The following is a 56,939-nucleotide window of genomic DNA, read 5'->3' on the forward strand; positions in this document are numbered from 1 at the left end:
GTGGGCCGGGCCGTCGTCGGTGTGGTCCATCATCCTCACCCAGGGCACCAGGGCCATCAGGCGGGCGTGTTCGTGCGCAGCGCGGCGATCGCCTCGGCGGTCCAGGTGCCGGCCGCACCCGGGCAGTTGGCCAGGTAGCGCGCCGCGCGCCGCCCGGACCAGCCGTGTGCCTCGGCGAGTCCGGCTCGCAGGTGTCGCAGGTAGGCGGCGGCCGGTGCGTTCCACGGCGCGTCGGCACTGCGCCACGGCGCGGTCAGGGCCAGGATCGGGTGCCCGTCGGAGCTGCCCACCCGGACCACCGTCTCGTAGCGACCCGGACCCAGCGTGGCCCGGCCGATGGTCGCCAGTGTGCTCAGGTCCGGGTCGACTCCGGGTGCGCGGTACATCTCCTGCGCGGCCAGGTCGGCGAACTGCGCCCGGGTCAACAGATAGGCCCGAGCGGGGGTGCGGCCCGGGTCCAGGGGGTCGTACAGGGCGAGTCCGCCGGTCCAGTTCTTCGATTCGAAGGCGAAGTACATCCGGCCCGGCAGCACCATCGGGCGCGTGGCCCGCGGCGGGGACGGGTCCCGGCAGCCCGGATAGGTGCGCAGACCGCCGGGCGGCCGGCCGCCGCGCAGGTAACAGTCCAGGCGGGAGGCGTGCATGTTGGACCCGTACGCGGCATACCAGACCAGTTCCGAACCCATCTGCGCCAGCCTAGGGCGTGGCCGGCCGAAGGGCGGCTCGCCCGCGCGTGCCGGCGTGCGCCGAACGGGCGGCGTGGGGGAACGCACGGATGGGCGGCGGGTTTCGGGGCAACCATGAGTACGCGCCGAGTCCGGCCGGTCGCCGGGTCGACCCGAGGCCGGCCGAGGCCGCCGTCGAAATCCCGTGTGTGCGAGGGCCGTGGCCGATCGCCGGCGCGACCGCGCAGGTACCGCGAAGGAGTCCGGGATGCCCGATCCGCTGCCGCCGCCCACCGTCGACCACGCCGTCGCGGACGTCCTCGATGCCCGGCACGTTCCGCTGGAGGCGACCGTCCGGGTGGCCCCGTATCCCGACATGGCCGTGGGCGACCTGCTGACCCTGTCCTGGCACGGCCCGGACACCGCGGCCTTCACCGTGTCCGTGCCGATCACCGCGCACGCGCTCGGTCGACCGGTCGTGTTCAAGGTCCCGGCCGCCGAGATCCTGCCGCACGCGGGCGGCGACGTGACGTTGAGCTACCGGCTGGAGCGTCCCGGCGCGGAGCTCGCCGGCGACTCGGCCGAACGGGTGCTCAGGATCGAACTGGCCGAGGCGGCGACCGCCACCGAGGTCCGCTGACCACCAGGCGGCACCGGTCGCCCACGCGTGCCATCGATCCCGCGGGCGACCGCGGTCCGGGCCTTCGGGCGACCCCTACCGCGCCGCCGCCCCGTCCACGTTTCGCACGTCCCACACCTGTACGTCCGCCACCTGCCGACCCGGGCCCAGCAGCGCGGTGAGCGTGTCCGCGAGTTCGGCCCGGTGCCGGTGCGCGGGCAACACCACCACGTCGGCCCGCCAGCGGGCCAGGTCCGCCCGGGCCTCGCGGCGCCGGTCCTCGGTGATCTCCGGGACCGTGCCCTCCGCGGCGACCCGGCCGAGCAGCGCCGAGGTCGGGCTGTAGTCCGCCCCGTAGACGCCGATGCGATCGGGCCCCCACGGGCCGACGAAGTAGCCCTCCGCGAGCGGAAAGCCCAGATCGGCCACGCTCTGCCAGTGCAGCGCGGCGGCGTCGCCCACGCTGGGCAGCGGCACCACCACGACGGATCCGTCGTCCACGTAGGGCCGCCACCCGCCGTCGGCGAAGAACTTCGGCACCGGCGGTCGGTCCCGGACGTCCAGCGGCGTGGGCAGGATCGGCAGCAGCGCCATCGTCAGCGCCGCCGCCCAGACCAGCCGGACCGGGACCCCGCGTCCCGGGTGCCCCTCGGGCACGGCCCGCACCGACCGGGCCGAGTCGAGGACCCGGTCGGTGGCCAGCGCGAGCAGCACCGCGACGGCCGGCACACAGACCAGCGCGAAGCGCGATTCCAGGATCGACTCGAACAGCGGCAGTTCGTTCAGCACCCGCCACGGGCCCGGCAGGCCGGTGTCGTCGTGGTCGACCACGATGTCCAGGCCCAGCGACAGCAGCGCCGCCACCGCCGCGGTGACCGCGGCGGCGCGCACGACGGCGAGCCGGCGCAGCCAGGCGACCAGGAACACGGCGAGGATCACCAGGGGCCAGCCGAAGAAAGCGTTCTCCTCGGTGGTCCCCTCGGACAGCACCGCCGCGCCCGCCCGGTCGCCGCCGAGCGAGTCGCTCGCGTACGCGGTGAACGCGGCCAGGTCGTTGCCCGACTCGTGGTCGAGCGTGGAGTAGTGCTGCGGCCCGAAGAACTGCACCCACAGCGGGTAGGCGACCAGCACCAGCGACACCGCCGCGCCGATCACCAGCCCGGTGCCCAGCGGCCGGGCCGCCGCCCGCGCCGCGCCCGGTGCGTTGAGCGCGTACACGATCCCGAACACCACCAGGCCCACCGCCGCGAACAACAGCGGCTCCTCGCCGATGAAGATCTGGAAGGCGATCGACAGTCCGAGCAACACGCCGTTGCGGATCGGCCGCTCGCCCTGCCACAGCCGGATCAGCAGCTCGATGATCGGCGGGATCATGAACAACACCACGAAGTTCGGATGCGCGTTGGCATGCGAGACGATCGGCGGCGCGAAGCCGCACAGCGCGCCGCCCACCGCCGCGGCCGGCTTGGCGCGCACCAGTCGGCGGGCCAGCAACCGGTACCAGGCGAACGCGGTGCCGGCCAGGCCACCGGTGAGCACCAGGGCCCAGGTGGTGGTGGGGCCGAAGAGCAGGGTGACCGGGGTCAGTGGGATGCCGAGGCCGAGCATGGCCGTGTTGGCCATCATGTTCACGCCCAGCGGATGGTTCTGCAGATCCGAGACCAGCGGGTCGCGGAAGTTGCGGACCGCGTCGGCGGTGGCGTCGAAGAACCACTCCCACATGTTCTGGTCCTGGCCGCCGTTGACCAGGTAGGCGCGGTCCAGGTCGGCCCACAGATCCTTGTACAACCAGAACGCCAGGCCCAGGAACAGGGCGCCGACCCACCAGTCCACCGCCCGGCCGCCGCACAGTCCGCGAAGGGAGATCCCGCGCACGAGGGCTCGGGGATCGATGCGTTGCCGCTCGGCGACGGGCATGGGTGTCGGGTCCTTCCGGGGGTGCTGCCCGTCACGGGCGTGGGCGCGGTCCCGGCGCGGTGCCGGTCCCGGGCGAACGCGCTGCGGCACCCGGTCGGGAGAGGCGACGAGGCGCATCTCGACCGATGGGGGTGATCCCCGCGGCGCGTACCGGGACCGAAGCACCCGGCGGGGCGCGCTACGGCGGTCGATCGCCGGCCATGCTACGAGGACCGGCCGGTCGTCCGGACGGCGGGGTGCGGGCGGGGCGGGCCCGGGGGAAATTCGCCGGCTCGACCGGGCACGGTCGGTGAGGATGGCCGGATGTCGATTTTCCTGGAGACGCCGCGGCTGGAACTGCGCCCGTTCACCGCGGCCGACCTGCCGCACCTGATCGAGCTGGGCCGCGATCCGGAAGTGATGCGCTACCTCACCGGCGGCCGGCCGACCGCGCCCGAGACCGTTCGCGATCGGGTCCTGCCGCTGGTCATGCGGGACTACCCGGCCTGGGGCAATCGCGGCTTCTGGGCCGCGCGGGAACGGACCGGCGGGCGCTTCGTCGGTTGGTTCGAACTGCGGCCGGTCGCCGAGGACGGCGCGGACGTGGTCGAACTGGGCTACCGGCTGTGTCGCGCCGCGTGGGGGCTGGGCTACGCCACCGAGGGCGCGCGGGCGTTGGTCGACAAGGGCTTCGCCGAACTCGGCGTGCGGGTGGTGACCGCCAACACGATGACGGTGAACACGCGCTCCCGACGGGTGCTGGAAAAGACCGGGCTGACCTTCGTCCGCACCTGGTTCGGCGACTGGGCCGAGCCGATCGAGGGCGCCGAGCAGGGAGAGGTGGAGTACACCCTGACCCGGGCCGGGTGGAGCGCGGCCGCCCCCGGCCGGACCACCGACTGAGCCCCGAACCGCACCGCGTCGTTCGCCCCGACCCGGTTCGTTCGTGCAGGTGGGGCGCGTGGGAGGCTGGCGGGTGTGACTGTTTTTGGCGGGGTGCCGCTGTTCGTCGGACGCGAGCCCGAGATCGGGCGACTGGTCGAGGTGCTGCGTGAGGTCGATCGCGGTGAGCCCCGGGTGGTGCTGACCACCGGCGAGGCCGGGGTCGGCAAGACCCGGTTGCTGGAGGAGTTCCTGGCCCAGGCGACCGGGCGTCCCGAGCCGACCTCGGTCGCGGTCGGCGCGTGTCTCGAATTGGGCGCCGAGGGACTGCCCTTCGCGCCGTTCTCGGCGATCCTGCGTGCCCTCGCCGACGCGCTCGGCGCCGACTTCGAGGAGGCGATGGGCGACCGGCGCCGCGAACTGGCCTGGATCTCGCCGACCCTGGCCGCCGAACCCGGCCCCGGCCCGGCGCCCGAGCGGGCCCGGCTGTACGAGTCGGCGCTGCGTCTGCTGGAGCGGATCGGCGAGGACCGCACCCTGATCGTCGCCTTCGAGGACCTGCACTGGGCCGACTCGGCGACCCGCGAACTGCTCGCGTTCCTGGTCCGCTCGCTGCGCCGGGGCCGGATCCTGCTGGTCGGCACGCTGCGTGCGGACGCGATGGACCGCAGCCACCCGATGCGCCGCCTGGTCGCCGAACTGGAGCGCACCCGCACGGTGACCCGGCTCGAACTCGGCCGACTGACCATGCCCCAGGTCGAGGAGCACCTGAGCGGCCTGCTCGGCGGCACCCCCTCGCGGGCCCTGGTCCAGCAGGTGTTCGAGCGTTCCGAGGGCAACGCGTTCTTCGTCGAGGAACTCGCCGCCGGGGTCCGCGACGGCCGACTCGCCGGTCTCTCGGACACGCTGCGCGACCTGCTGCTGATCCGGATCGAGCAACTGCCCGAGACGGCCCGCCGGGTGGTGCGACTGGCCGCCGTGGGGGGTATCGGGGTCGAGCACCGACTGCTTGCCGAGGTGGCCGGTCTGGACCCGGACACCTTGGAGACGGCACTGCGCGCGGCGGTCTCCGGACACGTCCTGGTGGCCGAACCGGACGGCGAGGGCTACTCGTTCCGGCACGCGCTGGTGCGCGAGGCGGCCCTGGGCGATCTGCTCCCGGGCGAACGCACCCGGATGTACGCGGCGTTCGCCCAGGCCCTGGACACCCTGGTCGAGGGCGGCGAGCTGCCGTGGCGCCGCGACCACGTGGACCGGCGGGCCCGCTACTGGATCGCCGCCGCCCGCCCGGCCCGGGCACTGCCGGCGAGCGTGGTCGCCGCGGCGGCCGCCGCCGACCGATACGCGTTCGGCGAGGCGTGGGCGCTGTACGAGAGCGCGATCACCATGTGGGACCAGGTCCCCGATCCCGAGCAGTCCACCGGCAGCACGCTGGCCCGGGTGCTGGACGGCGCCATCGTCGCGGCCCGCTACGACAACTCCGGCGACCGCGAACTGGCCCTGCTGCGCCAGGCGTTGGACCTGGTCGACGAGGAGCGCGAGCCGGTTCGGGCGGCGGCGCTGTGGACCCAGCGGGCGAAGACGCTGAGCCGCCTGGGGCGCGGCCCCGGCATGGTCGAACTGGAGCACGCCGAGCGGCTGTTGCAGGATCGGCGGGAGTCGGTCGAGTACGCGAACGTGGTGATCCGGATCGCCCGCGCGCACTTCCTGGAAGGAGGCGCGGCGGAGGCGGTACGGATGACCCGCCAGGTCCTGGAGATCGCCCGGCGGCTGGACGACCAGGATCTGATCGCCAACATCCTCCAGACCCTGTCCTGGCTTCTCACCGGCAGCGGCGAACTCGACGAGACACAGGCGCTCGCCCACGGCCGCGAGGCGGTCCGGGTCGCCGAGGCGGCGCGGGGCGGCAAGCCGGACACGCTCGTCTACGTGCTCGGCAACTGGGCCTCGGTCCTCGAAGGCGTCGGCCGACACGAGGAGTCGGTGCAGGCCGCCCGCCGCGCGCTCGACCTGTCCCGAGAGCGCGGCGTGATCCGCAACACCGGCGCGTTCGTCCTGGGCAACCTCGCGGAGAGCCTGTTCTCGCTCGGCCGCTGGGACGAGGTGGCCAAGACGATGGAGGAGATCCGGGAGCACGACGCGGACGGTTGCGCCACCGGCAACGCCGAACGGGTGCTGGCCATGGCCCACCTGGTCCGCGGCAAGGTGACCGAGGCCGCCGACCACCTGCGGAGCGCCCGGGAGAGCGCCCGCGGCATGTACCAGGAGGCACAACATCGCATCCCGCAGTCCGGCGCCGAGATCGCGCTGGCCCGGGCCCGGGGCCGACGGGCCGAACTCGGCGAGATCCTGGACGCCGAACTGCGGGCCGGCTTCGGCGTCGGCAACCAGCGGTTCGCCTTCCCGCTGCTGATCGAGGCGGCGCGCGCGTACGCCGGAGTCGAGCCCACCGAGTCGACCCGAGCCGAGTTGCACCGGATCCGGGCGGCCGGCGCCGCGCTGGACGTGCACTGCGAGCTGGACCGCACCCAGGCAAAGACGTTGGTCGCGCACCTGGACCTGGCCGAGGGCAGCGACACCCTCGCGCAGTGGCGGGAACTGGTCGCGGCCTGGGAGGCGACCGCCCAGCCGTATCCCACCGCCCGGGCGCACGCCGACCTGGGCGCCGCGCTGGTGGCCGCCGGCGATCGGGTCGCGGCCGGCGCCGCGTTGGCCCGGGCACACGCCGCAGCCGGGCGACTGGGCACGACGCCGCTGCGCGAACAGGTCGAACTGCTGGCCCGCCGGGCCCGGATCGACCTGCCGGGCCGGCCCGGGACCGGTGCGGCCCGCGCGGCGCACCAGGCCGGCGACCTGACGCCCCGCGAGCGGGAGGTGCTGCGTCTGCTGATCGAGGGACGCAGCAACCGGCAGATCGCCGAGACCCTGTTCATCAGCGTCAAGACGGCCAGCGTGCATGTGTCGAACATCCTGGCCAAGCTCGAAGTGGCCACCCGCGGCGAAGCCGCCGCCCTGGCCCACCGCATGCACCTGGTCGACGACCAACCCCCGGTCGGATAGCCCCGAGCGGGGTGCCCTTGCGCGTGCGAACGGGCTATACATGGTCCGTTCGGTATTTCGGGGGCATGCCGTCGGGGGTGGGCGTGGGGGAGCACGGAGTACGCGTGGCGGCCTGCGGGGTGAGCCGAACGCTCGGGGGACGCACCGTACTTCGGGACGTCTCGCTGGTCGCCGAGGCCGGTGAGGTCTCGGCCGTCGCCGGTGGCAGCGGATCGGGCAAGACCACGCTGTTGGACACGCTGGCCGGAATCCGACCACCCAGCGCGGGCCGGGTACGGCACGACGGCGGCCGACCGGATGCGCGCGGCCTGGGCTACGTCCCGCAGGACGACATCCTGCACCGGGCGTTGCCGCTGGCCCACAGCCTGCGCTACGCCGCGGCGCTGCGCGGGCCGATCGACGGGGGCGTGGAGGCCGCGGTGACCCGCACGTTGGCCGCCCTGGGCCTGACCGGGTGCGCGGATCGGCGGGTGGGCGCGCTCAGCGGCGGCGAGCGCAAACGTGCGAGCATCGCGGTCGAACTGCTGACCCGGCCACGGGTGTTGTTCCTGGACGAACCGACGTCCGGCCTGGATCCGGCGGCTGCGGCGGAACTGATGGCGGTATTACGCGAGTTGGCCCGAGCCGGCACCACCGTCGTGCTGACCACGCACGCCCCCACCGATCTGCTCCGGTGCGACCGGGTGGTGTTCCTGGCCCCGGACGGGCGGCTCGCGTACGTGGGGGACCCCAGGGGGCTGCGCGCGCACTTCGGCGTCGAGACCGAGGCCGACGTATACGCCGCGGTGGCCGCACGCGGTGCGAGCGCGGACGCGGAACGCGAGCCGGAACTCGAACTGGAACCGGAACTGGCCGCCCTGGAAGCCGAGTCGGCACCGGCACCGAAACCCGCCTCGGCGGTCGACCGCCCGGCGCCGCAGGTCGACCAGGGGTTGCGGCAGTGGTCCATCCTGGCCCGCCGCGACCTGGAGCTGATCGCCCGAGACCGGTTGGCCGCCGCGATGCTGGTCGGCTCGCCGCTGGTGATCGTGGCGATGTTCGCGATGCTCTTTCGGCCCGGCGCGTTCGACCCGGCCGACCCGAGTCCGTCCGGCGCCGCGATGATCCTGTTCTGGATCGCCTTCGGCGGCTTCTTCTTCGGGTTGACCTACGGCCTGTTGCAGATCTGCGTGGAGTTGCCGATCGTGCGCCGGGAACGGCTGACCGTGCTGCGGATCGGACCCTACGTCGCGGCCAAGTTCACCGTGCTGCTGCCGATCCTGGCGTTCGCCGACGTGCTGCTGCTCGCCGTGCTGCGCGCCCTGGACCGGCTGCCCGGCGCGTCGTGGGGGGTCTACGGGTCGCTGCTGACGACGCTGCTGCTGGCCTCCGCCGCGGCGCTGGCGCTCGGGCTGTTGACGTCCGCGGCGGTCACCGAAGTGGGCCAGGCCACGCTGATGTTGCCGCTGCTGTGCTTTCCCCAGGTGCTCTTCTCCGGCGCGTTCGTGCCGGTGCCCCGAATGCCGGTGATCGGACACACGCTCAGCTACGCGATGACCAACCGATGGGCGTTCGAGGCGCTGGGCAACGATCTGGACCTCCCGGGGCGCTGGGCGCACGGCCGGTCCGCGCTCGGCCCGCCGCTGCTGGCCTCCTACGGCGACAGCTTCGACCACCCGCCCGCGCTCGGCTGGGCCGTACTCACCGGCTGCGCCGTGCTGTTCGTCGCCGCCACCTGCGCGGTGCTGGCCCGCCGCTGCCCACGCGCCGGCGGCTGAGCACACCCGCGCGAGCGGGCGCCGCACGCGGTGGAAGTGCCGCCGGGCGCGTGCCCCGGCGGGTCAGCAGCGCAGCCGAGGGGTCAGTCCCCGGGCGTCGGCCGGCCGGTCGCGGTAGGTGCGTGCGACGAAGTCGAGGAACGCGTCCACGTCGGCGATCGTGGACGGCAGGCCCAGCGACACGCGCACCGCGCCGCCGGAGGGCAGGCCCAGGCGGGTCAGGTAGTCGTCGAGCGTCCCGCCGGAGGCGGCCGTCCGCAACACCGCGCCGCGCAGGGTCCGGCGCCCGATCGCGAACGCCGCCTCGCCCGCGCCCGGATTGCAGAAACAGCCGGTGCGTACGCAGATCCCGGCGGCGGCGGTGTCCCGGGCCACGATCCGCTCGTCGATCACGGTGCCGGCGGCGTCCAGGATGTTCAGCGCGACCGTGCCACCCCGGGCATGCACCGTGTCCGGCCCGTACACCCGGATCAGCGGCGCGCCGTCGTGATGGCGCAACCCGGCCAACCCGGCGAGCAGGTGCGCGGTCAGGGCCGTGACCCGGTCGTGGATGGCGGGCATGCCCAGCGAGTCGACCCAGGCCAGGCCGTGCGCGACATCGGGGATGGCGAGGAAGTTGAGGGTGCCGTCCTCGTACGCGGACTCGTCGTCGGCCATCCGATGCCAATCGCCCTGCGCGCTGACCGCCTCGATCGTGCCGCCCGCGAACCACGGCCGGCGCAGCCGCGCGAGCGCGTCCCGGCGGGCGAGCAGGCAACCCACGCCGGTCGGATATCCGAATACCTTGTACCAGCTCACCGCGACGAACTCCGGTTGCACCACCCCCAGATCGAGCACGTTGGTGGGCGCGTACGCGGCCGCGTCGACCAGCACGTCGTAGCCGTGCCGCTGGGCGACGCCGATCCAGTCCAGGGGGTGTCGGACCCCGGTGAAGTTGCTCTGCGCGGGATAGGCGAACAAGCCGCGGCGGTGCGCGAGCGCGACCCGCAACGCGTCGTCGTCCAGGCGCAGTTCGGTGCCGGACAGGCCGATGTAGTGGGTCCGGGCGCCGCCCGCGCGGGCGTATTCGCGGATCCCGTTCACCGAGTTGTGGTTGTCGATCGGCAACACCAGGCGGGTACCGCGACGGAACGGGTACGCCTCGCCGACCAGTCGACACGCGCCGGTGGCGTTCGCGGTGAACACGGCCGCGTACCGGTCCGGGTCGGCGTTGAAGTGGTCGAGGATCGCCCGACGGGTGTTCTGCACCCACGTCGTGGAGGCGACCGAGGCCGGGTGTTCGGAGTGCGGGTTGCCGTAGGTGGCCCCGGACAGCCGTTCCGCGTGCGCCCGCCGCTGGCCGCGCGCGGCCAACCCCGCTCCGGTGTGATCGAGGTAGACCAGACCCTCGTCGTCCAGGTAGCCGTACTCCTCCCGCCGGATCGCGTCGAAGTCCGGACCGCGCACGTCGGCGACCACCACCGGCACCACCTCCCCCGGTCTGCCGAGTCTCGCGCCGCACCCGCGACCGCGTCAACGGATCCGCCGGCGCCGCGCCCGCCCATCCGGGCCGGTCCGGACCGTCGGCGATGCCCGTTCTCACCCCTGAAGGCTGATCCGCGACAAGGATCCCCTAGGGTGAGGAAAGGTAAGGCTTGCCTCAGCGGATCGCCCTGCCTCGCATCGTGTTGCCCACAACCGCCCTGCCTGAAATCGCCCCACCTCAGCAGTGCGGGCCGAGCGTCCCGGCGCCCGGCCCGTGTCCCCCCACGCGCCAAGGAACCAGGACCCATGCCGATATCCCGCCGCCGGATCGCCGCCGTCGCCGTGACCGTGTCCGCCGCCCTGCTCACCGGAGCCTGCGGCTCGGACTCGTCCGACGGGAACAAGGGCGGCGGCAAGCCCGCCGTCGCAGCCGGCGGCAAGGACTTCGGCAGCGCCGGCCAGGTGAGCACGGGCCTGGGCACCGACGCCGCGCCCGGTCAGTACCCGCGCACGATCCGCACCGCGATGGGCGACGTGACGCTCAAGGCGCAGCCCAAGCGGGTCGTCGTGCTGGACACCGGCGAGCTGGACAACGTCGCGGCACTGGGCGTACAGCCGGTCGGTGTCGCGTTCACCGACGGCTCCCAGGAACTCCCGGCCTACCTGGACGGCAAGGCGGGCAAGCCGGCCAAGGTCGGCACGATCAACAGCCTCAACCTGGAGGCGATCGAGAACCTCAAGCCGGACCTGATCCTGGGCAGCAAGCTGCGCGCGGAACAGCAGTACGCGGTGCTGAGCAAGATCGCGCCGACCGTGTTCTCGGTGCGCCCCGGCTACACCTGGAAGGAGAACTTCCTGCTCAACGCCGCGGCCTTGGACAAGTCCGCCGAGGCCAAGCAGCAGCTGGACGCCTACCAGGCACGGGCCAAGGCCCTGGGCGACAAGCTGGGCGCGAACAAGCCGACCATCTCGATGGTGCGCTTCATGCCGGGCAAGATCCGCCTGTACGCGAACAAGTCGCTGATCGGCACCGTGCTCCAGGACGTGGGCCTGCCGCGCCCGGCCAACCAGAACATCGACGACCTGGCGGTGGAACTGTCCGAGGAGCGGATCACCGAGGCCGACGCGGACAGGATCTTCGTCGGCACCTACGGCCCGGCGGACAAGACCGCGCAGGCCCGGGTGACCGACAACCCGCTGTGGAAGAAGCTCGGCGCGGTGGAGAAGGGCAAGGCCGTCACGGTTCCCGACGAGACCTGGTACCTGGGCCTGGGCGTGGTCGCGGCGAACTCCATCCTGGGCGACCTGGAGAAGAACCTGATCGGCTGAGCCGAACCGATCCGGTCAGGCATCCGGCGCGGCCTCCGGGCCCCGCGCCGGGCTGCCGCCGGCGGCCGGTCCCAGGGGTTCCCGCGCCGCGTACGCGAGCAGCGCGGCGACCCCGGCGGCCGGCCCCTCGGCTCGGCGCCAGTGTTCGTCGCGCTCGGTCAGCGCGGCGAACAGGCGCTGCCAGGACCGGTCCTCGGCGCCGAGCAGCGCCGCGGTCAACGCGGCGACCTCGGTGTACGCGGCGTGCACCGCCACCCGTACCGGCTCGGACGGGTCGATCCGCGCCCGGGCGTCGGCCAGATAGCGCAGCACACGGTCGGCATGACCCACCTCGTGCACCAGGTCGTGGCCGGTGAGCAGGCCCGCCTCCAGCAACCGCTCGACCTCCAGGTGCCATTCGGCGGTGCCGCCGTCCGGCAGCACCCACGCGGCGACGGTCCGAGCCGCCCGGGGACTGCGCCGGGCCGCCGCGAACGCCTCGGTGGGCCGCAGGTCGGTCGGCATCGCCAGGATGACCTCGTCGGGCGCGTCCGGTCGGTTCACCAGCGCCTGTCGCACCCCGGCGGGCCACGGTTCGCGGGCGTGCTCGCCCACCAGCAAGGCCCAGTCGCGTCGGTAGGGGCGATCCAGGACCCGTTCGGCATCGGCGAGCCGCTCGCACGCACGCAGTCTGGCGACCAGCCGGGTCGGCGCCAGTTCGCGGTCGATCCGCGCGGTCAGCACCGCGAGGCCGGCTTCGATCGGGTCGTCGACGCCGTCGGCCGTCGCCTTCGCGGCGACCCGGGCGGCGCCGCTGCCGAGCAGGCCGCGCTCGATCAGCGCGCGTAGTCGGTGCGGGCCGCCGAAGCGCAACACGTTGCGGGCGGCGAGCAGTTGGTCGAGCAGCGACAACTTCCCGGCCATGCCGGCCAGCGCGACCTCGACCACGTCGGGGCAGGCCGCCTCCACGCCCACCCGCAACGAGTCGGCCCAGTACTTCGAGAACACTCCGGGTTCGAGCAGGCGCCGGCGCAGCACGGGCGACAACGGCCGGGAGTCCTCGGCCGCGCGGGCCAGGATCCGACGCCGCTCGGCCACGTCGCCGCGCCGCTTCACGTCGCCGTACAGCCGGTCGTCCAGTACCGGATCACCCCGGTCCAGCAGCCGGTCCCGGACCCGTCGGGTGTGCGGCGAGCGCGGATCACCCTCGGCCAGGATCAGCGCGGGACCCGCGTCGGGCAGACCGAGCACGTACGCGACCAGGTCGTCGGTGACGCGCCGGGTCTGCTCGGCCTCGCGGGCCAGCGTGACCGCCGCGTCCGGGCCCAGCAGCGGGAGCACGGCGCGGAGCACGTGCACGTCGGCGTAGCCGAGCAGGACCGAGCCCGCGCCCGACAGCGGGCCGGGCGCGGGCCGGGGGTCGGGTCCGGCGGCCACCCGATCGAGCAGGGCGGGCAGCGGCAGTTCGCCCGCGTCCGTGTCCATCGCGGCCAACGCGGCCAGCCAGTGGTCGCGTTCGTGGCCGAGTCGGTCGGCGAGCAGCGCGCGCACGGCCCGGGTGAGCGGGCGCCGGGCCGCCCCGAACCAGTAGCGCTGATCGCGGGTCGCGCCGAGCGCGCGGGCCGGTGTCGTGGCGATCAACTCGGCCGGCCCGACCAGGCCCGCGCGGTAGCGCACGGAGGCGGGGGCGGTGTCCCGGAAGGCGGCCGGATCCCGCCGGGCCAGGCGCTCGCGCGGCAGTTCGCCCGGCGCGTTCGCACACGCGGTGAGCAGCCAGTCCGGGTGGCGCAGGCCGGGCAGGTCCGCTTCGAGGGTCTCCGCGAACACCGCGAGTACGGCCGGGTCGGCGGGTATCGGCGCGTCCGGCACGATCTCCCGCAATACCTGCACCGCCGCGAGCGCGCAGCCGCGATCCGGGGTGTTGCGCCGACCGCGTCGGGTCGGCAGGGTCGGTCCGGCCGGCTCGCGGGTGCGCACGGGTGGCGCGTGCCGGGCGAGGGTGTGCGCGTACGCGGCGATCTCCGCGTCGGCCAGGGCCCGTTGCCCGGCCCCTGGCGGTGGGCCGGCCGCCGTCGCGGCGACGCCGATCAGTTCGGCGACGGTGCCGGTGAACGAGCCGAGCAGGCCGAGCCCGATCACCGTGGCCTCGACGTGGCCGGCCAGGTGGGTGTGCACCAGTTCGGCGAGCCGCGCGTGGATGGGCGCGGCGACCGTCTCCGGCGTCAGCTTGGGCAACGCGCGCAACACCTCGGCGGCCGGCCACGCGGTGTCCACCAGGCGGATCGGATCCAGCAGGTCGTGATCGACGCAGTCGTTCACCCACTCGGCATCGGCGCGGGCGAACGCGACGGCGCCCAGCCGGTCGACCGGTTCACGATTGAGTTCCTCGGCGCCGGAACCGCACGCGCGGTTGACCAGGGCGAGCCGGAGCAGCCGGCCGAGCTCGCCGTCGGCGTGCTCGTGGCGCAGCAGTTCCTCGATCGGCTCAGGTGGATACGGCGTTTCGCGATGTCGGGCGACCAGGCGCGGCAGGTCGTACACGTACGGCTCGTGCACGAGGGTGGCCAGCAGCCGGCGGGTCGCGTTGCGTCCCCTGGCGGTGGCGAATACGCGTGGCAGCGCGTCGGGATCCTCGTACGGCACGCGCAACGTGCCGGGTTGGGTCGGCCCGCCGGGGGCTTCGAGCGTCTCCAGGATGCCAGCGATCCGGCTCGAATGGCTCGGGCCGCCCAGCAGTTCCACCAGGCGTCGGACCGCGTCCGGGCCGCCGCGTTGCCACACCCGCAAAAACGCGAAGCACCGGGTGTCGGCGGACGGGAAGGTGTGCAGCGCGGCGTGCACGAGCTCCGGATCGCCGCTGACCGCCAGCGGGGTCAGCCGGCGCTGGTCCCGACAGTCGAGCAGGTCGACGCGCAACCTCGGGTCCAGCGGCACGGGTTCGGTGCGACCCGGGGTGCGCGGCACGCCGGAGGCGATGGTGCGGCGCAGGGTCAGCGGGGTGTGATGATTGCGGTACACGGCCGCATCGACGCTCGGTTCGTCCAGTGCGACCAGCCGGCCCAGTTCGCGCGGATCCAGCCCGGCGTTGCCCGCGACGGCGGCGCAGACCCGCGGATCGCGGGTGGCCAACGCGATGTCGAGCGCGTGCGCCGGCAGCGGGCCCTTGCCGAGCAGGTCGCGCAACAGCTCGTCGGGCGCCTGCGGCAACAGCGCGCGCAGGTCCTCGGGTTCGGCGGCGAAGAGCAGAAACCGACAGAACCGGGACAGGGCCGGCGGGGTGGTCGCACCGACGTCGGGCACGGATCCGTCGGCGATTCGGGCCAGCAACTCGGCCAGCGTGCCCCGGTGGCGCGAGAGGGTGACCCGCAGGGTGGCCCAACGGCTTGCCGAGCCGCCCAGATGACGGTGGGTCAGCTCGGCGAGCGGGCGCGTGCGGGGGAGTTCGGCCAGCGTCGCGACCGCGATCCGGGCGGGCGCGATCGTGGTCAGGACGAGGGTGGTGTGTCGTTCGTCGGTGAGCCCGGCGGCGGCGGCCGAGGCGGCGATCCGGGCCGCTTCGGGGTGGCCCGGGCAGTGTGCGGCGGCTTCGAGCAGGGCGGCCGAGGGGCGGGCGGCCCGGGCCACGGACTCCGGGTGGGCCCGGTAGAGCTCGGCGAGCAGGGCATCGGGGCAGTCGGCCCGCCCGGCCAGTGCGGCGCCGGCCGCCTCGGGCAGCGGCTCGGCCCGCTGGGCGGCCAGGAGTTCGGCCCAGTCCAGGTCCCGACGCCAGTTCGGCTCCGGCTCGCCGGCGCGCAGCCCGGCGATCAGGCCGCCGGTGCCCTCGGCGGCCGATACCGCGGCCCGCAGCTCGTGTACTCGGCCGGTGGCCAGGGCGCGGGCGGCCGCCGCGGCGACCTCGGGCGCGACCGGCGGATCGGCATCGCCCCGGTCGGCCTCGATCGGCGGACCGGCGCCGCCGTCGTCGGTCTCGAACGGTGATCCTGGTCCGGGGCTGCCCGGATCCGCTGCCACTTCCGCGAGTAACCCACCCAGTCGCGGTGGGTCGACGAACAGGCCCAACATGCCCCGGAGTTGCTCGGCCGTGGTCAGCCGCCGGCCACCGGTGCGCAGCGCGTGCTCGACCAGCGCCGGTACGTCCGAGACCACGGCTGCGCCGACGAAGTGCGGGTGGTCCGGCGGGTCTTCGGCGCACGCACGGATCTCCTCCAACAACACGGTCAGCGCGCCCGGATCCGGATGTCGGCCCGGGGCGAGCACCGTGCGCCGCATCCACGGCAGCGCGGTGGCATGCCGGTACACCAGCCGATCCACCACCGGGTCCGGCCGGTCCAGCAGCGCGGCCAGGTCGGCGGCGGTGGCCCGGGGGTTGCGCGCCACGGCCCGTCGTACCAGCACGTCGGGATCACGAACCGCCTTGATTCGCGCGGTGATCGGCAACAACGCGTCGGCCAGGTAGCCGGGGTCGGTTTCGCCCAGTCGATGGCGCAGCCGGCCCGCGTCCCCGGGTTCGCCGCTCGCCACCGCCAGCCCGAGCAGCACCTCGGCGGCCGGGTCGTACCGCCGCGCGGCTCCGTGCGTCACTGTTCGATGTCCCCTCGTCGGGCCGACCTGGCCACCGCCGTTCCCCCGTTTCGGGCGGGCTCACGACGACACCCCACCACAACTCACCGACGGTTGGGCTTCCGGGGCCGTCGGTAGGGGGCCGGATAGGGGTGTCCGAAGGGGATCGATCGCAACGTCGGGGGTGTTCCCTGCTCGGGCGGGACACACCCGAACACGCCGAGAAGGGGCGGGATTTCGCCGCCCCCGTGACGGTGAAACCCCACCCCTCGGACCACCCGAACGTCCGCCGCCCGCACCGCCGCCCCGTGTCGGCGGTTCCGTGCCACCCGGGCCCGCTGCCCGCACACCACATCCTGGCGGGCCGCACCGACGCCGAGCATCCGCCGGACTACTCGGCCGCGAACCTGAGTACCGAACGGCTGTCCTGAGTATCGACGGGTCCCCGGGTCGGTGCGGGGATTGGCGCGGAGCGCGTCCTCACGCGCCGGCGAGGGCCTCGCGCCACACCGGACTGTCGACGTAGTGGTTGTCGAATCGCTCGGAGGTGGCGCGCAGTTCGGCGACGTCCGCCTCGCCGCGGTGCACCCGCTCCAGGAGCCGGTAGTAGTCGAAGCGGTCCATCCCGGGGGTGAACACGACCAGCATCTTCGCCTCGGTGTCCGGCGCCGGCGCGAAGGCGTGCGGCATGTGCGGCGGCACCAGCAGGAAGTCGCCGGTTTCCAGGGTGACGATCTCCTCACCGAGCAGGATGCGCATCGTGCCCTCGGTGACGTGGAACATCTCACTGGCCCGGGTGTGGAAGTGGGCGGGCGCGCCGGGGGAGCCCTTGTCGAAGGTCGCCAGGTTGGCGGTCATCCCCGGGGTGTCGGCGAGGAGGGTGATCAGGCTGGTGGGACCGTCCTGGACGATCTCCGCCTCCTGGGTGCGGACCAGGATCGGGGCGGCGGTGGTGTTCGAGGCGGGCGTGGACATGGTGGCTCCCGTGGGGTGTGACGAGGTGGGTCGGACGGTGGGCGCCGCTTGTCGTTCGGCTCCGTTCCGCGTTCGTTGGTACCAATCTACGGTGGCTTTCGACCCATGAAGGGGTGCATTTCCCGCACAAAATGATGGGTCAATTTCGAAGGCACCAAGCGCGGTGGTGCGGACACGCCGGCACGTGCCGAGACGCCGGACGGGAGGGGTTTCGCCGCCCCGTGACGGCGAAACCCCTCCCTCGCGCGCATCGGGGCCGCACCATGGCCCGACGGCGCTCCCCGCAGTCGGATCCCGGCGGCCCGGGTGGGTCGAACGGACCTCGGCGGTCGCCGCCGAGGCCGGGTCGGGTGGGTCGGTGATTGCTCGGTGGTCGCTCGGTCGTCGTCCCTCGCCGGTGGCCGCGCGCCCTCGCTGACCAAGTGTCCGCTGTGGGCCGAAGGTCACGCGACCGGTTTCTGCCGGTTTCCGGCCCGGCCCGGACCTCGGTGCACGGTTCGTTCCGCGTCTTGTTCCGCGGCTCGTCGCGCCGGGACCGGGCCCGGCGGTCGATCACTTGCCGTCGATCCGCTCCGCGAGTGCGACGAGCAACTCCCCGACCAGGTTGATGGTCATCCCGTCGATCAGGTTGCCGGCGTCGTCGAAGCGCTCGTGCGACCGGAAGGCGATCACCTCGGGCTTGCCGATCACATCGGTGTGCGTCCAGACGAACACCTGGCGCAAGGCCAGTTGCGCCCGCACCGATCCGAAGTTGGTGGGGGCCGCCCCCATGATGGCGGTCGGCTTGCGCAGCAGCGGCAGGCCCTCGGTTTTGGTCCAGTCGGTGCTCACCCAGTCGATCGCGTTCTTCAGCACACCGGGGATCGAGTAGTTGAACTCCGGTGTGGCGATGAGCAGACCGTCCGCCTCGGTGATCCGCCGGCGCAGGTCGGCGACGACGGCGGGACGATCGTCCGGATTGTCCTGATCCATGTCGTAGGGCGGTATCTCCCGCAATCCTTCGTATATCTCGATGTCCATGCCGCCCGGGGCGAACTTCTGCGCGGCGCGCAGCAGCAGGGTGTTGTGCGACTCGGCCCGCAGGCTGCCGGAAATGCCGAGGATCCTGACGTCACTCATCGCGGGTTCTCCTTCGCAGGGGTGGGTGTCCGGGCGGGCGCGCCTCGTCGAGGTCGCGGCGGAGCGACCGGCGACCCGATCGATCGGCGGCGTCGTGCCCGTTCCGGGTTACAGGAGAAACGTATGACCCGGATGGGGCCGACACCGATGTCCCGACATGCCACACAGGGGACCGATCGCGACACGCGTGCGTCGGTCCGTCGTTCCCGGTCGGCTCGGGCCCGGCGCGGAGCGACCCGGCTCAGCGTGCCGCGGCGGCGGCCAGGTTCTCGAACTCGACGCCGAGGGCCCGGGCCGGCCGGTCGGCCAGTTCGCGATGGGCACGGTCGGTGGTGACGCCGGCCGTGAAGGTGTCGCCGTGGCCGGTGAAGCCGAAGACCACGTTCTGCGCGCCCATCAGCGGTGGTGCCGCGACCAGTTCGACCGCCGGGCGGCCGAGCAGGACCAACGGGGTGCGCGGGCCGGGGATGTTGGTGCAACTGGTGTTCGCATAACCCGCGGACATGGTGATCAGGCCGGCGAGCCGGCTCGCGGGCAGCGGTGATCGGGCGGCGACCTCGATGGCGGTTCGGGCGATGGCGGCCTGCCCGATCGACTTGGCCCGCACGGTCTCGGCGTGGACCCGGGCCAACCGGGCCGGCGGATCCGACTCGTCGAGCGGCAGCGGGATCCGGAAGAAGGACACCACGTTGCCGATCCGGGACGCCTCGTCCGCCGTGCGCATGTTCACCGGGACCAGCGCGGCGACGCGGGGACGGGAGGGGGTCGCCCGGCCCGCCGGGACGGTGCGCAGTGCCCCGGCGACGGCTGCCAGGTAGACGTCGTTGACGGTCGGGCGCACGCTGCCCGGAGCCGCGTGCCGGGCGGCTCGTACCGGTGCCGCGGGCACCGTCACCCAGGCCGCGTGCCGCCCGGCGCCCGGGCGCCCGTTGAACGGCAGGCGTGTGTTCCGCCGCAACACCCGGGCGGCCGTGGCCAGTACACCGCGCACCGAGGCCGGGCGCGGCGGCACCCGGCGCACCGCACCGCCGGGCCACGCTGCCCCCGTTTCGGCGTCCCCGCCCATCAGCCGCTCCAGCAGCCGGATCACCGAGACTCCGTCGGCCACCGCGTGGTGCACCCGCAACAGCACGGCGAACCCGTCGACTTCGGGGCCGGACAGCAGGTACATCCGCCAGGTGTCCACCGTCGACCGCAGTGGTTCGCCGAGCAGTTCGTCGACCGCAGTGGTTCGCCGAGCAGTTCGTCGACCCGCTCGCGCAGCGCGTCCGGGCCGGGCGCGAGCGGCGCGGCGACCACCTGCCGCTCCGGGTCGAGCTCGTCGGCCACGACCCAGTGCGGACGCCCGCGTCGGTGTCCGGTCGGTGTCGGGCCCGCCCGCAGCCGCAGCCGCGGCACCGACTCCCAGCGCGACCGCACCAGTTCGCGCAGGTCGGCCGACCCCGGCGCGTGGCCCCGAAAGCGCACCAGTACGAAGGTCCAGGATCGCCGGGATGCCCGAACCACTCGTGCGCGACGAACGGCAGATCGCCGGGTGCCGGCAGGTGCGGAATCGGCGCGTCGGGTGGCACGTTCCGAACCTCCGGGGTGGGTTCGCGGCGAATCGTGCAGGTCCGGCCGGCCGTCGGTGCGGCGGGCCACCGGGTCGTTCCTGCCTGTGACGCAGACCACATGCATCCTTCCGGGTCGTCGGATGCGTATTGATCAGGGACGGAAGCGGCAGGAAGGGAGGACGGGATGGGCCCACAGGGCCGCGGGGGGTTCACCGAGTTCGCCCGGACCTCGGCGCACCGCCTCTGTCAGACGGCGTATCTGCTGTGCGGCGACTGGCATCTCGCCGAGGACCTCACCCAGATCGCGCTGGAGAAGCTGTACGTGGCCTGGCGTCGGATCGAACACACCGATCAACCACACGCGTACGCCAGGCGGGTGCTCCTGAACGCGTACCTGGACGGCAGACGCCGTCGCAGTTCCACCGAACTGCCCGGTATCGACGCGTCGGCGCTGGAGCGTCGACCCGACCCGTCGGCCGACCCGGATCTCCCGGACGTGCGGATGACGCTGATCGACGCACTGATGCGGCTGTCACCGCGCGATCGGGCGGTGGTGGTCCTGCGCTATTGGGAGGACCACAGCGTGGAGGCGGTCGCCGAGATGCTCGGCATGTCCGGCTCGGCGGTCAAGAGCGCCGGGCCGCGCGCACTGGCCCGATTGCGCGGCACGCTCGAGGTCAACCCGCTGGTGGGCTGAGTCGGCCGACGGGCGCGACCGCGCCCGGGGCATCCATATGTATCGACATGCATTGATATGAACGAGAGAGGGGGTGACCATGGCACGTGACAAGGCAATCCCCGGCCCCGATGTCGGCCCCGACGGCGACGTCGAAACCGACGCCGAGAGCGACCGCGACGTCGAACTCGAACAAGCCTTCCGACGTCGGCTCGACGACGAAATGGCCCACCACGGCAGCCGCCCGATGGCCGACGTGGTGGCCCGCGCGGCGTCCCGAGGGCGCCGGCGCGTCCTGGTCCGGGCCGGGAGCATCGTGGCGTCGGTGGTCGCGGTGGTGGCCGTGGGCGGGGCGGCCACGCTCGCCCTGCAACCCGGCGACACGGATCCCGAGCGGGCGGCGATCCCGGTGCCGACGGTGGCCCGACGCACCGTGCCGGCGGCGGACGGCGGGACCGAGGTCGCCCGGGCGGCGCTCGCCCGAGACCTCGGCACGGTGCTCTCCGGCCTGCTGCCGGCGGGCAACTGGTCGGCGGCGCGCACCGGATACGCCCCGGAGACGGGCATCTCGGCCGAGGTGACCCGGGACGACGGCCTCGGCCCGGTCGGGGTGGTGTCCGTGTCGTTGCGGCCCGGCGACCTGGCGGACTGTCGAGGCGCCCTGCGGACCGCGGGCGAGCGTACGGACGAATTCGGGCTCAAGCACAACATCAAGTGCCTGGCGCCGGAACGGGAGGGCCAGGCGGTGGCGACGGAGGGTGTACAGGGTCCGGACGGCATCTTCCGGGCCCAGGCGCTGTACATGTCGGTCGGTTCGGGCCTGCTGCGGGTGCTCTGGGCCAACGGACCGCTGGACGGGAAGTTCCCGCAGACCGGCAAGCCGAGACCGGCGCTGACCGACCAGCAGGGCGCGGAGATCGCCCGGAGCCCACGTTGGGAACCGGTCGCCCGGCGGCTCCCGGCGACCTTCGTGGGGACCGGGTGAGCGGGCGCGGCACGGGCCGTCGGGCCAAGCCGCGGGCCGGCGACGCCCGAACCGGCGCCCACGCCCGTTCCGCCGGCCGTCCGCGCGCCGTGCGTCGCCTGCTGCTCGGGGTGGGCGTGGCGGCCGTCGCGTGCTGCCTCCTGGCGGTGGTGCCCAGGATCTCCGACGGCGGTGCCCCGACCGTCGACATCGGCGCGACGCCGCTGCCGAGTGCGCGACCGCCCGAGTCGATACCGCTGCCCGAGCAGCCGTCGGCCCAGCGGGACCTGCCGGTTCGGGCACCCGCGTCGCAGGACCCCGACACCCTGGCGGGTCTGCGCTTCCCGTTGGAGCCCACGCTCAAGCTCGGCGGGCGGTTCGTCACGGTGGCGGGCGGCGACACCGGGCCGGGGACCGGCAAGCACCTCGCCTATCGGGTGGAGATCGAGGAGGGCCTCGCGCTGGATGGCACGTTGTTCGCCGCGATGGTGCAGCAGACGCTCAACGATTCGCGCAGTTGGGCCCGGGACGGCCTGACCTTCGATCGCATCGACGACGCGGGCGCGTCCTTCGTGGTGCGGCTGTCCAGTCCCGGCACGCTGCACCGGATCTGCTCTCCCATCGTGGGCGACACCAGCGTGTCCAACGTGTCCTGCAACGCCAACGGAACGCCGTGGGTGATGATCAACGGCTGGCGCTGGGCCCAGGGTTCGACCGCGTACGGCGACGACATCCGCACCTATCGGCAGATGTTGATCAACCACGAGGTGGGCCATCGACTCGGCCGGCAGCACAGCACCCGATGCGGGCCGGGCGGCGTGGCGCCGGTGATGATGCAGCAGACCAAGAGCCGCCGGGCGGACAACGGCAAGGTGTGCGACGCGAATCCGTGGCCGTACCCGACCGGCTGACCGGCCGGCACGGGTCGGATTCCGGCCGGGTTCGACGCGTCGGACTCGGCCGGGTCCGGGGTCAGACGTGTTCGCTGACCAGGATCGCCGAGGTGTCCGGGGCCAGCGCCTCGAAGATGTGCGGGGCATCGCCGGGGTAGGTGATGTAGTCGCCGGGCGCGAGTTCGACCGGGTCCTCGATCGGGCCGACCAGGGCGCGGCCGGTGGCGAGCACCACGTGCTCGACGGTGCCGGGCGGGTGCGGCTCGGAGCTGTGTGGCTCGCCGGGCTGGGCGACGACGCGGTACAGGTCGCGGCGGGCGTGGGGCGGGCAGGTGGCGAGCAGCGTGGCGGCGTAGTCGGCCTGCTCCGAGTGGGCGACCGGACCGTCACCGGCGCGGATCACCCGGACGTTGGAGTGCGGCGGGTCCACCAGCCGGCTCAGCGGTACCCCGAGCGCGACGGCCAGGGCCCACAAGGTCTCCACGCTGGGATTGCCGAGGCCGGCTTCGAGCTGGGACAGCGTGGACTTGGCGATTCGGGCGCGTTTGGCCAGTTCGGTCAGCGACAACCTCGCGCGCTCGCGTTCGCGCCGGGCCGACACCGCGATCAGCGCGATCGGGCCGGTGGGTGGTGCGGGGGAGTCGGGTGCGGGCGTGGGTTCGGGCAGGACGGGACCGGCCAAGTGTTCGCTCCAGAAGTTGTTTCGTTCGGCTTGACGAACGACTGCCACTTCGTTCACTGTACCGGACATGCGTTCGTCATACCGAACACTCGATCGCGGCACCCTCCGCGACATCCTCCTGGTCTGCGTGGCCGACGCCGTGGTCGGTGCGTCCTTCGGCGCCATCGCCGTCACCGGCGGCCTCGATCCGTGGGTACCGATCGTCATGTCGGTGTTCGTGTTCGCCGGCGGCGCCCAGTTCGCCGCCGTCGGGGTGGTCCTCGCCGGTGGCAGCCCGGTGGCGGCCGTCCTGGCCGCACTGGTCCTCAACGCCCGGCTGGTGCCGTTCGGGTTCACCGTCGCGGACGTGCTCGACGACCGGCGCCGGCGGTGGACCCGACTGGCGGGCGCCCACCTGATCACCGACGAGACGGTGGCGTTCGCACTGCGGCACACCGACCCGGCGCGGCGTCGGGCGGTCTTCCGGCTGTGCGGGACGGCCCTGTTCGTCACCTGGAACCTGGCCGTCGCGGGCGGTGCGCTGGCCGGCACCGGCCTCGGCGACCCGACCGCGCTGGGCCTGGACGCGGCCTTCCCCGCCGTACTCCTGGCCCTCGTGCTCCCCACGCTCCGCGACCGCGCGACCCGCAACGCGGCACTGCTCGGCGCCGCCGTCACGCTCGCCGCAACCCCCTACCTGCCGGCCGGAGTGCCGGTACTCCTGGCCCTGCTCGGGCTGATCCCCCACCTGCTCCCACCCCGCCGACCCCCGCTCACCCCGCCCCGGGAGCCGTCCTGATGCCGCTGCTCGCCATCGCCTTCATCGCCGCAGGGACCTACGCCTTCCGCCTGGTCGGTCCCCTCTCCCGAGACCGCATCCACCTGCCCGAGCAGGCGCGGCGACTGCTCGGGATCGCCGCCGCCGTGCTCCTGGTCGCGCTGATCGGCGTCGGCACCCTCACCGAGGGCCACGACTTCGCCGGCTGGTCCAGGCCCGCGGGCGTACTCGCCGCCGCCGTCCTGGCGATTCGCCGCGCACCGTTCCCGGTGGTGGTGCTCACCGCGATCGCCACCACCGCGCTCCTGCGCCTGGCCGGCATGCCCTGACTACCGCCCCGCCGCCGGGAGTTCGGCCCGGCCTCGCGCCGCCGCGCCGCTGTGCGCGGGCGCGGCGGACCGGACCGGTGGCGGGAGCATGGTGGCCGGCGCCCGCCGCCGGTCCGGCCCGGCTCGGTCAGTGCGAGAGGCCGCTGACCAGCGAGTTCATCGTGCTTCCGAGGGCATCGGAGGTCTGGGAGCCCTGGCCCGCCGGGGCCTTGCGGTCCGAGGTGTTCAGCGCGATGTCCTGGCCGGTGCCGGCGTTGGCGACCGGTGCGGTGAGGGCGGCGGTGCCCGCGGTGAGCAGGAGGGCGGCCAGCATGCGTCGAGTGTGCGTCATGTCCCCTTCAACGGCGGGACCGCCACACCGGCTACGCCCTGTCACCCGGCCGGACCATTCACCCGGCCCCACCCGCTTTCCCGGCCGCCGGTGGCCGCGCCCGCCGCGCCTCGATCAGGAATCGGGTCGAGTGCGCGACGAACGGTCCGTCGCGCCGGATGAGTTCGTGCAGCTCGTGGAGCCGGTCCCGGTAGGCCGGCACGGTGAAGCCGGGCACCATCCAGATCACCTTGCGCAGGAAGTAGACGACCGCGCCGATGTCGAAGAACTCCATCCGCAATCGCTCCGGGCGCAGATCGACGATCTCCAGGCCGGCCGCCCGGGCGTCGGCGCTCTCGATGTCGGGGTGTCGGCTCTTGCGGGCCTCGGGCTGCGGTCCGAGGAAGTATTCGACCAGTTCGAACACCGAGGCGGGCCCGACGTGCTGCGCGAAGTAGGTGCCGCCGGGGCGGAGTACGCGGGCGATCTCGGCCCACCACACCGACGCGGGATGCCGGCTGGTGACCAGATCGAAGGCGGCGTCGGCGAACGGCAGCGGCGGCTCGTCCGGGTCGGCGACCACGACCGCGCCGAGCGGGTGCAGCAGCCGGGTCGCCTTGGCCACGTTCGGCGGCCAGGACTCGGTGGCGACCATCGTGGCCGGCAACTTCGGTGCGCCGGCCAGCACCTCGCCACCACCGGTCTGGATGTCCAGCGCGGCCGACACACCGGCCAGCCGTTCGCCCATCAGGCGCTGATAGCCCCACGAGGGGCGTGCCTCGGTGGCCCGCCCGGCCAGCCAGGAGAAGTCCCAGCCGTCCACGGAGGCCGCCTCGGCCTCGGCCAACAGATCTTCGAAGGTACGTGACATACCCGAATCGATACCGCGAAGCGGCAGCCGTGCCAAGCGCATATCCGACCGGCCCGTCGGCCCGGCCGAATGCGTCGCGACGCCGGGCGCACCCTTCCGGACGCCGGGCTCACCCCTCCAGCAGGGCCTGCCCGAGATACTCGCCCGGTAGACAACCGCCCGGCGCGACATACAGACCGGACGCCTCGTGGACGGTGTAGCGGGACAGCGCGTCGCCGCGCGCGAGCCGCTGTTGTACGGGTACGAACGCGCGGTGCGGGTCGCGTTGCCAGGCCAGGAAGAGCAGGCCCGCGTCCGGCGTGCCGTCGGCGCGCGGGCCGTCGTCGTAGGACCAGCCCCGGCGCAACATCGTGGCCCCCGCGTTGAATCGGGGCGCGCCGAGCCGCACATGCGCGTTGGCCGCGATCGCCGGTGCACCGCCGGGGCCCGCGGCGTCGAAGTCGGCGGGCGTGTGCTCGGTGCCGCCGGTCAGCGGCGCGCCGTCGGACAACCGGCGGCCGATCACCTGTTCGCGGTGCTCGCGCGGCAGCGTCTCCCAGTGATCCAGCAACATCCGGATCCGGCGCAGCACCAGGTACGACCCGCCCACCAGCCACGCGGGCGCGCCGGCCGCGGGCACGAGCACGTCCGCGACCGCGTCCGGGTTGGCCGTACCGTCGATCTGGCCCATCAGGTTGCGCCGGCTGTCCGGTGACGCGAAGCCGCGCATCCGCCACCGCTCGCGGGCCGCACCGGCGGCCGACCGGCGCAGCGCCCGCAGCGCCGCGGTGACCACGATCGGGTCGTCGGCGGCGAGTTGGAGCACGAGGTCGCCGTCGCCGTGTGCGGGGTCGAGCTCGTCGCCGGGAAAGGCCGGGATCGCGCGCAGTTCGGCCGGCGGGGGCGAGCCCACACCCGCGAACAGGCCCGCCCCGAAGGCGAAGGTGACGGTGAGCGCCGCCGGCCCCGCGCCGCGCAGGACGTCGGCGTCGATGCCCGCGCCGGTCGCCGCCCCGGCATCGAGCGGCGCGCCCCGGGTCAGCCGGGCCGTCGCATCGGTCCACCGACGCAGCAACTCCCGCACGCCCGCCCGGTCGACGGTGGGCCGCAGGTCGAACGAGGCCAGCACCGCGTAGGGCTGACGGCGGGTCAGGATGCCCGCCTGGGTCGGCCCGTGGAAGGGGATCACCGCGTCCGCGCCGGATGTTCGCGCCCGGCCCGGCACCGCCGCGCCGGCCGGCTCGCCGGCGACGAAGGCACCGGTGCCGGCCGCGAGCAGACCGCGCCGACTCAGCGGGTGCTCAACGGCCACTGTCGACCGGTTCGTCCACGCTGCCCACGTACAACGCGTTCAACTCGGAGACGTAGCGTCCGCCCCGGGTGTCCTGCGGCACCACCAGGTGCGGCCCGGCGGCGTCCTCGTACGGGACGCCGTCCTCGCTGACCGCGAGCAGGATTTGGCTCCGGGCGAAGCCGGGGTCGAGTTCGGCCCACGCGAACGCGGCCCGGTAGTTGCCGCCGCCGGTCGCCGCGACGAACAACCGCAGATTGCCGTTCTTGACGGCCGGGTCGACGGTCGGGCCGGTGGCGTTCAGCACGTCGTACAGCGGGACGCCCTCGTAGGTGTGCTTCTGGGCGCCCTTGGCACTGCCGTACTCCACGGTCGCGCTCACCCGAGGCAGCTTGCGCAGGTCGGCCAGGGTGAGCGTGCCGGGCCGGGCGACCTTGCCCCGGATCACCACCTCTCCGGGCTTGGCGGGCGCGAGGGGCGCGGCCGGGGCGGCGGCCGCGGGCGGCGGCGCGGTCGCGGATTTCCTCGCCGGGGCGGAATCGTTCTTCGAATCGCCGCACCCGGCGACGAGCACGGCCAGCACCGAGCCGGCGACGGCGATGCGGACGGATCGGTGTCTGGGCATGGCGAAGTCCCCCACGGCAGCGACTGGATCGAGCTCGCAGGTGCGAGCGACAAGGCGCAACAATATGTTGAACTGCCAGGCAAAGGGAAGATATGCCTTGCAGATGCGACTATCGGAAGTCCGATCCGGGTCGCATCTGCGGCCCCTCGCATGTGGTGTCTCGGAGCGTGCCTAGCCGACGAACTCGCGGTCTCCGTAGTGGATCGTGGCCTTGGACCAGTCGCCGCCCAGGGTGCCGACGAAGCGCTGGACCAGGGCCAGGTCCGCCCGGTCGGCGACCAGGATCAGCTTGCCGCCCCGGACGGTGACCGAGCCGCCGAACAGCCGGTCGCGCGCCTCGGGATCGGCGACCAGGCCGTCGTGCAGCCGCCGTACGTCCACGCCCGGCACCTCGACCTCGATCGCGTCCGCGCGCGGCGAGTCGACGCGCAGGTATTCGAAGGTCAGTACCGACTCCTGGGCGAAGCGCTTGCGCAGAATCTCCGCCACGTGGGCGAGTTGCGCGGCGTCGATGTCGTCGACGTCGAACTCGCGCGAGCGTTCATACGTGGTGTTCTGCAACTCGCCGGACCAGAACACACCGTCGAGCAGTGAGGACTTCTCCGGATCGGCGCCGTGGGCGCGGATGATCGCGCGCACCTCGCAGGCGAACCCGGTCAATCGGGTGTTCAGTCGCGGGTCGTTCGGGTCGCTGATCACGGCGGTGTTGTTCGTCACGAAGATCTCCGCCTCCGGCAGGTGCCGGCGGGTGTGCCCGGGCGACGCGTCGGCCGCGCACGACGGACCGTGCGAGTCGGCGGCGACCGCGGTCTGGGCACCGCCGGCGCCGATGGTGATACCGAAGGCGAGAACGAGGGCGGCAGGCCAACGCTTCATCGAGGTTCCCCCTGAGGTCGGGTGCTGCGAACACCGGTGCTGCCGAACGGCAGTGGTGCGCGGGAAAACCTACAAAAAGGGACGGTGGCCGCACGAGCCGGGGCACCCGCCGGGACGTCGGTCCCGGGGGTGCCCCGGTCGTCATGCGAGCGGGTCGCGACGCGTCAGCCCGTGCTGACGGTGACGTTCTCCGCCTGCGGGCCCTTGGGGCCCTGGACGACGTCGAACTCGACCTTGTCGTTCTCCTCCAGTTGCCGGAAGCCCGTGCTCTGGATGGCCGAGAAGTGCACGAACACGTCCGGGCCCTTGTCGTCTTGTTCGATGAAGCCGTAGCCCTTGTCCGGGTTGAACCACTTCACCTTGCCTGTAGCCATCGTTCCATTCCTTCACCTGATGCCACGACGTGTCGTCGAGAACGCGCCGACCGGAGCCTTGTCGCGACTTCGGCCCCCGAGATTTCCCGGCCCGCCACCGGCGAAACACCCGCTCGGCCGGCGGCCGGGAGCGGGATTCGCGGTCCGGATCGAGGCGTCGACGGACCGGGCAGGGGTGGCCCGGTCCGCCGGATTCACTCGTTCGCCCCGCTCCCGGAACCGGCCCACGGACGGCGGCCCGCCGAGCGGTGGCCGGCGGCCTCGTCGAGCAGGTAGGCGGGGCTTTGCGTGCTCTCGTCGTGGTCGTCGTAGTAGCGGTGGTAGACCGGGGTCAGGCCGCCGGAGACGGGTGGCACGATCCAACTCCAGTCCGCGGGGCACGTGCGGCCCGCCTCCGTCTCGCGTTCGACGTGCCGAAGGAAGCGGTCGGATTCGGTGTGGTGGTCGGTGATGGTCGCGCCGGCCGCGTCGAAGGAGTGCAGCACGGCGCGGTTGAGTTCGATCGAGGCCCGGTCCCGCCACAACGTGCGCTCGCTGGAGGTGTCCAGGCCGAACAGCGCGGCGATCGCCGGGAGCATGTCGTAGCGGTCCGCGTCGACCAGGTTGCGGGCACCGATCTCGGTGCCCATGTACCAGCCGTTGAACGGCGCCGCGCTGTAGGAGACGCCGCCGATCTCCAGGCGCATGTTGGAAATCGCCGGGATCGCGTGCCAGCGCAGGCCCAGGGCGGCGAATCCGGGGTGTTCGGGGTGGGTGAGCGGGATTTCGCGGACCGCGTCCGGGGGCAGTGCGTACGAGTGCAGGCGACCGTCCGCGCCCTCGACGATCAGGGGCAACGGGTCGAAGTCGGTGCCCGCGCCGCGCCAACCGAGGGTGTGCGCGAGTTCGGTGATGCCCTGATTGCGCCCGTCGCCCACGAGCGCGCCGTCCGCCCGGCGGTAGCCGGCGTAGCGGATCAACTGCTCGTTCCAGATCCGCACTCTGGGCCCGGTGGGGGCGTCGGGCGCGAACACGGTGATCGTCGGCCGGATCCGGCCGCCGCGCCAGGTCTCCCGCAGGTGTCCCGCACACTGGGCGGCCACCTCCTCCGGTCGGCTCACGTGCCGGCGGTCCCGGACGACCAGGCTGTTCCAGTACAACCGGCCGATGCAGCGGGCCGAGTTGCGCCAGGCGACCCGGGCGCCCCAGACGAGTTCGGCCGAGGTGTGGATGTAGGTGCCGGTGGTTCGGATCTGTTCGACGATCTCGCGTCGTCGGGTGTCCCGATCCACCGGCGACCCGGTCTCCCGGTGGAAGCGGTCCAGGAACGCCAGGGCCCGGGCCGGGTCCACGGCGCCCGGGACGCCGGCGTCGGGCACCGCGGACGGGGGCTGCGGGGTGGGGGTTTGGGGGTGGGGTGGCGCGGGACACGACGGCTGGTCGCCGCGGATCCGGGTGATGCTGTGCTCGGTCAACGCTCTCCTGGGTACCGGCTCGGCGCTGCGACCGCGGGTCGCGGGAGCCTGTTTCGAGTCTGGTGGGGGGTACGGGCCGGCGGCGGCCCGCCGGCTCAGCCCGGGGCATCCGCGGGCACCGGGGTGGGCGGCTGGGCCGCGTCGTCGGCGGTGTACGCGCCGACGACCGGGTCGTGGTGGATCTGTCGTTTGCTCAGGCCGAGTCGGCGCAGCACGCGGGCACTGTCCAGCACCATCGCGGGCGGACCGCTCAGATACGCGTCGCAGTCGTAGCGGGGCCCGTACTCCCGGACCACGTCGGAGACCCCGCCGCTGATGCCGGCCAGGGTCAGGTCGTCGAGCGCCGGCCGTACGCGCAGCCAGGACACCCGCTGGGACAGCCGCAGCAGGTCCTCCAGGCCGTACAGCCCGCTGTGCGCGCTGGCGCCGTAGAACAGGTCGACGAAGCGATCGGTGCCGTAGTAGGCCAGTTCCTCGACCATCGCCTTCAGCGGCGCCAGTCCGGTACCGCCCGCCACGCACAACACCGGATTGGGCGCCAGGTGGTCCACGACCATCTCGCCCATCGCGGCGCCCAGTTTGACGCGATCGCCCGGCTTGGCCTTGTGCACCAGCGCGTTGCTGACCCAGCCCGCGGGCACCGAGCGCACGTGGAAGGTGAGCAGGCCGTTCGGGTCGGGCGCGTTGGCGATCGAGTACGCCCGCCACACCCGCGGCCACCACGGGGTCTCCAGGAACGTGTACTGGCCCGCCCGGTAGGGGAACGCCAGGTCGGGGCGCACGGTGACCACGGCGATGTCGTCGGCGGGCTTGTCGTGCGAGACGATTTCCGCGGTCCAGTGTGGGGGGTTGGTCAGCGCGTCCTCGTCGGCCGCGCCGACCATGATGCCCGCGGCGGCGCCGTACGCGCGCACCCAGGCGTTGTGGACCGCGTCGCTCCAGGTGTCGCCGCTGAATCGGGCGAGCGCGGCGACCAGGCACTCGCCGACCAGGTCGTAGTGTTCGGCGACGACATCGAACTTGCGATGGTCACGGCCGAGTTGGCCGAGGAAACCGCTGAGCGCCGGAGCATTCTCCAGGTCGCCCACGATACGGATCAGCGCGTGCAGCAGACGGTCGCGCTGGACGTCCATCGCCGGGGGGAACAGGTCGCGCAGGTCGGGGCGGCGCAGGAACAGCAGCGCGTAGAAGTGGGACGTGACATCCGCGGCCCGGGGGGCGACGACCGCGAGATTTCGTCGGATGATTTCTGCGTCTTGAGATTCCAAAATCGGCCCATCGGTAGCCCTTCCGCATGAGGGTTGTCCGGCCGGTTCCGTCGAGAGTTCTTCGTGGAACACCGGCGGCCGGAACACGATCATGGGGTTGTCGTACCGGCGTCAAGTCGAAGGCCCGGTTCCGGTTACGGATCGACAGAAGTCCTCTTTGTGGCTGAAGGTGACGTTTGTACGGACACTTTGCGTATCCATACGCTCACGTATGGCTGTGGTGAAGTGCCTGGTGGGAGGGCGAATTCCAGCCTGCGAGGGAGGGTGCGCGGGACGGACGCGAGGATGCCGCGACGGGCCGGGATGCGGCTGCGGAGGTTCATCAAGCTGAGCCCCGACGCACGAGGCGCCGTCGGGCGCAGCGCTCGGCTCGGGTCGACCCGGATCGACGATGCGGACGGCGGCCGGGGACCTCGCCCGCGGGGGTCGGCTTTCGGGATGGGCATACTGGCGGGATGGTCGATGCGCAGGGGTTGGCGGGGATGGGGGCCGAGCGACTTCGGGGCATGTGTCTCGGGTTCAACGGGGCGGTGGAGGAGTTTCCGTTCGGGCGGAATCCGGACCTGTCGACGTTCAAGGTGGGCGGGAAGATCTTCGCCTTCTCGACGCTGACCGATGCGCCGCCGTTGCGGGTGAGCCTGAAGTGCGACCCGGAACTCGCGATCCGGCTGCGCGCCGAGCACCCGGCGATCGTCCCCGGCTACCACCTGAGCAAGCGGCACTGGAACACGGTGACCCTGGACGGCTCGCTGCCGGAGACGATGGTGCGGGACCTGATCGAGGACTCCTACGACCTCGTGGTCGCCCGGTTGCCGAAGCTGCAACAGCTCAAGCTGGATTGGCCCGGCGGCCGACCGGACGAGACGTAGCCGACGGCGGACGCCGGGCGGCTGGTTGCCCGCTGCTCCGCGCCGATCGAACGAACGCGCACGCCGCGCCTCCGGGTTGCCGTCGGGCCGGCTTCGTGCGTCCCGCGCCGGCGCGGCAACAGGCGCGCACCTTCGCCGAGTTCTCCACCGGCCGTCGGGCGGCCACGAAGCCGGCCGGCCGGGCGTGCGGATCGTTCGGGTCGCGACCATTCGGGTGATTTCGGAACCGCTCGGCGATCTCGTCGATTCGGCGGCGCCGAGAGCCGGAAAATCCGGCGAGCAGTTCATCACGCTGCGCAACCGAATCGGCGGGCGTGGGTCGGCTCGTGGCCGGCACGCGGTGGCCGGATTCGCCCGGGGCACGGGGCGGATCCGGGCCACGAGAACCCGCGAAGAGCGCCCCGAGTCCGCGCGCGGCCCGGCCGCCGGCGGCGGAACCGCCGGTCGGCTTCGGGGGCGTTCGTGCACGTCAACGGCCCGGTGGGGGCGTTGTGCCGGCGGGGATCGAGGTGCCGAGCCCGGTTCGGGCGGCGCCGCCGTGCCGCCCCGCGGGCCGGGGGTGGTCGGGGCGCCGGACGGGCGGGCGATTGTGGGTCGGATGCGATGAGTTGCCGGCCGCCCGGGGCGCGGATCACGTCCATGAACGGACGTTGCCACGCCGAAGGTTCGAAATCCGTTCGGCGGAAGCCGGCGTCGGCGAGTATTTCCCGATTACCGCACCCGCGGCGGCCCCCGGCGGCCCCGGCCGGGTCGCGGCGGCGGACCCGCTCCGAGCGCCTCGGGCCTTGCGCCACAAGGGGAAACCGCCCTTCGGTCGGTCAACGTCGGGACCGGACAGGAGGATTTGTCGCGTGTTTCGCGGATCCCCGCGTGGGCTCTCGTCGTTGATCCAAGGGGGTGTTTCGGGCGCGTCTTTCTCGCGGTTCGAAATGCCCCCCGTGTGACGGAGAGTTACAGTCATGGAAATGGGTACTGGCGCAACGGCGTTCGACCCGATCGGTCGGATGGTCCGGCCGGTCGAAAGCGATCGGTACCCCCGCACCACGAAAGGCATCTCATGAACAAGGCACAACTCGTCGAAGCCATCGCCGACAAGCTCGGCGGTCGGGCCGCGGCCGAGGAAGCGGTCGACGCGGTTCTGGACACGATCATCCGCTCGGTCGTCGCCGGGGACCGGGTCTCGGTCACCGGCTTCGGCTCGTTCGAGAAGGTCGAGCGTGCCGCTCGGTACGCCCGTAACCCTCAGACGGGCGAACGGGTTCGGGTCAAGAAGACCTCGGTGCCGCGCTTCCGCCCCGGCCAGGGCTTCAAGGACCTCACCGGCGGCACCAAGAAGCTGACCCGTGGCGAGACCGCGATCAAGAAGGCTTCGCCGGGCACGGTGACCGGTGGCGGCACCGTCGCGGGCAAGAAGGCCGCGGCCAAGAAGACCACCGCGAAGAAGGCGGCGACCAAGAAGGCCACCGCGAAGAAGGCGACGACCCGGGCCACGGCGGCCAAGACGGCTGCCCCGGCCCGCAAGACCACGGCGAAGAAGGCCGTCGCGAAGACCACCGCCGCGAAGAAGACCACCGCCGCCAAGTCGACGGCGGCCAAGAAGACCACCGCGAAGAAGACCACGGCGAAGACGACCGCGGCCAAGACCACCGCCAAGAAGGCCGCCTCCAAGACGCCCACCACCCGCAGCACGCCCGGTCGCAAGACGGCCGCCAAGCGCACGACGAGCGCTCGCACCGCCAAGCGCGCCTGAGGACCAACCCGGTCGGATGCGATGGTCGGACCGCCCGTGCGGGGCGGTCCGACCGGGGTGCCGGATCGGAACGCCCCGCGGGTCCCACGGAGCGTTCCGACGGCGGACCGACCGGCCCGGAGCCCCCGCCCGGAGCTCCTGCTCCGAGCCCCTGCCCCTGGCCGCCGCACCGCGCCCCACCCGTCAGCCCCCGTTCAACTCCGCCACGATCGACGCCGGGCTGTGCCCGCTCCCGTCGGATTGCCGGTGGAAGTCCACCGCGACGAAGTTCGGGTTCCGTCCCGCCGCCGTCGCGCACTGTTGTGCGATGCGATTGCGCAGCTTGCTCCCGTTGTCCAGGGCGGCGGTGCCGATCGTCGGCACATTGCGGAAGTGGCTCATCGCGAACAACCGGCGAAAACCGGGTTCGGTGCGGTTCAGCGGGATGTCGGACCACCGGCTGGTGCAGGCCAGGTCATTGCCCAGGTCGCCCAGGCTCCAGTAGTTCTGCACGGTCCAGTCCCGGTCGTACATCACGCCCAGGCCCTCCTTGCCGGGCTTGTCGGAGAACAGCAGCAGGCGCTTGTTCGCGGTGACCATGTCCGCCACCCGAGGCCAGCCGTTGTCCCGCACGCCGGCGGTGTCCGGGCGAAACAGCAGCTCGGGCAGTCCGCGCACCCGATCGAGCGAGCGTTGGAGCTGTGCGGTATCGACGTAGTCCTCCAGGAACACGGTCACCACCTCCAGCGGATTCGCGTTCAGGAAGTCGACCACGGTCTGCATCGTCCCGGCGAAGCTCTGCCGAGGCAGGGCGTAGGTCACCCCGGCGAACCCCTTGCAGTCCCCGTGACACAGATACACGTCACTGGGGTAGCAGTCGCTGCCGAAGCTGATGACGCACAGACCGGTGCTGTGCTCGTACCAGTGCGTGTCGAGCATCAGCCCGCGTACACCCCGGTCCAACTGCCCGCGCACCGACTCGGACTGGTTGACCGAGGACCACCGCGAGTCCTCGTAGTTGGTGAACGAGTTGTGCGTGGTCAACGAAGTGACCTGGTCGAGCCGGTCGTTGCCCCAACGTTGCGCCGCGGCGGTGAGGGGTGCCGCGGTTGCCGTGCCGGAGGCGGTCGAGGGGACGAGGGCGGCCAGGAGCGCGAGCAGCACGATCAGGAGCCCAGGTCCGGGTCGGCGGACGGAGGGCAACGCACCGCGGGAGTGCGGGCGTTGCGCGGATTCGGGGGAGGCGGCCGGTCTGCCGCCGGAAGAGTTCATGGCAGGGGAACGTACTCGGAACCGGCCGCGTTTTGACCCCCGTCGACCGAACGGGCCGGGATCACGCCACCAGCAGCGCCAGATCCCAACCCGCCGTCGCGCGACCCTCGGCGTACGCGTCCAGGGCCAGTGCGATGCCCGCCGCGCCCTCCAGGAAGGCCGGTACGTCCGTGCCCTGCGGCAGGTCGGTCATCGTGGTGCGGAAGCCGAAGCGGTACGCGTCGTGATACTGGTCCAGCACCAGCGCGGCCAACTCGTCCCGGACGAGCGGGAGTCGGGCGTCGTCCAGGTGTTCGCCCAGCAGGCCGAGCAGGTGCAGCATCCCGCCCCAGCCGTGGCACAGCGCCGCGTCGTCGATGCCCCAGTCGGCGATCGGGGTGTCGAGCAGGCCGGTCAACGAACGACGGGTCAACTCGTGCCAGTCCGGCCGATCGAGCGCGAGCGCGGCCGACTGGATCGCCCGGGACACGCCGGGGACGCCGTAGCACCAGGACGGGCGGGGCGCCTGGGCATCCGGATCGGGGCCGGCCGCCCATTCGTCGAGCGTGCGCACGGGCGGCCACCACAGCGCGTCCCCGTCGGGAACGGCGCACTCGGCGAGCAACGCGACCAGACTCTCGATCGCCGCGCGCTGCCCCGGCACCCGGACGCCCGCGCGCCAGGCGAGTGCGAGCAGCGCCAGTGGTCCGGCGACGCCGTGCGACAGGCCCAGGTTGAGGTGGCCGTCCGGCAACTCGGCCTCCTGGCCCAGTTTGGGCGCGGCCAGGGTCCACCAGCGCGGCACCTTGCGCCCGCGGTGGGTGATCTCGCCGTCGGCCAGCGCGGTCAGGTGGGACAACACCGTCTGCAATTCGTCGGCGCAGGCCGCGCCGCCGGTGTCGTCCTCGACGCGTGCCAGCAGATACCGGCCGATGCCGCTCAGCCCGCGCACAGTCTCGAACTCGCCGTTCGTGGGCAGCGGCTCGTCGATCCGCAGCCGGGGCAGGGTGGCCTGCACCACCCGGCGCTGATGCTCGTCCAGCCGGGCCAGGGCGGACACGTACCCGCCGGTGGCGTGGTGCGCGACCAGCGTGGCGACCGCGACCGCGCCGGGGCCGTCGAAGACGCCGCCGGCCGGAAACCGCTCGCGGGCCAGTGCCGCCATCGCCCGGGCCAGGTAGGCGTGGGCGCGGACGGGGTGTTCGGGGCCGCGCGGGGCGGTGCCGCTGAACGCCAGGGAGACCCCCGGGTAGCCGCCGGACAGCGACAGGTCGGCCCAGACCGGGGTCCCCGCGTCGGCCCCGGCCGCCACCGCCGCCGCGTTGGTGTCGGCGACGACGCCCGCCGGGTCGGCCAGTCGATCCAGCACGCGGGCCACGATCGTGCGGGCCCGATCGGCGTGGCGCGGTACGACCGTGTCGGTCGCCTGCTCAGCCGTGTCGGCCATGCCCATCCCCGTCCTCGTCGTGGAGTTGCGGTTTCGGCGCGTGCGCCAGCCGGCCCAGATGGTCGCTCGCGATGCCGCGCAGGATGTCGTAGCCGCGCTGTTCGCTCGCCCGGTCGATGCCGAGCAGCCGGTTGTGCTGCAGGTGCAGCAGTGCGAGGACGGCGTTCTCGTGCGCGCTGCCCGCGGGTCGACGGCCCGCGTCGGACAACACGATCGTGCCGTAGGCGCGCGTCTCCGGTGCGTGCGACCACAATTCGGCCAGGGCCGGCATGCCCAGCCGGTCACCGGCCGCCGCCGCCGTGTGTCCGGGGCGGATCAGCTCCCGCACCAGCGCGCGGTGTCGGCGGAACCCGGTCCCGGTCGGGCGCTTGGCGAACGCGTACTCGACCCAGGAGCACCAGTCCCAGTCGCCCAGGCTCTCCAGCAGCAGCGCGTGGTCGACCGCGATCAGCACCTCGTTCGGCACGTCGAGCCCGCCACGCGCCCGCAGGCCCAGTTGGGCGATCGCCGACCTGCTGTCCAGCGCGAACACCCGCTCGGCGGCGGCCAGCGCGTCCGGCCCGCCGTACCGCTCGGTTTCCGGCTCGTAGACGTCCAGCGCCATCGTGCGGATCGTGCCCGCCTCGCGCATCGCCCGCACGTGTCGGACCAGTTCGGGCAGCACCCGTTCGCGCAGCGAGGCCGGGTCGCCGTGCAGGCGGACCCGCAGATGCGGCTCGGGGTCCCGGTAGCGCATGAAGAACCAGCGGTCGACGTGCTCGCCGATGTCGGCGAGCAGCGCGGGCAGGCGGACCCGGAGCAGCTCGTCGTGCGTGTCGGGCGTCGCGTACAACTTCGCGAACAGCCAGTCCTCGCCCGGCAGATGGTAGGTCGCCGGACCGGGCGCCGGGGCGGCGGTGCGCGCCGCTGCCGCCGGCGCGGGCGCGGGGGTGACCCGGGCCCGGGAGCGCCGGGTCATCGGGAAGACCAGCTCCGTGCTGTAGCCGCCGGCCCAGCCGAAGCCGCGCCCGTGCTCGGTCAGGTCCTCGAACAGGGCCACCCGGCCCTTGCGCACCTCGTGGCGCAGCAGGGTGCGGTGCCACGGTGTATCCAGATCGAGGCAGTACGCGCGGTCCCAGTGCACCAGTTGCACCCGGTCCGGCACGTCGAAGCGATCGCTCCACTCGCGCAGCGCGCGGTCGAACTCCCGCGGTTCCGCCGCGGCGGTGCGCATCGCGTGGTCCGGGGCCCAGCGTCGGGGCGCGGCGACCACCCGGCCGAAGGTCACCCGCGGCAGTTGCGGGAGGGCCTCCAGCCCGGCCCAGTCCCAGCCGGTCCAGGTGCGGGCCCGCCCGAAGACGATGTCCACCATCAGCCGGACCACCTTGGGCGCCTCGCGATCGAGGGCCACCATGTGCGGGACCACCGGCAACACCCGCTGCCCGGTCCCGGGCAGCGTCAGTTTCAGACCGGCCGGATCGACCCGCACGAGCAGTTCGCGCCAGTCCAGGCAGGACGGATCGCGCCGGTCGGCGTACACCCCGATCGGGATTTCGTACGGCAGCAGGCGCGGCACCTGGGCCATGTTCAACGCGCGTGCGGCGTATGGCGCGAAGGAGACCTGGGCGGCCACCGCGTCGGGATCCGCCGCGGCTGCGACGAGTGTGGCCAACTCCTTTGTGCTGTCAGTCAGTTCGGCGAAGCGGCCGGTCATCGCGCCGGCCGACCAGGAGCCGGCGTGTGGGGTGCCGGCCAGGCGGAAGCGGCCCTGATCGAGGGCGGCGGCATCGTCGGCCAGGAGTTGGAAGCACAGTTCGAGCGAGTTCGGCGGCTCGGCGGGCTCGTCGCCCTCGGGCTGCGCGGTGCCGGCCAGCCGGTCGATCAGCTCCGGGGTGAGCCGCAGTTCGCGATCGTCGCGCAGCAGCGCGTCCTGGACCAGTTCCGCGGTCAGCGTGCGCCGGTCGCGGCCGGGCCGATATTCGGTCACCGGTTGTTCGCCCGCGGTCAGGCGTTCGTCGTACCCGGCGGGAAAGCCCAGGCCCCGGTGCGCGTCCACGAGTTCGGCCAGTGGGACCGCCCCCGCGGTGCCGTACCGCTCGATGAACCGGTTCCGGTAGTCGCGCATGTGCGCGTGGGTGACCCACGCGTCGGACAGCGCCCACATCGCGCCGGCGTAGGCGCTCACCTCGTCGCCCACCGCCTGCGGCAGCACGATGTCGGCGGCCATCCGAAGATCCACCTGGACCGGCGGATGGGCGGCGTCGGCCCGTGGATCGACCAGCTTCATCAACCGGTGCCAGGACTGGGCACCCTCGCCGGGGCGGGCCTTCTCGTACTCGCGCACGGCGGCCCTGGTCGACCGGAACTCCTGTGTCGCGCCGGGGAGTTCCTCGATCGCGTCGTCGATCCGGTCGAGCAGCGCGTCGTCCAGTCGGTGCGGGGTGATCGAACTGAGCAGGAAGCCGTGCCGGAGCAGTTGGGCGACCAGGGCGTCGAGCCGATCCCGAGGTGCCTCGGGGAACGCCTCGGCGGCGCGATCGAGCACCCTTTCGTACGGGAGCGGGTGGGTCACGGCGGCGCAGACGTGCGCGACCGGTGCGCTGTACCGTACCGAGATCTCCTGCTCGGGCCCGGACAGCACCAGTCGGCCGTCCCGGACCCGGCACAGGTCGTTGAGCACCACGTCGACACGCCGGCGCACCTCCGGCGCGGCGAGCCAGGCCCGGACCTGTTCGTGCAGCCGACCGCCGTCCAGTCGCACGGCCTTGGCATCGGGGCCCTGCACGCGCACCCGCGCGGTCGGTCCCAGGTGGGCCGTGGCCACGCCCGCGAACAGGCCGAACGGGGTCGGGCGGCCGGTCATCCGCAGCGCGTACCGGGTCACCGACAGGGCGGTGCCGGTCAGCCGTTTCGGGCCGAGGTCCGCGCCCGCGTCGAGGCGGTCCAGCGCCGCGGCCAGGCTGCCGCTGGCGACCTGCACGGCCTCGCGGAACAGCGGGTCGGCGGCGATCCGGCGCAGCCCTGCGGGGGTGTCCGCGTCGGCCGTGCCCGGATCCGGCTCGGCGTGATCGGGGCCGGCGTCGTGCCCGGCGTGCCGCCGGCTCGCCATCCGCACCAGGATCGGGCCGGCCGGTTCGTAGTCGTCGTCGCGCGCGCCGTTCCGTCCGCCCTGCGGATCGTTGTCGCGCGCAGCATCTCGCTCGGAGTGTCGCACCGTCTCTCGCACCGACCCCATACCCGTGTGACCGGCTCGCGCCGGGAGCCGACAAGCCGACCGGGGGCGGGCAGACCCGCCCGCCCCCGGAGACCACTACCTGCAGCAGGTCCAGCAGCGGGACTGAACGCCCCAGGTGTTCGGGGACACGGTGTAGGGGGCGGCCGCGTTGAAGTCGGCCGCGCCGACCTCGCCTTCCGCGATGCGGACGTCGAGGTCCAGGTCGGCGAAGTCGCGGGTTTCGGTGGTTTCTTCGAGCAGAATCTTGTCGTTCATGACAACTCCCTCGATATCGATCGCAGCGCTTTGTTGGGTGCTGCGAATCCGGGAGATCTGTTTGATCTCGGGGAGGACGCTAAGCGTTCGACAGGCGGCCGATCAAGAACGATTACCGGCCATCCGGGCCGGCTGGAAATCTCCCTGTGGAAGCCGCGATCAGGCTCCTACGCTGCATAGATGCCGAGCAGGGGTCGATCTGCCCGGCGTGTTCACGAGGGGGTCGTCTGCGACACGTCGGGGCCGACCGGTAAATACCGGTTAACCGATTTCGTTGGCATCTACTGTATCGGGGAAATTCCGCACGGCAATTGTCGGCGGCGCTATATTCCCGGGCCATTCATGCGGGTAATCCGCCGGGTTCGATCTCATCCGCCGACGGGCGGGTGGTTCATCGGCGCGCCGTCCCCGACCGGGGGCAGATCGCCGCGCTCGATCGGGGTGCTCGCGGTGGTCGGCTCCGGGTGGGGCGTGGTGGTGCCGGCCCCGGGGGCGGTCGCCGGCTGCGCGGCCGACATCGCCGCACGCAGGGTGGCCCGATCGACCTCTTTCGGATCGGCCCACACCCACACGACCAGGCCGTCCCCGGCCCGCGCGTAGGTGTGTTCGGCCGATGTGCTGCGATACCACGTGTCGCCGTCGGCCGCACAGGTCCCGCTCGCCGGCGGCGTCGACGGGCAGGCCGCGGTGCTCGGCCCGCCCGTGTCCGCGGCAAGGTGGATCCGCCGGCCCTGCGCCGAGACGTAGACCGACTGGAAGCCGGTGTCCCCGTACACCGCGACCGACTGCGCCGCGAGTTCGTAGCCGGGCACGGTGGTGACATACCGGAACCGGGGTTCGACGCCCGGCGGGGGTGTGGGGCCGGTCGGCAGGGGGGCCTCGGACCGACCGGTGGCCGGCGGGGAGGCGCCCGGGGAGTAGAGGCCGCCCGAGCCCACCGCCCGACCCGGCCGGCCCTCGGTGCTTCCGCACCCGACGAGTAACAACATCCCGGCCAACCCGAACCCGGCGGCGATCACACGAGCATTCATGCGGCGCACCCTAACCGACGGGTCGGACCGGGCCGGGGTGGTCGCCGGCCGGGCGACCGGATCGGGCCGGCAGCGGGCCGGCGTCAGGCCAGGGTCACCGTCACCGGGAGTTCCTTGATGCCGTTGACGAAGTTGGAGCGGACCCGGCGGACCTCGCCCGCGAGCCGGATGTCGGCGATCCGGGGCAGGAGTTCCTCGAACATGATCCGCATCTCCAGGCGGGCCAGTGCGTTGCCGAGGCAGAAGTGCGGGCCGCCCTTGCCGAAGGTCACGTGGTCCACGCCGCGCCGGGTGACGTCGAAGTCGTACGGGTTCTCGAACACGGCCTCGTCCCGGTTGCCCGAGGCGAACCACAACACCACCTTGTCGCCCTCGCGGATCGACCGGCCGGCCAACTCGGTGTCGCGGGTCGCGGTGCGGCGGAAGTGGTAGACGGGAGAGGCCCAGCGCAGGAACTCCTCGACCGCGACCGGCATCAGCGCGAGGTCGTCGCGCAACCGCGCCAACTGCTCCGGGTTGCGCAGCAGCGCCAGCATCGAGTGCGAAATGGCGTGCCGGGTGGTCTCGTTGCCCGCCACCACCAGCAGCAGGAAGTAGTTGTCGAAGTCGTGTTGCGACAGCGGGACGCCGTCCGAGGGTGTCTGGTTGACCAGTCGGCTGACCAGGTCGGTGCCGGCGCCGCCGCGCCGCCGGGCGGCCAACTCCCGTCCGTACTCGAAGACCTCCAGCGAGGCGGGACTGCGGAACGGCAACTCGCGGTAGCGCTCGCTCTCCTCGCTCTCCAGGAGCACGTCGGCGTAGTCCGGGTCGGTGTTGCCGATGATCCGGTTGCCCCAGTCGATCAGTTTGCCGGTGTCCTCGCCGGGCACGTCGAGCATCTTGGCCAGCACGTTGATCGGGAAGTCGGCGCTGACCTCGTGCACGAAGTCGAAGGTGCCCTTGGCGAGTGCGTGGTCCAGGGTCTTCGCGGTCAGCCCGCGCAGGAACGTGCCGTAGTCGGCGATCGCGCGCGGGGTGAACTGCTTTTGGAGCAGCTTGCGCAGCGCGGTGTGCCGCAGCCCATCGGTCTCCAGGAGCGAGCGTCGGATGGCGATCTGCGAGTCGTCGACCTCCTCCAGGTTGGTGAACCGCGAGGAGGTGAAGGTCTGTGGGTCGCGGTCGACCGCGACGATGTCCGCGTGCCGGGTCAGCGCCCAGAAGCCGCTGTTGGGGGCCGCCTCGGGCTGCCAGTGCACGGGGTCCTCGCGGCGCAGCGTGTGGAACATCCGCCAGGGTGTCTCGCCGTCCAGGAAGCGGTCGTTGTCGGCGAGGTCGACCTCGTCGAGCGGCATCGGCTCGGGGATCGTGGAGGCGGTGGTGGTGCGGCTCACGAAGACTCCTCGCGGGGGATCGGCAGGGTGCCCGGACGGGCCGGCGCGAGTGCGCTCACAGGTGGTAGGCGTACTCGGTGAACTCCCAGTCGGTGACGTGCCGGTGGAAGCGGGCGACCTCGTCGCGCTTGTAGGTGATGAACGCGTCGGTGAACCGGGCGCCGAGCAGCGCGGTGAGTTCCTCGTCGGCCTCGAACGCGTCCAGCGCCTCGGTCAGCGTCGCGGGCAGGATCCGCGCCTTGGCTGTGTCGTAGCCGTAACCCTCCAGCGGGGGCGGTGGGTTCGCCTTGTCGCGCAGCCCCAGGTGCACCGCGGCGAGCACGCCGGCGACGGCCAGATACGGATTGGCGCTCGCGTCGCCGAGCCGGATCTCCAGCCGCGCGCCGGCGCCGCGCTCGGGCGGGATGCGGACCATCGCGCTGCGGTTGTCCAGGCCCCAGTCGATCAGCCAGGGCGCCAGCGTGTCCGGGCCGAATCGTTTGTACGAGTTGACCGTCGGGTTCGACAGCGCGGCCAGTGCGGGGGCGTGCGCCAGGACGCCGGCGATCGCGTGATGTGCGGCGGGGGACAGGCCGTGCGGGCCGGTCGGGTCGTCGAAGGCGTTGCCGCCGTCCGCGTCCAGGCAGCTCAGGTGCAGATGGAAGCCGGAACCGCCCTCGTCGTTGAAGGGTTTGGCCATGAAGGTGGCCAACCGGCCCTCCAGCCGCGCGAGTTCCTTGATCGAAGCCTTGAAGCGGAAGGCCCGGTCGGCGGCGTCCAGCGCGTCGGAGTGGTCGAGGTTGATCTCGAACTGGCCGGAGCAGTACTCGTGGTTGCCGGTGGTCACGCCGATGCCCAGCGGGCCGAGATGACGCAGGGTGCGCAGCAGGTGCGCGTCCGGGTCACCGCGGCGCCCGGCCACGTAGACGTTGCCCGGTGCGTCGCCGTAGCGCCGCCAACCGCCCGGGCGTTGCGGGTCCGGCTCGCACAGGAAGTACTCCAACTCCGGTCCGACCACCGGTCGCAGGCCCACCTCGGCGGCCATCCGGGCCAGCACGTCGCGCAGCAGCGAGCGCGGTGCCTCCGGGGCGGGGCGTCCGGTGGCCGGGTCCACGGTCTCGCCCAGACACCACGCGACGCCGGGCTCCCACGGGATGGCGACGAGGGTGTCCAGGTCGGGGTATACGCAGATGTCCGGCAGTCCGACGTCCATGCCGCCGGCCACCGGGACGGTCTCGCCGCGCGGGGTGGTGTGGAAGACCGCCCGGCAGAACGCCAGACCGTGTGCGCAGACCGAGGGCAGGTGGTCCACCAGCACGTCGCGTCCGCGATCGGTGCCGATCAGGTCCGGGTAGGCGATCCGGACCACGTCGATGCCCCGCGCCTTCAGGTCGGCGACGACGTGGTGGGCCCGGTCCACTTCGGATGCATTCACGGATTCTCCTCGCACACCACGGCACGGCACGGGCGCCGGCAGGACGGCCGATTCGTTTGAGCCCAAACCATATGGACGCGGCCGGCCTCGCACAAGGGGTTGGTCGAGGCTTTACGGGGCTCGATCCGGTGGGTGGGTGCGAGTGTCGGGTGTGGTGGCGAAGACGGCGTCCGGGGCGTGACAACGGACTGCGGGAGGCATATCGTACGGACCCAAACGATCTATCGGTCTCGACCCGCGTCGAGCCGCACCGTGCCCCGAGGGAGGCGCCATGACCGGCGTACACGGTTTCTTCCACCCCAAGACCGGCACGGGCCGGTCGTCGCTGATCCCCGCTCCGCCGTGGTCGTACTCGGGTGACCTGCTCACCATCGAGTACCGCACCGATCCCGCGCGGGTCGCCGAACTGTTGCCCCCGCAGTTGGAGCTCGCCGACGAGGACCCGGGCGCGGTCGCGCTGATCTGGGCCGACTGGCAGTCCTGTTCGTCCGATCGGGCGGAACTGCTCGACCCGGTGCGCGCGCAGTACAAGGAGTGCTTCGCGGTGGTGCGCTGCCGGTACGCGGGGGTGACCTACTCGCGCTGCGTGTACATCTGGGTGGACAAGGACTTCGCCATCGCGCGCGGCCTGCACCAGGGGTATCCGAAGAAGCTCGGCTCGATCCATCAGACCCGGCCGCACCCCTTCGGCCCGGCGCCGCGGATCGAGGCGGGCGCCCGGTTCGGCGCGACCCTGGCCGCCGCCGACCGCAGGTTGGCCGAGGCCGTGGTGACGCTGCGCGAACCGTCGCCGACCAACGGTTTCGTCAACGGGCATCCGATGGCCCACCACCGCTGGTTGCCCTCGATCGAACCCGGCCGGGGCCCGGCCCTGGACGAACTGGTGGCCACCGGCGCCGAGTCCGCCGAGGGCGGCGGGGCCTGGGTCGGCGACGCGGAGCTGACCCTGTTCGAGGCGCCCACCGAGGAACTGGCCCGGCTGGAGGTGGACGAGATCATCGGCGCGTACTACCGGCAGGTCGGCGTGGTCTGGAACGGCGGCACGCTGCTGGCACGCGGCGGTTCGGGCGCTGCGTAGACCCTCGCGCGAGGGCCCCATCACCCGACGGTGATGGGGCCCTCGCGCGGTTGCGGGTCGGTCAGCTCCGGCCGCGTCCGATGCCCGCGTACACACCCGGCCGGGTCGCCCGCAGGAACAGCGCGAACAGCGCGCCCACCACGCCCGCGCCCAGCACCAGCGTGGGCAACACCCAGCGCAACGCGGAGCCGGAGTCCACGCCGAGCAACACGCCGAAGTTGTCCAGGGCGGCGACGAACACGGCCGCGAGCAGTACCGCCGACGCGGCCGGCGCGATCAGCCGGCTCCAGGCGTTTTCGCCGTCCGCGCCGCGCCGGAGGAAGAACACCACCACCGCGAGCGAGGTCAGCACGAGCAACAGCAACACGCCCAGCGCGCCCAGGTTGGTGAACCAGTTGAACAGGGTCGCCATCGGGTCGCGATCGAGCGCCGCGAAGGCGATCACCACGGCCGCGGCGAGCGAGGTCTGGGTGGCCGAACCGAGGTGCGGCGAGTCGGTGCGCGGGTGGGTGCGACCCAGCGCGGTGGGCAACACACCCTCGCGGCCGAGGGCGAAGAAGTAGCGCGCGACCGCGTTGTGGAAGGACAGCAGCGCCGCGAACAGGCTGGTGATCAGGAACACCTGGGCCAGGTCGGCGAAGCCGGAGCCGATCTGGTCGCCGCCCAGCACGAAGATCAGGTTCGGCCCGTGCTCGGTCGCCGCCTCGACCGCCCGGTCGGTACCGGCACCGCTCATCAGCGCCCACGCGGTGACCGCGTACAACACGCCGATCACGCCGACCGAGACGTAGGTCGCGCGGGCCACGGTGCGCTTGGGGTCCGCGCACTCCTCGCCGTAGATCGCGGCCGACTCGAAGCCGGTGAAGGAGGCCATCACGAAACAGAACGCCGCGCCCATCGAGCCCGAGGTCAGCGCGTCCCAGGAGAACGGGTGCAACGAAATGCTGTCGGGGGCCTGGCCGAACGCGCCGATGTCGAAGATCAGTACGGTCACCGTCTCGGCGATCAGCAGCGCGGCCAACACCCGCGCGTTGAGGTCGATCCGCAGATAGCCCAGCACGCCCACGAGCACGATGCCGACCAGGACCACCACCCACCAGTCCACCCGCAGGCCGAGCTTGGCGTCCAGGAAGTCGGCGGTGGTGAAGCCGAACAGCCCGTAGATGCCGATCTGCATCGCGTTGTAGGAGATCAGCGCGACGAACGCGGCGCCCAGGCCGGCCACTCGGCCCAGGCCCTGGGCGACGTAGGCGTAGAACGCGCCCGCGCCGGTGATCCGCCTGCTCATCGCGGCATAGCCGACGCTGAACACCGCGAGCAGCGCGGCCAGGACGAGGTAGAGCGCGGGGATGCCGGAGGTGCCGGTGACCGCGAGGCTCTGCGGGATGCCGCCCGCGGCGACGGTGAGCGGGGCCGATGCCGCCACCACGAAGAAGACGATGTGCGCGACGCCGAGTGAACCGCGCGAGGGGGCGGATTCGGGGCCGGTGGTGCCGTTCGTCGACGCTTGTCTGGTTGCCATTCCCGGCGCCTCCGAGGGACGGGACCCATTCGTTTGGGTCCGTACGATCTGCGGGTGCCGCTGATCGTACGGATGCAAACAGGTCGCCACAAGGGCTAGATTTCGGGGTGCGCAAGGCGTATCGGGCCACCGCTCGGACGCGAACGACGAAGAAGGCGGAGCACGTGGTCGGCAAGCGGTCCATCACCGAAACGGAGAAGGCCGTCCAGGCACGACTGGGCGACATCCCGCTGCGGCGCGAGCAGATGGCCGCGGTGTCGAACATCTACCGCGCCGCCGCCGCGGTGCGCCAGCACCTGGAGAACTCGGTGCTGCGCGACGCCGAACTCACCTGGACCGCGTTCACCGTGTTGTGGGAGGTGTGGATCTGGGGCGAGAGCGAGACTCGGCACGTCGCCGAGGAGGCGGGCATCTCGAAGGGCACCCTCACCGGTGTGGCCCGCACCCTGGAGTCGCGCGGCCTGCTCACCCGCACCGCGCACGCCACCGACGGCCGGCTCGTGCTGCTCTCGTTGACGCCGGCCGGCACGGAACTGATGGACCGGGTCTTCCCGGCGTTCAACGCCGAGGAGGCGTTCGTCACCGACGACCTGAGCGCCGACGAATGCCTCACGCTGGCCGACTCGTTGCGCCGCATCGTCGCCCGGCTGGAGGCCAAGGGCGAGGAACGCCGCCAGGACCTGCTGGCCGGCGGCGCGCCGAAGCCCCGGCGCGGCGGGCGGCGCGCGAAGGGGTGAGCCCCGGGCGGGGCCGATCGCTGTCGTTCGCCGGTGCTGCACGGTGTTGTTCGGTGTCGTTCGGCGCTATGGGGTCCGCACGAGTGGGGTGTGTGCGTGGCGGCGGGCCTGGTCGGTGAGAGTGTCGAAGAGGGCCTGCTGCGCGGGGTCGGTGTGCGCGGTGTCCTCGGGGTGCCATTGGACCGCGACGAACCAGCCGCCGGCGGCGACCGGTTCGAGGGCCTCGACGGTGCCGTCGGAGGCGGTGCCGGTGATCCGCAGGCCGAGGGCCGGCCGGTCGACGCACTGGTGGTGGTAGCAGGACGCGTCGAGTTCGGTGGCACCGGCGGCGCGGGCGACGGCCGAGTCGGGGGCCAGCGTCACCCGGTGCACCACGTGGCGATGGTGGGCCGGCATGTCCTGGGTGAGGGTGCCGCCGAGCGCGACGTTGACCACTTGCAGGCCGCGGCAGACGGCCAGGGTCGGCAGCCCGACCGCGAGCGCGTGTCGGGCGGCGGCCAGGTCGAATGCGTCCTGCGCGATGTCGACGTCGTACACCCGCTCGTGCACCGTGTCCGCGCCGTAGCTGCTCGGTGCCAGATCGCCGCCGCCGGGCAACAACAGGGCGTCCGCGCGGGCGAGTCGGGACGCGGCGCCGGCGGGCTCGGCCGGGTGCATCATGAACGGCTCGCCGCCTGCCGCGTAGACCGCCTCGGCCAGGGCCAGGGCGGTCACCTCGGCGGCGTAGCGCAGTGCGGACGTGGTGGCCGCGAACCGGCACGGCAGGGCGATCAGCGGACGGGTCACTGCGGTCTCCGCGGGTCTCGTGAGGCGGGCCTGGTGAGGCGGGTCGTGCGGCGTGTCGAGCGGCCGGCCGGTGCGGCCCGCCCGGAAGACGGGGCGGGCAGGCGGGAGCTTCGGCTCACAGTCGTATCCAGACGGTCTTCGGGTCGGTGTACTTCTCCAACGCGTGCAGCGACTTGTCCCGCCCGTGGCCGGACTGCTTCATCCCGCCGAAGGGCACGTTCAGGCCGCCCTCCTCGTAGCAGTTGACCCAGACCGTGCCCGCCCGCACCGCCCGGGAGATCCGGTGCGCGGCGGACAGGTTCGTGGTCCACACGCCCGCCGCGAGGCCGTACTCGGTGGCGTTCGCGAGTCGGATCGCCTCGTCCTCGGTGTCGAAGGTCAGTACCGCGAGCACCGGGCCGAAGACCTCCTCGCGCGCCAGCGCCATCTCCGGGGTCACCCGGTCGAACACCGTCGGCTCCAGGAAGTGGCCGAGCCGATCCACCCGTTCCCCGCCGGTGCGCAGCCGGGCGCCGGCCGCGTGCGCCCGGGCGATGTGCTCGCGCACCCGGGCCAGGTGCGCCGCGCTCACCAGCGCGCCCATCGTGGTGGCCGGGTCGAGCGGGTCGCCGATCCGCAGCGCGCGGGCCCGCTCGACCACCGCGTCGGTCACCCGGTCCGCGATCGAGGAGTGCACGAGCAACCGGGAGGGCGCGGTGCACATCTCGCCCTGGTTGAAGAACACGCCCCAAGCCGCACTCGCCGCCGCGGCGATCGGGTCGGCGTCGGGGAGCACGATGTTGGGCGACTTGCCGCCCAGTTCGAGCCAGACCCGCTTGAGGTTGGAGTCGGCCGCATAGCGCAGGAAGTGTCGGCCGACCGCGGTCGAGCCGGTGAACGCGAGCACGTCGACGTCCGGATGCAGGCCGAGCGCGCGCCCCGTGGTGGGGCCCTCGCCGGCGACCACGTTGAACACGCCCGGCGGCAGACCGGACTCGGCGCCGAGCCGGCCCAGTCGCAGTGCGGACAGCGGCGACTGCTCGGCCGGTTTGAGGACCACGGTGCAACCGGCCGCGAGCGCCGGGGCGACCTTCCAGGCGGCCATGGTGAGCGGGAAGTTCCACGGGACGACCGCGGCGACGACGCCCACCGGCTCGCGGGTGACCAGCGCGAGCGCGTCCGCGGCGGTCTGCGGTGCCTCGTCGATCAACTTGTCGGCGACCTCGCCGTACCAGCGGAAGCACGCGGCGACCGCGCGCAGTTCGATGTCGTACGCCTCGGTGACCGGCTTGCCCATCTCCAGGGCGATGGTCAGCGCGAGTTCCTCGCGGTGCGCCTCGATCGTGTCCGCGAACCGGATCAGCGCGCGACCGCGTTCGGCGGGGGCGAGTCGGGGCCAGGCCCCGGTGTCGAAGGCGCGGCGGGCGGCGGCCACGGCCAGGTCCACCTCGCGTGGTCCGGCCCGGGCGGGCTCGGCGAGCGGTGTCCCGTCGCGCGGTGCGATCACGGTGAACGTGTCGCCGTCGCCGGCGTGGTCCGCGCCGTCGATGTGATGCACGGTCACCGGACGCAGCTTCGCCGCCCGGTCCAGCCAGTCCTGATGGGAGAGCCGCGCCATGGTGCCCGCTTTCGCCGACGAGATTGTTTGGGGGCAAACGATACAACGGAAGTCGGCCGTCGGGAATGCGGAGCGGGTGTGGGGGCGGCCCTTGGCCCGCCTCGGCGCCCCGGTCGTCCCGATGCCCCTTGACCGTCCCGATCGTGGCTCGCTAAATTGTTTGGGGTCAAACGACTTGGAGGCTTTTCCATGACCGAGGTCACCGTTGCGGGCGTCACCGTCGACACCCGGCACTGGATCGGTGGCGAGCGCGTCGGGTCCGCGGACACCTTCACCGACATCTCGCCCATCGACGGCAGCACCCTCGGCGAGATCGCCCGGGGCCGCCGCGCCGAGGCGGACGCGGCGGTTGCCGCCGCGCGGGCCGCGTTCCCCGCCTGGGCCGCCACAGCGCCCGCCGAGCGGGCCCGCCTCCTGCACGCCGTCGCCGACGGGGTCGAGGCCCGGCTCGCCGACCTGGCGATCGTGGAGACCACCGACAACGGCGCGCTGCTGCGCTCGCACCTGCGCGGGGTGATGCCGCGAGTCGCCCACAACTTCCGCTTCTTCGCGGACTGGCTCACCGAACACCTGGGCCACGACGACTTCGACACCCGGGGCCACGGCAACCACGTCTCGTGGGACGCCGCCGGGCCGTGCGTGCTGATCACGCCGTGGAACGCACCGCTGATGCTGGCCACCTGGAAGGTCGCCCCGGCGCTCGCGGCCGGCAACACGGTCGTGCTCAAGGCCGCCGAATGGACGCCGTTGACCGCGTCGTTGCTCGCCGACATCACCGCCGAGGCGGGCCTGCCGGCCGGCGTGTTCAACGTGGTCCAGGGCTACGGCGACGAGGTCGGCGCCGCACTGACCGCCCACCCGGACGTCCGCCGGATCAGCTTCACCGGATCGGTGCCCACCGCCCGCCGGATCGGCGCCTCGGCCGCCGCCAACCTGACCCCGGTCAGCCTCGAACTCGGCGGCAAATCACCGCTGTTGGTCTTCGCGGACGCCGACCTGGAGTTGGCCGTCGAGCTCGCGGTCGAGCAGTACGACAACGCCGGTCAGGTCTGCCTGGCCGCGACCCGGCTGCTCGTGGACGCCTCGATCGCCGACGAGTTCACCGCCCGCTTCCTGGCCCGGGCGGGCACCCTGGTCCAGGGCGACCCGCGCGAGACGGCCACCGACGTGGGCCCCAACATCCACGCCGACCACGTGGAGCGGGTGGACGGCTTCGTGCGCCGCGCCCTCGACGCCGGTGCCAAGGCGCTGCTCGGCGGCGGGCGCAACACCGACCTGGGCGGCCGGTACTACCGCCCCACACTGCTCACCGACGTCGCGCAGGACAGCGAGATCGTCCAGGAGGAGGTCTTCGGCCCGGTCCTGACGCTGCAGACCTTCGGCACCGAGGCGGAGGCGATCGAACTCGCCAACGACACCCGATTCGGGCTGGCCGCGACCCTGGTGACGGGGGATCGGGAACGGGCCCGGCGGGTCGGCGGGCAACTCGTGGCCGGCACCTTGTGGGTCAACTGCTTCTTCGTCCGCGACCTGCGCGCGCCGTTCGGCGGTTCGCGGGAGTCCGGCATCGGCCGCGAGGGCGGCTCGTGGAGCTTCGACTTCTACTGCGACCTCAAGAACACCGTGACCGCGCCGAACGGATGGCACTGACCATGGGCGAGATCGTCGGCGCCGGCATCCTGGCCCATTCGCCCACCATCATGCTGCCGCGCGAGGTCCGGCACGAACTCAACGAGGGCAAGGAGATCAGCCTGGTCCCGGCGCTGGCCCGACTGCGCGCCGAGGTGTTCGAACGGCTCGACTACGACACCGTGGTGGTCTTCGACTCGCACTGGGCGACCACCGTCGAGTACGTGATCGCCGCGCAGCCGCACCGCAGTGGGCTGTACACCTCCGAGGAACTGCCGCGCGGAATGCGGCAGATCCCCTACGACTTCCCCGGCGATCCGGAACTTGCCCGGGCCACCGCGAACTTCGCGCAGCGACACGGCACCTGGATCACCCCGATCGAGGATCCGTACCTGCCGATCCACTACGCCACCGTCAACCTGTGGCACCACCTCGGCGTGCCCGGCAAACGCTGGCTGGGCATCGGCTGTTGCCAGACCGCGGACGTCGAGGACAACCTGCGGCTGGGCCGCGCACTCGCCGACGGCATCGCGGCCACCGACCGCAGGGTGCTGCTGGTGGCGTCCGGCGCCTTCTCGCACACCTTCTGGAACCTGCGCGAACTGCGCGCCCACGAAGCGTCCGACCCGGCGCACGTGCGCACCCCGCAGGCCCGCGCCGCCGACGAACAGCGGATCGCCTGGATGCAACGCGGCGATCACGCGAGCGTGCTCGCCGGCATGCCGGACTTCCTGCGGTACAAGCCCGAGGCGCGTTTCGGGCACTACCTGATGATGCTCGGCGCGCTCGGCGAGGAACGGTGCACCGCACCCGGCCGGCTGCTGGGCGACTACGAGAACGCCACCGGCACCGGTCAGGCCCACGTCTGGTTCGACCGACCCGCCGGCGGCTGGACCGCCTCCGATGCCCGAACCACCACCAGCCAAGGACACCTCGCATGAGCAGCAGCACCGAGTATCGCCGCATCCTGCTCGACGGCACGACCGTCGAAGTCGTGCGCAGCGGAGCCGAGTTGATCGCCGCCGACGGCAGACGCACCAGCGTCGCCGAGGCCCGGCACCTGCCGCCGGTGCAACCCGGCAAGATCATCGCGGTACATCTCAACCACCGCAGCCGGGTCGACGAGTTCGGCACCACGCTGCCGCCCGCGCCGACCTACTTCCACAAACCCACCTCGTCGCTCAACGCGCACGGCGGTGCGATCGTGCGCCCGGCGGGCTGCAAGTACCTCAACTACGAGGGCGAGATCGCCATCGTGATCGGCCGCACCTGCCGCAACATCGCCCCGGCCGACGCGGGCGCCTTCATCCGCGGCTACACCGTGGCCAACGACTACGGCCTGCACGACTTCCGGGACACCGACGCGGGTTCGATGCTCCGGGTCAAGGGCTCGGACACGCTGTGCCCGCTGGGCCCCGGCTTGGTCGAGGGCTGGGACTTCCGCGGCAAGACGCTGCGCACCTACGTCAACGGCCTGGTGGTGCAGGAGGGTTCGACCGACGAGATGGAATGGGACATGCACTACCTCGTCGCCGACATCGCCCGCACGATCACGTTGGACCCGGGCGACGTGCTGCTCTCCGGCACGCCCGCGGGCTCGCGTCCGGTGCGGCCGGGCGATGTGGTCGAGGTCGAGGTCGAGGGACTGGGTCGACTCGCCAACCACATCGTGGAGGGCCCGACCCCGATCCGCGCCGACTGCGGCGCGCAGCCCACCGAGTCCGAGGAGGTGCGCTCCACCGCACTGGGCGGCGACTGGGAGTTGCGCGGCGTCCGGGCACCGCGGCGCTGACCGTCCTCGCCGCCACTTCCTTCCCCACTCCAGTCACCTCACCGATCGGAAAGGACCACCACCCATGAAGGTCGTCGTCGACATGGACCGGTGCCAGGACCACGGACAGTGCGTGTTCTCGGCTCCCGAGGTCTTTCGGATCGACTCCGCCGGCCGGCTGGAATTCGTCGCCGACCCGGACGACGCGCTGCGCGAGTCGGTCGAGGAGGCCGCCGACGTGTGCCCGCTCCAGGCCATCACGATCGAGGACTGAACCATGACCGCTCCCCGAGTCGTCGTGGTGGGCGCGTCGATGGGCGGCCTGCGGGCCGCCGAACAACTGCGCGCGGCGGGCTGGCACGGCGCCCTCACCGTGATCGGCGACGAGCCGCACATGCCGTACAACCGGCCGCCGTTGTCCAAGGACGCCCTCGCGGGCGGACTCGCGCACGCCGAGGTCGCCTTCCGGCTGCGGGCGAGTTGTGCGGACGTGGACTGGCGGCTGGGCCGCCGGGCCGTCGGCGTGGACCTGGGGCGGCGGCGGATCCGGCTCGCTGACGGCGAGTCGTTGTCCTACGCGGGCCTGGTGGTGGCCACCGGCCTGCGTCCGCGCCGGCTGACCTGCCCGGGACCGCGCACGGGGCGACACGTCGTGCGCACCCTCGACGACGCCCGACACCTGCGCGCCGCACTGGGCCCGGGCCGCCGGGTGGTGGTCGTGGGCGCCGGCTTCATCGGCTGCGAAGTGGCCGCGACCGCGCGGTCGCTCGGCGCCGAGGTGACCGTGGTGGCGCCCGAACCGGAACCCATGCACCGCCCGCTCGGCGCCGACCTCGGCGCGGCGCTGCGCCGGCGGCATCTCGCCCGCGGCGTGCGCTTCGAACTCGGGCGCACCGTGCGGCACACGACCGGCGAGCGACACGTGCGCGGCGTGGTGCTGGACGACGGCCGGGAACTGCCCGCCGACGCCGTGGTCGAGGCGATCGGCTCGATCCCGAACACCGAATGGCTGGCCGGCAACGGCCTCGACCTCACCGACGGGGTGCGCTGCGACGCCCTGCTGCGGGTCGAGTCGCGCCCGGACGTGGTCGCGGTGGGCGACGTGGCCCGGTTCGCCAATCCGCGCTACGACGACGTACCGCGCCGGGTCGAACACTGGAGCATCCCCACCGACAGCGCCAAACACGCGGCCCGCACGCTCGCCGCCCACCTGGCCGGCACGGACTGCGCGTCGACACCGTTCGCGCCGCTGCCCACCTTCTGGTCGGACCAGTACGACCAGCGCCTCCAGTCGTACGGTGCGCCCGGGCTGGGCGGCGCGGACATCCGCCTGCTCGAAGGCGACTGGGACGGCGACTGCGCGGTCGGCTACCACCGCGCCGGCGCACTGGTGGGCGTGGTGGCGCTGGGTGGGCGGGCGATCGCCCTGGCCGCGAAGTACCGCCGGGAGCTGGTCGCCTGACCGCCCCCGGCGGGCTCAGCCGCCGGTGAGCGGCTCCACCTCGGGCGTGGCCTGCGGGCGTGGCTCGACCGCCGCGCCCTCGGCCCGCGCGGGCGGGTGGGCGTCGTCCGGGCCGGTCCAGCGGATCCGGCCGGCGCACACCGACACCAGCATCGCCGACCCGGCCACCGCGCCCATGCCCCACACCAGGCTGCTGCCGCTCGCGATGAAGCCGATCACCGCCGGCCCGGCGAGCAGGCCGGTGGTGCCCATCGCGGCGACCAGGGCCAGCGCGTCCGAACCCGCCCGGGCCGCCGCGACGTAGACGCACGGCGTCACGGCGGCGATGCCCAACCCGACACACGCGAAGCCGATCAGCGCCGGCACCACGCCGCCCACCAGCAACGCGACCGCCAGCCCGACGCCGGCCAACGCGCTGCCGACCCGGACGATCCGGCCGTCGCCCCACCGACTGCGCCACCCGTCGGCGAAGACCCGGGCCAGTACCATCATCACCGAGACCACCGCGATGCCCAGCGGCGCGACCTCCGAGGCCGCGTGCGCGACATCCTTCATGTACAGGGCCGACCAGTCGTTCATCGCCCCCTCGGTGACCGTGCCGAACGCCATCGCGGCGCCCATCCAGACGGTGACCAGGGACGGCAGGGCCCACCCGCGCCGGCCCGGCCGCGTGGACTGCTCGGCCTCGGCGGGCTCGGCCGCCGCTCGATCGGCCGGCAGCAGGGCAGGCCGGGCGTAGGCCAGGAGCAGCAGCAACAACCCGGCGGCGACCGCGAAGTGCGCGGCCAGGTTCGAGGTCAGCGCGTTCATCCCGGAGGCGAGCAACGCGGCGCACAACGAACCGGCGCTGAACGTGGCGTGCAGTTGCGACATCGCGGTGCGCCGGTACCGGACCTCCAGCGCGGCGCCCTGCGCGTTCATCGCCACGTTGAGACAGCCGACCGCGACCCCGTCGCAGCAGATGATCACCAGCGCGACCGGGTAGTTCGGTGCGCCGGCCAAGGCGAGCAGCAGCAGGCCGAGGGCCAGGGCGGAGGACAGCGCCAACCGGCGTGATCCCAGCCGTTCGGTCAGCACCGCGACGAGCGGGAAGGAGGCCGCCGCGCCCGCGCCGCAGGCCATCAGCAACAGGCCCACCTCGGCCTCGCTCAGGCCCAGTTCCGCCTTGATCGCGGGCAACCGCGAGGCCCAGGTGGCGTATTGCAGCCCGAGAAAACAAAACAGTGCCGCGATCGCCAGTTGTGCCCGGCGAAAATCGTCGCGAACGCGAAACATGTGCATCGGCCTACTTCGCCTTCCGGGGATACACCGGTTCGGATCTGCGCACCGGCGTGGACATATACACCGCGCCCGCGCCGTAGCCCGACGCGAGCGCCACCTCGGGTACGGCGTCGAACGCGTTCGCCGACCAGAAGCCCTCGCTGCCGCCGACGGCGATCAGCGAGATGCGTTCGTACTTCTTCGCCCGGGCCGTCGCGGTCAGCCGGTGCAGGAGTTCACGGGCCAGGCCGTTGCCCCGCACGTGCCGGGCGACGACCAGGTCGTGCAGGTGCAGATTGCGCGAGTGGTGCACGACCTGCTCCGGCCGGGACAGGTCCGGATAGCGGAACATCGGGTAGGGCAGCGCCAGCAGGTAGCCCGCCGGTCGTTGCTCGTAGTGCAATACGAAGCAGGTGGCCGGCGAGGAACGGGCCCGGGATCGCAACGCGTCCCGTCCCTCGGACAACGCGCCGGCGGAATAGGTGGCCGCCTCCAGCGCGACGATGGCGTCCCAGTCGCCCTCGGCGATGCGCCGGATGTGCACGTCATGTCCCATCCACACCACCCCCCTCCGGCCATACGTCGAGGTCGGACGAGGGATCCCACGCCGGGTCGGGCCCGCCGCCGACCCAGGTGTAGGGAAGCGGGGCGAATCCGTTGAACCCCCGGGTCGTGTAACTGGTGACGTAGGCGCCGCAGGAGACGATCCACACCGGATCCCCCGAGGCGACTCCCCGGGGCACCGGCACCAGGTCCTCCTCGTACGGGTAGGTGTCGTCGCTGTCGCAGGTCGGTCCGGCGACGACGGCCGGCACGTACTCCGTGTCGGGGTGCGTGGGGAAGACCAGCCGATACTGCAATTCGTCCATCTCGTACAGGCCGTTGAACTTGCCGCAGCTCAGGTAGAGCCAGAACTCGCGTTCACCGTCGAGTTGTTCGCGGGCCGACAAGCGGGAGACCCGGGCCCGGATGGCGCCGTTGTCGGCGACGAACCAGCGGCCCGGCTCCATCAGGAAGTCCAGCGGCGATGCGGAGAGTTCGCGGAGTCGTTGGATGCCCTCGCGGATCACCACGAAGATCTTGTCCAGCGGCGGATCCAGCGGCCGGCCGTGCCGGTCCAGGTAGCCCAGGGCGGGCAACCCCCCGCCGAGGTTGATGTGGTCCGGGGCCGTCCCGCGCCGATGCAGCTCCGCGAGCACGTCCGCCAGTCGGTCGAAGGCGTCCTGCCAGGCCCCGGCGGTCATCTGTTGCGAGCCGACGTGGACGGACAGGCCGGCCGGAGCCAGCCCCAGCGCCCGGGCCTCCTCCAG

Annotated in this window: 49 protein-coding genes (1 of these 49 running past the window's edge); 20 read left to right on the plus strand and 29 right to left on the minus strand. The window is 72.7% G+C overall.

Going from position 1 to position 56,939, the window contains the following annotated elements; genetic code table 11:
• Window positions 1-56: 56 nt before the first annotated feature.
• Window positions 57-686: a histone deacetylase gene (locus ABZ374_RS36065; RefSeq protein ID WP_360319478.1), complete on the minus strand. Its 630-nt coding sequence runs from the start codon at window positions 684-686 to the stop codon at window positions 57-59.
• A 247-nt stretch (window positions 687-933) separates the two neighbouring features.
• Here ABZ374_RS36065 and ABZ374_RS36070 point away from each other — a divergent pair, with 247 nt between their 5' ends.
• Window positions 934-1,305, plus strand: a complete 372-nt coding sequence (locus ABZ374_RS36070) for a hypothetical protein (protein WP_360319480.1) — start codon at window positions 934-936, stop codon at window positions 1,303-1,305.
• Window positions 1,306-1,380: 75 nt separating this feature from the next.
• On the opposite strand, the gene ABZ374_RS36075 is transcribed toward ABZ374_RS36070, so the two are convergent.
• Complete coding sequence (locus tag ABZ374_RS36075; RefSeq protein ID WP_360319482.1) at window positions 1,381-3,201, minus strand: glycosyl transferase; 1,821 nt, start codon at window positions 3,199-3,201, stop codon at window positions 1,381-1,383.
• Window positions 3,202-3,504: 303 nt separating this feature from the next.
• Between ABZ374_RS36075 and ABZ374_RS36080 the strand changes: the two genes are divergently transcribed.
• The 3 genes from ABZ374_RS36080 to ABZ374_RS36090 all read left to right on the plus strand — a co-directional run bounded on the left by ABZ374_RS36080 (window position 3,505) and on the right by ABZ374_RS36090 (window position 8,879).
• The gene (locus tag ABZ374_RS36080) at window positions 3,505-4,083 is read left to right on the plus strand and encodes a GNAT family N-acetyltransferase (protein WP_360319484.1); all 579 of its coding nucleotides are present in this window, start codon (window positions 3,505-3,507) and stop codon (window positions 4,081-4,083) included.
• Window positions 4,084-4,158: 75 nt separating this feature from the next.
• Window positions 4,159-7,122 carry an AAA family ATPase gene (locus ABZ374_RS36085; protein WP_360319486.1) on the plus strand — a complete coding sequence of 988 codons (2,964 nt, stop codon included), beginning with the start codon at window positions 4,159-4,161 and terminating at the stop codon, window positions 7,120-7,122.
• Window positions 7,123-7,187: 65 nt separating this feature from the next.
• The gene (locus ABZ374_RS36090; RefSeq protein WP_360319488.1) at window positions 7,188-8,879 is read left to right on the plus strand and encodes an ATP-binding cassette domain-containing protein; all 1,692 of its coding nucleotides are present in this window, start codon (window positions 7,188-7,190) and stop codon (window positions 8,877-8,879) included.
• A gap of 63 nt (window positions 8,880-8,942) precedes the next feature.
• Here the strand turns inward: ABZ374_RS36090 and ABZ374_RS36095 are convergent, their stop codons facing one another.
• Window positions 8,943-10,340, minus strand: a complete 1,398-nt coding sequence (locus ABZ374_RS36095) for an aminotransferase class V-fold PLP-dependent enzyme (protein WP_360319490.1) — start codon at window positions 10,338-10,340, stop codon at window positions 8,943-8,945.
• Window positions 10,341-10,649: 309 nt separating this feature from the next.
• Here ABZ374_RS36095 and ABZ374_RS36100 point away from each other — a divergent pair, with 309 nt between their 5' ends.
• Complete coding sequence (locus ABZ374_RS36100; protein WP_360319492.1) at window positions 10,650-11,672, plus strand: iron-siderophore ABC transporter substrate-binding protein; 1,023 nt, start codon at window positions 10,650-10,652, stop codon at window positions 11,670-11,672.
• A 15-nt stretch (window positions 11,673-11,687) separates the two neighbouring features.
• On the opposite strand, the gene ABZ374_RS36105 is transcribed toward ABZ374_RS36100, so the two are convergent.
• Window positions 11,688-16,232 carry a hypothetical protein gene (locus tag ABZ374_RS36105; RefSeq protein WP_360319494.1) on the minus strand — a complete coding sequence of 1,515 codons (4,545 nt, stop codon included), beginning with the start codon at window positions 16,230-16,232 and terminating at the stop codon, window positions 11,688-11,690.
• Window positions 16,233-16,519: 287 nt separating this feature from the next.
• On the opposite strand from ABZ374_RS36105, the gene ABZ374_RS36110 reads away from it, so the two are divergent.
• Entirely contained in the window at window positions 16,520-16,642 is a 123-nt protein-coding gene (locus ABZ374_RS36110; protein ID WP_360319496.1) for a hypothetical protein, read from the plus strand.
• Window positions 16,643-16,691: 49 nt separating this feature from the next.
• On the opposite strand, the gene ABZ374_RS36115 is transcribed toward ABZ374_RS36110, so the two are convergent.
• The 3 genes from ABZ374_RS36115 to ABZ374_RS36125 form a co-directional block, all read right to left on the minus strand.
• On the minus strand, window positions 16,692-17,186 hold the full coding sequence (locus tag ABZ374_RS36115; RefSeq protein WP_360319498.1) for a cupin domain-containing protein: 495 nt from the start codon (window positions 17,184-17,186) through the stop codon (window positions 16,692-16,694).
• Between the two features lie 552 nt (window positions 17,187-17,738).
• Complete coding sequence (locus ABZ374_RS36120; protein WP_360319499.1) at window positions 17,739-18,305, minus strand: NADPH-dependent FMN reductase; 567 nt, start codon at window positions 18,303-18,305, stop codon at window positions 17,739-17,741.
• 241 nt (window positions 18,306-18,546) lie between these two features.
• Window positions 18,547-20,052, minus strand: a complete 1,506-nt coding sequence (locus ABZ374_RS36125; protein ID WP_360319501.1) for a WS/DGAT domain-containing protein — start codon at window positions 20,050-20,052, stop codon at window positions 18,547-18,549.
• On the opposite strand from ABZ374_RS36125, the gene ABZ374_RS36130 reads away from it, so the two are divergent.
• The 3 genes from ABZ374_RS36130 (at window position 20,043) to ABZ374_RS36140 (ending at window position 22,409) form a co-directional block, all read left to right on the plus strand.
• Entirely contained in the window at window positions 20,043-20,555 is a 513-nt protein-coding gene (locus tag ABZ374_RS36130; protein ID WP_360319503.1) for a SigE family RNA polymerase sigma factor, read from the plus strand. The two genes, ABZ374_RS36125 and ABZ374_RS36130, sit on opposite strands and share 10 nt — an antisense overlap.
• A gap of 79 nt (window positions 20,556-20,634) precedes the next feature.
• Window positions 20,635-21,519, plus strand: coding sequence for a hypothetical protein (locus ABZ374_RS36135; RefSeq protein WP_360319505.1), 885 nt, complete (start codon window positions 20,635-20,637; stop codon window positions 21,517-21,519).
• The gene (locus ABZ374_RS36140) at window positions 21,516-22,409 is read left to right on the plus strand and encodes a DUF3152 domain-containing protein (RefSeq protein WP_360319507.1); all 894 of its coding nucleotides are present in this window, start codon (window positions 21,516-21,518) and stop codon (window positions 22,407-22,409) included. The genes ABZ374_RS36135 and ABZ374_RS36140 overlap by 4 nt, the downstream gene beginning before the upstream one ends.
• A 61-nt stretch (window positions 22,410-22,470) precedes the next feature.
• Here the strand turns inward: ABZ374_RS36140 and ABZ374_RS36145 are convergent, their stop codons facing one another.
• Window positions 22,471-23,058: a helix-turn-helix domain-containing protein gene (locus tag ABZ374_RS36145; protein ID WP_360319580.1), complete on the minus strand. Its 588-nt coding sequence runs from the start codon at window positions 23,056-23,058 to the stop codon at window positions 22,471-22,473.
• An 82-nt stretch (window positions 23,059-23,140) separates the two neighbouring features.
• Here ABZ374_RS36145 and ABZ374_RS36150 point away from each other — a divergent pair, with 82 nt between their 5' ends.
• Both ABZ374_RS36150 and ABZ374_RS36155 read left to right on the plus strand, forming a co-directional pair.
• A complete protein-coding gene (locus tag ABZ374_RS36150; RefSeq protein WP_360319509.1) occupies window positions 23,141-23,851 on the plus strand; it encodes an AzlC family ABC transporter permease in 711 nt (236 codons plus the stop codon).
• Window positions 23,851-24,159, plus strand: coding sequence for an AzlD domain-containing protein (locus tag ABZ374_RS36155; protein WP_360319510.1), 309 nt, complete (start codon window positions 23,851-23,853; stop codon window positions 24,157-24,159). The genes ABZ374_RS36150 and ABZ374_RS36155 overlap by 1 nt, the downstream gene beginning before the upstream one ends.
• A 127-nt stretch (window positions 24,160-24,286) precedes the next feature.
• Here ABZ374_RS36155 and ABZ374_RS36160 read toward each other — a convergent pair whose 3' ends face one another.
• From ABZ374_RS36160 to ABZ374_RS36195, 8 genes are all read right to left on the minus strand, one after another.
• Entirely contained in the window at window positions 24,287-24,490 is a 204-nt protein-coding gene (locus tag ABZ374_RS36160; protein ID WP_360319512.1) for a hypothetical protein, read from the minus strand.
• A 58-nt stretch (window positions 24,491-24,548) separates the two neighbouring features.
• Window positions 24,549-25,340 (minus strand): class I SAM-dependent methyltransferase, encoded by a 792-nt coding sequence (locus ABZ374_RS36165; protein WP_360319514.1) that lies wholly within the window; start codon window positions 25,338-25,340, stop codon window positions 24,549-24,551.
• A 109-nt stretch (window positions 25,341-25,449) separates the two neighbouring features.
• Complete coding sequence (locus tag ABZ374_RS36170; protein ID WP_360319516.1) at window positions 25,450-26,631, minus strand: Dyp-type peroxidase; 1,182 nt, start codon at window positions 26,629-26,631, stop codon at window positions 25,450-25,452.
• Window positions 26,621-27,235: a molybdopterin-dependent oxidoreductase gene (locus tag ABZ374_RS36175; protein ID WP_360319518.1), complete on the minus strand. Its 615-nt coding sequence runs from the start codon at window positions 27,233-27,235 to the stop codon at window positions 26,621-26,623. The genes ABZ374_RS36170 and ABZ374_RS36175 overlap by 11 nt, the downstream gene beginning before the upstream one ends.
• 171 nt (window positions 27,236-27,406) lie before the next feature.
• Window positions 27,407-28,111: a hypothetical protein gene (locus ABZ374_RS36180; protein ID WP_360319520.1), complete on the minus strand. Its 705-nt coding sequence runs from the start codon at window positions 28,109-28,111 to the stop codon at window positions 27,407-27,409.
• A 164-nt stretch (window positions 28,112-28,275) separates the two neighbouring features.
• Window positions 28,276-28,485 carry a cold-shock protein gene (locus ABZ374_RS36185; protein WP_360319522.1) on the minus strand — a complete coding sequence of 70 codons (210 nt, stop codon included), beginning with the start codon at window positions 28,483-28,485 and terminating at the stop codon, window positions 28,276-28,278.
• 194 nt (window positions 28,486-28,679) lie between these two features.
• The gene (locus tag ABZ374_RS36190; protein ID WP_360319582.1) at window positions 28,680-29,816 is read right to left on the minus strand and encodes a nitric oxide synthase oxygenase; all 1,137 of its coding nucleotides are present in this window, start codon (window positions 29,814-29,816) and stop codon (window positions 28,680-28,682) included.
• A gap of 218 nt (window positions 29,817-30,034) precedes the next feature.
• Window positions 30,035-31,207, minus strand: coding sequence for a globin domain-containing protein (locus tag ABZ374_RS36195; RefSeq protein WP_360319524.1), 1,173 nt, complete (start codon window positions 31,205-31,207; stop codon window positions 30,035-30,037).
• Window positions 31,208-31,689: 482 nt separating this feature from the next.
• On the opposite strand from ABZ374_RS36195, the gene ABZ374_RS36200 reads away from it, so the two are divergent.
• Window positions 31,690-32,076, plus strand: coding sequence for an MmcQ/YjbR family DNA-binding protein (locus tag ABZ374_RS36200; protein ID WP_360319584.1), 387 nt, complete (start codon window positions 31,690-31,692; stop codon window positions 32,074-32,076).
• A gap of 1,057 nt (window positions 32,077-33,133) precedes the next feature.
• On the plus strand, window positions 33,134-33,826 hold the full coding sequence (locus ABZ374_RS36205; RefSeq protein ID WP_360319526.1) for an HU family DNA-binding protein: 693 nt from the start codon (window positions 33,134-33,136) through the stop codon (window positions 33,824-33,826).
• A 183-nt stretch (window positions 33,827-34,009) separates the two neighbouring features.
• Here the strand turns inward: ABZ374_RS36205 and ABZ374_RS36210 are convergent, their stop codons facing one another.
• The 7 genes from ABZ374_RS36210 to ABZ374_RS36240 all read right to left on the minus strand — a co-directional run bounded on the left by ABZ374_RS36210 (window position 34,010) and on the right by ABZ374_RS36240 (window position 43,787).
• A complete protein-coding gene (locus ABZ374_RS36210) occupies window positions 34,010-35,077 on the minus strand; it encodes a PI-PLC domain-containing protein (protein ID WP_360319528.1) in 1,068 nt (355 codons plus the stop codon).
• Window positions 35,078-35,138: 61 nt separating this feature from the next.
• Window positions 35,139-36,503 (minus strand): lanthionine synthetase C family protein, encoded by a 1,365-nt coding sequence (locus ABZ374_RS36215; RefSeq protein ID WP_360319530.1) that lies wholly within the window; start codon window positions 36,501-36,503, stop codon window positions 35,139-35,141.
• A complete protein-coding gene (locus tag ABZ374_RS36220; protein WP_360319532.1) occupies window positions 36,487-39,696 on the minus strand; it encodes a lantibiotic dehydratase in 3,210 nt (1,069 codons plus the stop codon). Before ABZ374_RS36220 ends, ABZ374_RS36215 begins: the two co-directional genes overlap by 17 nt.
• Before the next feature lie 96 nt (window positions 39,697-39,792).
• Window positions 39,793-39,972: a hypothetical protein gene (locus ABZ374_RS36225; protein ID WP_360319534.1), complete on the minus strand. Its 180-nt coding sequence runs from the start codon at window positions 39,970-39,972 to the stop codon at window positions 39,793-39,795.
• Between the two features lie 368 nt (window positions 39,973-40,340).
• Window positions 40,341-41,003, minus strand: coding sequence for a hypothetical protein (locus ABZ374_RS36230; RefSeq protein ID WP_360319536.1), 663 nt, complete (start codon window positions 41,001-41,003; stop codon window positions 40,341-40,343).
• 83 nt (window positions 41,004-41,086) lie between these two features.
• The gene (locus ABZ374_RS36235) at window positions 41,087-42,334 is read right to left on the minus strand and encodes a cytochrome P450 (protein WP_360319586.1); all 1,248 of its coding nucleotides are present in this window, start codon (window positions 42,332-42,334) and stop codon (window positions 41,087-41,089) included.
• A 94-nt stretch (window positions 42,335-42,428) separates the two neighbouring features.
• Window positions 42,429-43,787, minus strand: a complete 1,359-nt coding sequence (locus ABZ374_RS36240; protein WP_360319538.1) for a glutamine synthetase family protein — start codon at window positions 43,785-43,787, stop codon at window positions 42,429-42,431.
• 271 nt (window positions 43,788-44,058) lie between these two features.
• Here ABZ374_RS36240 and ABZ374_RS36245 point away from each other — a divergent pair, with 271 nt between their 5' ends.
• Window positions 44,059-44,865: an acetoacetate decarboxylase family protein gene (locus tag ABZ374_RS36245; protein ID WP_360319540.1), complete on the plus strand. Its 807-nt coding sequence runs from the start codon at window positions 44,059-44,061 to the stop codon at window positions 44,863-44,865.
• Between the two features lie 61 nt (window positions 44,866-44,926).
• On the opposite strand, the gene ABZ374_RS36250 is transcribed toward ABZ374_RS36245, so the two are convergent.
• A complete protein-coding gene (locus ABZ374_RS36250) occupies window positions 44,927-46,387 on the minus strand; it encodes an APC family permease (protein ID WP_360319542.1) in 1,461 nt (486 codons plus the stop codon).
• Between the two features lie 164 nt (window positions 46,388-46,551).
• Between ABZ374_RS36250 and ABZ374_RS36255 the strand changes: the two genes are divergently transcribed.
• On the plus strand, window positions 46,552-47,124 hold the full coding sequence (locus ABZ374_RS36255; RefSeq protein ID WP_360319544.1) for a MarR family winged helix-turn-helix transcriptional regulator: 573 nt from the start codon (window positions 46,552-46,554) through the stop codon (window positions 47,122-47,124).
• Window positions 47,125-47,190: 66 nt separating this feature from the next.
• Here the strand turns inward: ABZ374_RS36255 and ABZ374_RS36260 are convergent, their stop codons facing one another.
• Both ABZ374_RS36260 and ABZ374_RS36265 read right to left on the minus strand, forming a co-directional pair.
• Window positions 47,191-47,910, minus strand: a complete 720-nt coding sequence (locus ABZ374_RS36260; RefSeq protein ID WP_360319546.1) for a gamma-glutamyl-gamma-aminobutyrate hydrolase family protein — start codon at window positions 47,908-47,910, stop codon at window positions 47,191-47,193.
• A 115-nt stretch (window positions 47,911-48,025) separates the two neighbouring features.
• Window positions 48,026-49,507: an aldehyde dehydrogenase gene (locus tag ABZ374_RS36265; protein WP_360319548.1), complete on the minus strand. Its 1,482-nt coding sequence runs from the start codon at window positions 49,505-49,507 to the stop codon at window positions 48,026-48,028.
• Between the two features lie 189 nt (window positions 49,508-49,696).
• Here ABZ374_RS36265 and ABZ374_RS36270 point away from each other — a divergent pair, with 189 nt between their 5' ends.
• The 5 genes from ABZ374_RS36270 to ABZ374_RS36290 all read left to right on the plus strand — a co-directional run bounded on the left by ABZ374_RS36270 (window position 49,697) and on the right by ABZ374_RS36290 (window position 54,369).
• Complete coding sequence (locus ABZ374_RS36270; protein WP_360319550.1) at window positions 49,697-51,157, plus strand: aldehyde dehydrogenase; 1,461 nt, start codon at window positions 49,697-49,699, stop codon at window positions 51,155-51,157.
• Window positions 51,158-51,159: 2 nt separating this feature from the next.
• Window positions 51,160-52,077, plus strand: a complete 918-nt coding sequence (locus ABZ374_RS36275) for a catechol 1,2-dioxygenase (RefSeq protein ID WP_360319552.1) — start codon at window positions 51,160-51,162, stop codon at window positions 52,075-52,077.
• The gene (locus tag ABZ374_RS36280; RefSeq protein WP_360319554.1) at window positions 52,074-52,928 is read left to right on the plus strand and encodes a fumarylacetoacetate hydrolase family protein; all 855 of its coding nucleotides are present in this window, start codon (window positions 52,074-52,076) and stop codon (window positions 52,926-52,928) included. Before ABZ374_RS36275 ends, ABZ374_RS36280 begins: the two co-directional genes overlap by 4 nt.
• Before the next feature lie 64 nt (window positions 52,929-52,992).
• Window positions 52,993-53,181 carry a ferredoxin gene (locus ABZ374_RS36285; RefSeq protein WP_360319556.1) on the plus strand — a complete coding sequence of 63 codons (189 nt, stop codon included), beginning with the start codon at window positions 52,993-52,995 and terminating at the stop codon, window positions 53,179-53,181.
• Between the two features lie 3 nt (window positions 53,182-53,184).
• Window positions 53,185-54,369 (plus strand): FAD-dependent oxidoreductase, encoded by a 1,185-nt coding sequence (locus tag ABZ374_RS36290; protein WP_360319558.1) that lies wholly within the window; start codon window positions 53,185-53,187, stop codon window positions 54,367-54,369.
• Window positions 54,370-54,384: 15 nt separating this feature from the next.
• Here ABZ374_RS36290 and ABZ374_RS36295 read toward each other — a convergent pair whose 3' ends face one another.
• The 3 genes in view from ABZ374_RS36295 to ABZ374_RS36305 are tightly spaced (at most 10 nt apart) and all read right to left on the minus strand, a layout consistent with a single transcriptional unit that may run on beyond the window.
• The gene (locus tag ABZ374_RS36295) at window positions 54,385-55,644 is read right to left on the minus strand and encodes an MFS transporter (protein ID WP_360319560.1); all 1,260 of its coding nucleotides are present in this window, start codon (window positions 55,642-55,644) and stop codon (window positions 54,385-54,387) included.
• Between the two features lie 10 nt (window positions 55,645-55,654).
• Window positions 55,655-56,185, minus strand: coding sequence for a GNAT family N-acetyltransferase (locus ABZ374_RS36300; protein ID WP_360319562.1), 531 nt, complete (start codon window positions 56,183-56,185; stop codon window positions 55,655-55,657).
• Window positions 56,175-56,939: the 3' portion of a type III PLP-dependent enzyme gene (locus tag ABZ374_RS36305; protein ID WP_360319564.1), read on the minus strand. Its footprint extends 456 nt past the window's final position; only the last 765 of its 1,221 coding nucleotides appear in the window; the start codon falls outside the window, past its right edge — the gene reads right to left on this strand; the stop codon is at window positions 56,175-56,177. The genes ABZ374_RS36300 and ABZ374_RS36305 overlap by 11 nt, the downstream gene beginning before the upstream one ends.

The sequence above is a fragment of the Embleya sp. NPDC005971 genome (assembly GCF_040629175.1).
Lineage (GTDB): Bacteria > Actinomycetota > Actinomycetes > Streptomycetales > Streptomycetaceae > Embleya.

Coding starts and splice junctions, on each gene's coding strand:
- ABZ374_RS36065 (WP_360319478.1), bottom strand. CDS start 686: ATGGGTTCGGAACTGGTCTGGTATGCCGCGTACGGGTCCAACATGCAC.
- ABZ374_RS36070 (WP_360319480.1), top strand. CDS start 934: ATGCCCGATCCGCTGCCGCCGCCCACCGTCGACCACGCCGTCGCGGAC.
- ABZ374_RS36075 (WP_360319482.1), bottom strand. CDS start 3,201: ATGCCCGTCGCCGAGCGGCAACGCATCGATCCCCGAGCCCTCGTGCGC.
- ABZ374_RS36080 (WP_360319484.1), top strand. CDS start 3,505: ATGTCGATTTTCCTGGAGACGCCGCGGCTGGAACTGCGCCCGTTCACC.
- ABZ374_RS36090 (WP_360319488.1), top strand. CDS start 7,188: ATGCCGTCGGGGGTGGGCGTGGGGGAGCACGGAGTACGCGTGGCGGCC.
- ABZ374_RS36100 (WP_360319492.1), top strand. CDS start 10,650: ATGCCGATATCCCGCCGCCGGATCGCCGCCGTCGCCGTGACCGTGTCC.
- ABZ374_RS36115 (WP_360319498.1), bottom strand. CDS start 17,186: ATGTCCACGCCCGCCTCGAACACCACCGCCGCCCCGATCCTGGTCCGC.
- ABZ374_RS36120 (WP_360319499.1), bottom strand. CDS start 18,305: ATGAGTGACGTCAGGATCCTCGGCATTTCCGGCAGCCTGCGGGCCGAG.
- ABZ374_RS36130 (WP_360319503.1), top strand. CDS start 20,043: ATGGGCCCACAGGGCCGCGGGGGGTTCACCGAGTTCGCCCGGACCTCG.
- ABZ374_RS36135 (WP_360319505.1), top strand. CDS start 20,635: ATGGCACGTGACAAGGCAATCCCCGGCCCCGATGTCGGCCCCGACGGC.
- ABZ374_RS36150 (WP_360319509.1), top strand. CDS start 23,141: ATGCGTTCGTCATACCGAACACTCGATCGCGGCACCCTCCGCGACATC.
- ABZ374_RS36155 (WP_360319510.1), top strand. CDS start 23,851: ATGCCGCTGCTCGCCATCGCCTTCATCGCCGCAGGGACCTACGCCTTC.
- ABZ374_RS36160 (WP_360319512.1), bottom strand. CDS start 24,490: ATGACGCACACTCGACGCATGCTGGCCGCCCTCCTGCTCACCGCGGGC.
- ABZ374_RS36165 (WP_360319514.1), bottom strand. CDS start 25,340: ATGTCACGTACCTTCGAAGATCTGTTGGCCGAGGCCGAGGCGGCCTCC.
- ABZ374_RS36175 (WP_360319518.1), bottom strand. CDS start 27,235: ATGCCCAGACACCGATCCGTCCGCATCGCCGTCGCCGGCTCGGTGCTG.
- ABZ374_RS36180 (WP_360319520.1), bottom strand. CDS start 28,111: ATGAAGCGTTGGCCTGCCGCCCTCGTTCTCGCCTTCGGTATCACCATC.
- ABZ374_RS36185 (WP_360319522.1), bottom strand. CDS start 28,485: ATGGCTACAGGCAAGGTGAAGTGGTTCAACCCGGACAAGGGCTACGGC.
- ABZ374_RS36200 (WP_360319584.1), top strand. CDS start 31,690: ATGGGGGCCGAGCGACTTCGGGGCATGTGTCTCGGGTTCAACGGGGCG.
- ABZ374_RS36205 (WP_360319526.1), top strand. CDS start 33,134: ATGAACAAGGCACAACTCGTCGAAGCCATCGCCGACAAGCTCGGCGGT.
- ABZ374_RS36210 (WP_360319528.1), bottom strand. CDS start 35,077: ATGAACTCTTCCGGCGGCAGACCGGCCGCCTCCCCCGAATCCGCGCAA.
- ABZ374_RS36215 (WP_360319530.1), bottom strand. CDS start 36,503: ATGGCCGACACGGCTGAGCAGGCGACCGACACGGTCGTACCGCGCCAC.
- ABZ374_RS36225 (WP_360319534.1), bottom strand. CDS start 39,972: ATGAACGACAAGATTCTGCTCGAAGAAACCACCGAAACCCGCGACTTC.
- ABZ374_RS36230 (WP_360319536.1), bottom strand. CDS start 41,003: ATGAATGCTCGTGTGATCGCCGCCGGGTTCGGGTTGGCCGGGATGTTG.
- ABZ374_RS36235 (WP_360319586.1), bottom strand. CDS start 42,334: ATGCCGCTCGACGAGGTCGACCTCGCCGACAACGACCGCTTCCTGGAC.
- ABZ374_RS36245 (WP_360319540.1), top strand. CDS start 44,059: ATGACCGGCGTACACGGTTTCTTCCACCCCAAGACCGGCACGGGCCGG.
- ABZ374_RS36250 (WP_360319542.1), bottom strand. CDS start 46,387: ATGGCAACCAGACAAGCGTCGACGAACGGCACCACCGGCCCCGAATCC.
- ABZ374_RS36265 (WP_360319548.1), bottom strand. CDS start 49,507: ATGGCGCGGCTCTCCCATCAGGACTGGCTGGACCGGGCGGCGAAGCTG.
- ABZ374_RS36270 (WP_360319550.1), top strand. CDS start 49,697: ATGACCGAGGTCACCGTTGCGGGCGTCACCGTCGACACCCGGCACTGG.
- ABZ374_RS36275 (WP_360319552.1), top strand. CDS start 51,160: ATGGGCGAGATCGTCGGCGCCGGCATCCTGGCCCATTCGCCCACCATC.
- ABZ374_RS36280 (WP_360319554.1), top strand. CDS start 52,074: ATGAGCAGCAGCACCGAGTATCGCCGCATCCTGCTCGACGGCACGACC.
- ABZ374_RS36285 (WP_360319556.1), top strand. CDS start 52,993: ATGAAGGTCGTCGTCGACATGGACCGGTGCCAGGACCACGGACAGTGC.
- ABZ374_RS36290 (WP_360319558.1), top strand. CDS start 53,185: ATGACCGCTCCCCGAGTCGTCGTGGTGGGCGCGTCGATGGGCGGCCTG.
- ABZ374_RS36295 (WP_360319560.1), bottom strand. CDS start 55,644: ATGTTTCGCGTTCGCGACGATTTTCGCCGGGCACAACTGGCGATCGCG.
- ABZ374_RS36300 (WP_360319562.1), bottom strand. CDS start 56,185: ATGGGACATGACGTGCACATCCGGCGCATCGCCGAGGGCGACTGGGAC.